This is a genomic window from Arthrobacter sp. RT-1 (genome assembly GCF_003367205.1).
Taxonomy (GTDB): domain Bacteria; phylum Actinomycetota; class Actinomycetes; order Actinomycetales; family Micrococcaceae; genus Arthrobacter.
On sequence record NZ_QRGQ01000024.1, the window covers coordinates 113,363 to 171,033 of the forward strand.

General features: G+C 66.7%; 52 protein-coding genes (2 of these 52 running past the window's edge). 42 read left to right on the forward strand and 10 right to left on the reverse strand.

The features are described 5' to 3' along the window. The 13 genes from rpsD to nusB form a co-directional block, all read left to right on the forward strand. On the forward strand, positions 1–535 hold the 3' portion of the coding sequence (rpsD, locus tag DXK94_RS16195) for a 30S ribosomal protein S4 (RefSeq protein ID WP_043454433.1). Its footprint begins 92 nt before the window's first position; the window shows 535 of its 627 coding nt (coding positions 93–627); its start codon lies beyond the left edge, outside the window; it ends in the stop codon at positions 533–535. A gap of 145 nt (positions 536–680) precedes the next feature. Then, positions 681–1,055, forward strand: a complete 375-nt coding sequence (locus DXK94_RS16200; RefSeq protein WP_079596215.1) for a DUF948 domain-containing protein — start codon at positions 681–683, stop codon at positions 1,053–1,055. A gap of 17 nt (positions 1,056–1,072) precedes the next feature. After that, positions 1,073–1,303: a DUF6167 family protein gene (locus DXK94_RS16205; RefSeq protein WP_181884855.1), complete on the forward strand. Its 231-nt coding sequence runs from the start codon at positions 1,073–1,075 to the stop codon at positions 1,301–1,303. 125 nt (positions 1,304–1,428) lie between these two features. Further along, positions 1,429–4,107: an alanine--tRNA ligase gene (gene alaS / locus DXK94_RS16210; RefSeq protein WP_115525843.1), complete on the forward strand. Its 2,679-nt coding sequence runs from the start codon at positions 1,429–1,431 to the stop codon at positions 4,105–4,107. A gap of 7 nt (positions 4,108–4,114) precedes the next feature. Then, the gene (gene ruvX, locus DXK94_RS16215) at positions 4,115–4,714 is read left to right on the forward strand and encodes a Holliday junction resolvase RuvX (RefSeq protein ID WP_115525745.1); all 600 of its coding nucleotides are present in this window, start codon (positions 4,115–4,117) and stop codon (positions 4,712–4,714) included. Next, positions 4,711–6,324: an endolytic transglycosylase MltG gene (mltG, locus tag DXK94_RS16220; RefSeq protein WP_115525746.1), complete on the forward strand. Its 1,614-nt coding sequence runs from the start codon at positions 4,711–4,713 to the stop codon at positions 6,322–6,324. The genes ruvX and mltG overlap by 4 nt, the downstream gene beginning before the upstream one ends. After that, a complete protein-coding gene (locus DXK94_RS16225) occupies positions 6,321–7,181 on the forward strand; it encodes a shikimate dehydrogenase (protein WP_115525747.1) in 861 nt (286 codons plus the stop codon). The genes mltG and DXK94_RS16225 overlap by 4 nt, the downstream gene beginning before the upstream one ends. Positions 7,182–7,206: 25 nt before the next feature. Next, a complete protein-coding gene (gene aroC / locus DXK94_RS16230; RefSeq protein ID WP_079596210.1) occupies positions 7,207–8,406 on the forward strand; it encodes a chorismate synthase in 1,200 nt (399 codons plus the stop codon). Continuing rightward, positions 8,406–8,975 carry a shikimate kinase gene (locus DXK94_RS16235; RefSeq protein WP_079596209.1) on the forward strand — a complete coding sequence of 190 codons (570 nt, stop codon included), beginning with the start codon at positions 8,406–8,408 and terminating at the stop codon, positions 8,973–8,975. The genes aroC and DXK94_RS16235 overlap by 1 nt, the downstream gene beginning before the upstream one ends. Then, positions 8,972–10,063: a 3-dehydroquinate synthase gene (gene aroB / locus DXK94_RS16240; protein ID WP_115525748.1), complete on the forward strand. Its 1,092-nt coding sequence runs from the start codon at positions 8,972–8,974 to the stop codon at positions 10,061–10,063. Before DXK94_RS16235 ends, aroB begins: the two co-directional genes overlap by 4 nt. Further along, positions 10,063–10,581: a hypothetical protein gene (locus DXK94_RS16245; RefSeq protein ID WP_079596207.1), complete on the forward strand. Its 519-nt coding sequence runs from the start codon at positions 10,063–10,065 to the stop codon at positions 10,579–10,581. The genes aroB and DXK94_RS16245 overlap by 1 nt, the downstream gene beginning before the upstream one ends. 172 nt (positions 10,582–10,753) lie before the next feature. Continuing rightward, positions 10,754–11,317 carry an elongation factor P gene (efp, locus tag DXK94_RS16250; protein ID WP_050054941.1) on the forward strand — a complete coding sequence of 188 codons (564 nt, stop codon included), beginning with the start codon at positions 10,754–10,756 and terminating at the stop codon, positions 11,315–11,317. After that, entirely contained in the window at positions 11,317–11,727 is a 411-nt protein-coding gene (nusB, locus tag DXK94_RS16255; protein WP_079596206.1) for a transcription antitermination factor NusB, read from the forward strand. The genes efp and nusB overlap by 1 nt, the downstream gene beginning before the upstream one ends. Before the next feature lie 98 nt (positions 11,728–11,825). Here nusB and DXK94_RS16260 read toward each other — a convergent pair whose 3' ends face one another. Further along, the gene (locus tag DXK94_RS16260) at positions 11,826–13,103 is read right to left on the reverse strand and encodes a PrsW family intramembrane metalloprotease (RefSeq protein WP_115525749.1); all 1,278 of its coding nucleotides are present in this window, start codon (positions 13,101–13,103) and stop codon (positions 11,826–11,828) included. Between the two features lie 179 nt (positions 13,104–13,282). Between DXK94_RS16260 and pyrR the strand changes: the two genes are divergently transcribed. From pyrR to DXK94_RS16325, 13 genes are all read left to right on the forward strand, one after another. Beyond that, the gene (pyrR, locus tag DXK94_RS16265) at positions 13,283–13,870 is read left to right on the forward strand and encodes a bifunctional pyr operon transcriptional regulator/uracil phosphoribosyltransferase PyrR (RefSeq protein WP_079596204.1); all 588 of its coding nucleotides are present in this window, start codon (positions 13,283–13,285) and stop codon (positions 13,868–13,870) included. Continuing rightward, positions 13,867–14,892 (forward strand): aspartate carbamoyltransferase catalytic subunit, encoded by a 1,026-nt coding sequence (locus DXK94_RS16270; protein ID WP_115525750.1) that lies wholly within the window; start codon positions 13,867–13,869, stop codon positions 14,890–14,892. Before pyrR ends, DXK94_RS16270 begins: the two co-directional genes overlap by 4 nt. Beyond that, on the forward strand, positions 14,892–16,226 hold the full coding sequence (locus tag DXK94_RS16275; protein WP_115525751.1) for a dihydroorotase: 1,335 nt from the start codon (positions 14,892–14,894) through the stop codon (positions 16,224–16,226). The genes DXK94_RS16270 and DXK94_RS16275 overlap by 1 nt, the downstream gene beginning before the upstream one ends. Beyond that, a complete protein-coding gene (locus DXK94_RS16280; protein ID WP_115525752.1) occupies positions 16,226–16,747 on the forward strand; it encodes a hypothetical protein in 522 nt (173 codons plus the stop codon). The genes DXK94_RS16275 and DXK94_RS16280 overlap by 1 nt, the downstream gene beginning before the upstream one ends. A gap of 79 nt (positions 16,748–16,826) precedes the next feature. Further along, positions 16,827–18,077 (forward strand): glutamine-hydrolyzing carbamoyl-phosphate synthase small subunit, encoded by a 1,251-nt coding sequence (gene carA / locus DXK94_RS16285; RefSeq protein ID WP_258868578.1) that lies wholly within the window; start codon positions 16,827–16,829, stop codon positions 18,075–18,077. Then, entirely contained in the window at positions 18,077–21,391 is a 3,315-nt protein-coding gene (gene carB, locus DXK94_RS16290; protein ID WP_115525753.1) for a carbamoyl-phosphate synthase large subunit, read from the forward strand. The genes carA and carB overlap by 1 nt, the downstream gene beginning before the upstream one ends. Beyond that, on the forward strand, positions 21,384–22,244 hold the full coding sequence (pyrF, locus tag DXK94_RS16295; protein ID WP_115525754.1) for an orotidine-5'-phosphate decarboxylase: 861 nt from the start codon (positions 21,384–21,386) through the stop codon (positions 22,242–22,244). Before carB ends, pyrF begins: the two co-directional genes overlap by 8 nt. Positions 22,245–22,355: 111 nt before the next feature. Further along, positions 22,356–22,673, forward strand: a complete 318-nt coding sequence (gene mihF / locus DXK94_RS16300; protein ID WP_176156798.1) for an integration host factor, actinobacterial type — start codon at positions 22,356–22,358, stop codon at positions 22,671–22,673. Positions 22,674–22,717: 44 nt separating this feature from the next. Continuing rightward, positions 22,718–23,311, forward strand: a complete 594-nt coding sequence (gene gmk, locus DXK94_RS16305) for a guanylate kinase (RefSeq protein ID WP_115525755.1) — start codon at positions 22,718–22,720, stop codon at positions 23,309–23,311. A gap of 15 nt (positions 23,312–23,326) precedes the next feature. After that, a complete protein-coding gene (gene rpoZ / locus DXK94_RS16310; RefSeq protein WP_003800778.1) occupies positions 23,327–23,587 on the forward strand; it encodes a DNA-directed RNA polymerase subunit omega in 261 nt (86 codons plus the stop codon). A gap of 38 nt (positions 23,588–23,625) precedes the next feature. Continuing rightward, a complete protein-coding gene (coaBC, locus tag DXK94_RS16315; RefSeq protein ID WP_115525756.1) occupies positions 23,626–24,882 on the forward strand; it encodes a bifunctional phosphopantothenoylcysteine decarboxylase/phosphopantothenate--cysteine ligase CoaBC in 1,257 nt (418 codons plus the stop codon). A 76-nt stretch (positions 24,883–24,958) separates the two neighbouring features. Beyond that, the gene (gene metK, locus DXK94_RS16320) at positions 24,959–26,194 is read left to right on the forward strand and encodes a methionine adenosyltransferase (protein ID WP_079596195.1); all 1,236 of its coding nucleotides are present in this window, start codon (positions 24,959–24,961) and stop codon (positions 26,192–26,194) included. 89 nt (positions 26,195–26,283) lie between these two features. After that, on the forward strand, positions 26,284–28,431 hold the full coding sequence (locus DXK94_RS16325) for a primosomal protein N' (protein WP_115525757.1): 2,148 nt from the start codon (positions 26,284–26,286) through the stop codon (positions 28,429–28,431). Here the strand turns inward: DXK94_RS16325 and DXK94_RS16330 are convergent. From DXK94_RS16330 to DXK94_RS16340, 3 genes are read right to left on the reverse strand one after another with little or no spacing between them, the layout of a single operon-like run. Further along, complete coding sequence (locus tag DXK94_RS16330) at positions 28,428–29,501, reverse strand: glycosyltransferase family 1 protein (RefSeq protein WP_115525758.1); 1,074 nt, start codon at positions 29,499–29,501, stop codon at positions 28,428–28,430. The genes DXK94_RS16325 and DXK94_RS16330 overlap by 4 nt on opposite strands. Further along, positions 29,498–30,427 carry an alpha/beta fold hydrolase gene (locus tag DXK94_RS16335; RefSeq protein ID WP_115525759.1) on the reverse strand — a complete coding sequence of 310 codons (930 nt, stop codon included), beginning with the start codon at positions 30,425–30,427 and terminating at the stop codon, positions 29,498–29,500. The genes DXK94_RS16330 and DXK94_RS16335 overlap by 4 nt, the downstream gene beginning before the upstream one ends. Before the next feature lie 11 nt (positions 30,428–30,438). Beyond that, a complete protein-coding gene (locus tag DXK94_RS16340) occupies positions 30,439–31,308 on the reverse strand; it encodes an aldo/keto reductase (RefSeq protein ID WP_115525760.1) in 870 nt (289 codons plus the stop codon). A gap of 146 nt (positions 31,309–31,454) precedes the next feature. On the opposite strand from DXK94_RS16340, the gene glpK reads away from it, so the two are divergent. Continuing rightward, positions 31,455–32,969: a glycerol kinase GlpK gene (gene glpK, locus DXK94_RS16345; protein ID WP_115525761.1), complete on the forward strand. Its 1,515-nt coding sequence runs from the start codon at positions 31,455–31,457 to the stop codon at positions 32,967–32,969. A gap of 17 nt (positions 32,970–32,986) precedes the next feature. Here the strand turns inward: glpK and DXK94_RS16350 are convergent, their stop codons facing one another. Continuing rightward, the gene (locus tag DXK94_RS16350) at positions 32,987–35,269 is read right to left on the reverse strand and encodes a PEP/pyruvate-binding domain-containing protein (RefSeq protein ID WP_181884856.1); all 2,283 of its coding nucleotides are present in this window, start codon (positions 35,267–35,269) and stop codon (positions 32,987–32,989) included. Positions 35,270–35,566: 297 nt separating this feature from the next. Between DXK94_RS16350 and leuS the strand changes: the two genes are divergently transcribed. The 5 genes from leuS to holA all read left to right on the forward strand — a co-directional run bounded on the left by leuS (position 35,567) and on the right by holA (position 43,133). Further along, a complete protein-coding gene (gene leuS, locus DXK94_RS16355) occupies positions 35,567–38,095 on the forward strand; it encodes a leucine--tRNA ligase (RefSeq protein WP_115525763.1) in 2,529 nt (842 codons plus the stop codon). Between the two features lie 67 nt (positions 38,096–38,162). Continuing rightward, positions 38,163–39,140: a DegV family protein gene (locus DXK94_RS16360; protein ID WP_115525764.1), complete on the forward strand. Its 978-nt coding sequence runs from the start codon at positions 38,163–38,165 to the stop codon at positions 39,138–39,140. A gap of 48 nt (positions 39,141–39,188) precedes the next feature. Further along, positions 39,189–40,127, forward strand: coding sequence for a helix-hairpin-helix domain-containing protein (locus tag DXK94_RS16365; RefSeq protein WP_115525765.1), 939 nt, complete (start codon positions 39,189–39,191; stop codon positions 40,125–40,127). Between the two features lie 13 nt (positions 40,128–40,140). Continuing rightward, entirely contained in the window at positions 40,141–42,183 is a 2,043-nt protein-coding gene (locus DXK94_RS16370; RefSeq protein WP_258868579.1) for a ComEC/Rec2 family competence protein, read from the forward strand. Continuing rightward, positions 42,117–43,133 carry a DNA polymerase III subunit delta gene (gene holA, locus DXK94_RS16375; protein ID WP_115525845.1) on the forward strand — a complete coding sequence of 339 codons (1,017 nt, stop codon included), beginning with the start codon at positions 42,117–42,119 and terminating at the stop codon, positions 43,131–43,133. The genes DXK94_RS16370 and holA overlap by 67 nt, the downstream gene beginning before the upstream one ends. Positions 43,134–43,275: 142 nt before the next feature. Here holA and rpsT read toward each other — a convergent pair whose 3' ends face one another. Both rpsT and DXK94_RS16385 read right to left on the reverse strand, forming a co-directional pair. Further along, positions 43,276–43,536 (reverse strand): 30S ribosomal protein S20, encoded by a 261-nt coding sequence (gene rpsT, locus DXK94_RS16380; protein ID WP_056739236.1) that lies wholly within the window; start codon positions 43,534–43,536, stop codon positions 43,276–43,278. A 168-nt stretch (positions 43,537–43,704) separates the two neighbouring features. Beyond that, complete coding sequence (locus tag DXK94_RS16385) at positions 43,705–44,301, reverse strand: type II toxin-antitoxin system PemK/MazF family toxin (RefSeq protein WP_115525766.1); 597 nt, start codon at positions 44,299–44,301, stop codon at positions 43,705–43,707. Positions 44,302–44,474: 173 nt separating this feature from the next. Here DXK94_RS16385 and lepA point away from each other — a divergent pair, with 173 nt between their 5' ends. Beyond that, positions 44,475–46,328, forward strand: a complete 1,854-nt coding sequence (gene lepA, locus DXK94_RS16390; RefSeq protein ID WP_079596183.1) for a translation elongation factor 4 — start codon at positions 44,475–44,477, stop codon at positions 46,326–46,328. A gap of 36 nt (positions 46,329–46,364) precedes the next feature. Continuing rightward, a complete protein-coding gene (gene hemW, locus DXK94_RS16395) occupies positions 46,365–47,594 on the forward strand; it encodes a radical SAM family heme chaperone HemW (protein WP_079596182.1) in 1,230 nt (409 codons plus the stop codon). A 77-nt stretch (positions 47,595–47,671) separates the two neighbouring features. Here the strand turns inward: hemW and DXK94_RS16400 are convergent, their stop codons facing one another. Both DXK94_RS16400 and DXK94_RS16405 read right to left on the reverse strand, forming a co-directional pair. After that, positions 47,672–48,091: a DUF4870 domain-containing protein gene (locus DXK94_RS16400; RefSeq protein ID WP_079596181.1), complete on the reverse strand. Its 420-nt coding sequence runs from the start codon at positions 48,089–48,091 to the stop codon at positions 47,672–47,674. A 118-nt stretch (positions 48,092–48,209) separates the two neighbouring features. Next, positions 48,210–49,061: a DUF3097 family protein gene (locus DXK94_RS16405; RefSeq protein ID WP_115525767.1), complete on the reverse strand. Its 852-nt coding sequence runs from the start codon at positions 49,059–49,061 to the stop codon at positions 48,210–48,212. A 177-nt stretch (positions 49,062–49,238) separates the two neighbouring features. Between DXK94_RS16405 and hrcA the strand changes: the two genes are divergently transcribed. The 3 genes from hrcA (at position 49,239) to DXK94_RS16420 (ending at position 52,246) form a co-directional block, all read left to right on the forward strand. Next, positions 49,239–50,252, forward strand: a complete 1,014-nt coding sequence (gene hrcA / locus DXK94_RS16410; protein ID WP_115525768.1) for a heat-inducible transcriptional repressor HrcA — start codon at positions 49,239–49,241, stop codon at positions 50,250–50,252. 84 nt (positions 50,253–50,336) lie between these two features. Then, positions 50,337–51,464: a molecular chaperone DnaJ gene (dnaJ, locus tag DXK94_RS16415; protein ID WP_079596178.1), complete on the forward strand. Its 1,128-nt coding sequence runs from the start codon at positions 50,337–50,339 to the stop codon at positions 51,462–51,464. 2 nt (positions 51,465–51,466) lie between these two features. Further along, positions 51,467–52,246, forward strand: coding sequence for a 16S rRNA (uracil(1498)-N(3))-methyltransferase (locus DXK94_RS16420; RefSeq protein ID WP_115525769.1), 780 nt, complete (start codon positions 51,467–51,469; stop codon positions 52,244–52,246). Here DXK94_RS16420 and DXK94_RS16425 read toward each other — a convergent pair. Continuing rightward, positions 52,233–53,147: a GerMN domain-containing protein gene (locus DXK94_RS16425; RefSeq protein ID WP_115525847.1), complete on the reverse strand. Its 915-nt coding sequence runs from the start codon at positions 53,145–53,147 to the stop codon at positions 52,233–52,235. The genes DXK94_RS16420 and DXK94_RS16425 overlap by 14 nt on opposite strands. 396 nt (positions 53,148–53,543) lie before the next feature. On the opposite strand from DXK94_RS16425, the gene DXK94_RS16430 reads away from it, so the two are divergent. From DXK94_RS16430 to DXK94_RS16450, 5 genes are all read left to right on the forward strand, one after another. Further along, complete coding sequence (locus DXK94_RS16430; RefSeq protein ID WP_115525770.1) at positions 53,544–54,632, forward strand: PhoH family protein; 1,089 nt, start codon at positions 53,544–53,546, stop codon at positions 54,630–54,632. Then, on the forward strand, positions 54,629–55,102 hold the full coding sequence (gene ybeY, locus DXK94_RS16435; protein WP_079596175.1) for an rRNA maturation RNase YbeY: 474 nt from the start codon (positions 54,629–54,631) through the stop codon (positions 55,100–55,102). The genes DXK94_RS16430 and ybeY overlap by 4 nt, the downstream gene beginning before the upstream one ends. Further along, a complete protein-coding gene (locus tag DXK94_RS16440) occupies positions 55,099–56,430 on the forward strand; it encodes a hemolysin family protein (RefSeq protein ID WP_079596174.1) in 1,332 nt (443 codons plus the stop codon). The genes ybeY and DXK94_RS16440 overlap by 4 nt, the downstream gene beginning before the upstream one ends. Further along, positions 56,414–57,373, forward strand: coding sequence for a GTPase Era (gene era / locus DXK94_RS16445; protein WP_079596173.1), 960 nt, complete (start codon positions 56,414–56,416; stop codon positions 57,371–57,373). The genes DXK94_RS16440 and era overlap by 17 nt, the downstream gene beginning before the upstream one ends. Before the next feature lie 113 nt (positions 57,374–57,486). After that, positions 57,487–57,671: the 5' end (the start) of an LCP family protein gene (locus DXK94_RS16450; protein ID WP_115525771.1), read on the forward strand. It continues 1,372 nt past the right edge of the window; the window shows 185 of its 1,557 coding nt (coding positions 1–185); the start codon lies at positions 57,487–57,489; its stop codon lies beyond the right edge, outside the window.

Sequence of the window (57,671 nt, forward strand, 5' to 3'; positions counted from 1 at the left end):
CCGCCCGTACGGCCCCGGTGAGCATGGCCGCGCCCGCAAGAAGCAGGACTCCGACTACGCCGTACGTCTGCGCGAAAAGCAGCGCCTGCGCGCCCAGTACGGCATCCGCGAAGCACAGATGACCCGTGCCTTCGAAGAAGCACGCCGCACCAAGGGCCTGACCGGTGAGAACCTCATCGAACTGCTCGAAATGCGCCTTGACGCCCTGGTCCTGCGTGCCGGTTTCGCCCGCACCATCGCCCAGGCCCGCCAGCTCGTTGTGCACCGCCACATCATGGTTGACGGCATCCGCGTTGACCGTCCGTCGTTCCGCGTCGGCGAGGGCCAGCTGGTCCACGTTCACAGCCGCAGCGAAACCATGGTTCCGCTCCAGGTTGCAGCAGCCGGCGCCCACCGCGACGTCCTGCCCGCCGTTCCGGCGTACCTGGACGTCAAGCTCGAGGCACTGCAGGCCCGCCTGGTCCGCCGCCCCAAGCGCTCCGAAATCCCGGTGACCTGCGAAGAGCAGCTCGTCGTCGAATTCTACGCACGCTAATCCCAGCAGCGTATCCAAAGAAGCCCGTGGCAAGCGCCACGGGCTTCTTTGTATGTAAGGTACTTGGGGGACATCCGCGGAATGCGCTTTTCGGCGCCGCGTGCAGGATGTTGCGAACCACAGAATTTCGAGGAGATGAACGTCTATGTCTGGTGGCGATATTGCCGGCCTGATCGCTGCCGGGGTGTTTGCGCTGCTGGTGCTGCTGCTCGCCGTGCCCATCCTGAAGCTCGGCAAGGTCTTCGACGAGGTACGGACTGCCATCCGGTCCATCAGCGACGGCGCCACGCCCCTGATGGATGAGGTTACCGCCACGGTCTCTACCACCAACCAGCAGCTGAAGAAGGTGGACGGCATTTCGTCCAACGTCTCGGACGCCTCCGCCAACCTCTCGGCCTTGTCCTCCCTGGTTGCCGCCACCGTTGGCTCGCCGCTCATCAAGGTGGCTGCGTTCAGCTACGGTGTCCGCACCGCGCTGGCCAACCGCAAGAAGCCCGCTGCCGGCCGCCGCAGCCGCTAAGTCCTGAAAGATCTAAAATGAAACGACTTGTTTGGATGGGAATCGGCGTGGCCATCGGAGTCATCGCCTTCCGCAAGGTGAGCGAAGCGCAGTCCAACCTGGGGCCGGAAGGCCTCAACCGGGCAGTGGGGCGGCTGGCGGACGGTGTCTACGACTTCGCCGACGCCGTCCGGGCCGGAATGCGGGAACGGGAAACGGATCTGCGGACCGCGCTCGGCGTCGAATCCGGGGAAGTGGCCCGCCGCTGACCGGCAGGCAGCCGCCGGCCAACCGCCTGAACCACCGGCAGGAACCGCACACCTGGGGTCCTGCCACCTGAACGAATATTTCCGCGCCGTCCAATGCGCGGACCAAGAAGGGTATGAAACAGCTCATGAAGTCGCAGGAGATCACAAAGCGCTGGGTTGACTTTTTTGTCAGCAAGGGCCACACAGCGGTTCCCTCCGCGTCGCTGGTCTCCAGCGACCCCTCGCTGCTGTTCACGGTGGCCGGCATGGTGCCGTTCATCCCCTACCTCACGGCCCGCGAAGAAGCCCCCTACTCCCGCGCCACCAGTGTGCAGAAGTGCATCCGCACTGGCGACATTGAGGAAGTGGGCAAGACTGCCCGGCACGGCACGTTCTTCCAGATGTGCGGAAACTTCTCCTTTGGCGACTACTTCAAGGAAGACGCCATCAGGTTCGCCTGGGAGCTGCTCACCAAGAGCGTTGACGACGGCGGCTACGGACTTGCGCCCGAACTGCTGTGGGTGACGGTCTACGAAGAGGACGACGAAGCCAAGGAACTCTGGCTGAAGAACACCGGTGTTCCCGCCGAGCGGATCCAGAAGATGGGCAAGTCGGACAACTACTGGCACACCGGCCAGCCCGGCCCGGCCGGCCCCTGCTCGGAAATCTACTACGACCGCGGCCCCGCCTACGGTGTTGAAGGCGGTCCGCTGGCGGATGAAACCCGCTACATCGAGATCTGGAATCTCGTGTTCATGCAGTACCAGATCGAAAATGTGCGTTCCAAGGAAGACTTCGATGTGGTGGGCGAGCTGCCCAAGCGCAACATTGACACCGGCCTTGGTATGGAGCGCCTGGCCATGATCCTGCAGGGCGTCGAGAACATGTATGAGACGGACCAGGTCCGGCCCGTCATCGACAAGGCCGCCGAGCTGTCCGGCAAGGAATACACCTCCGCCGAAACCGACGAGGATCCGCACCACACGGACGACGTCCGGATGCGCGTCGTCGCCGATCACATCCGCTCCGCCCTGATGCTGATTTCCGACGGCGTCACCCCCTCCAACGAAGGCCGCGGCTATGTCCTGCGCCGCCTTATCCGCCGTGCCGTCCGTTCCATGCGGCTCCTGGGTGTGGAGCAGGCCTGCCTGCCCGAGCTGCTGCCCGCCTCCCGTGACGCCATGAAGGGCGTTTACCCGGTTGTCGAAACCGACTTCGCACGGATCAGCCGCATCGCATACGCGGAAGAGAAAGCCTTCCTGCGCACTATCGCCTCCGGCACCGCACGCCTGGAAGACGCCGTCAAGGAGTCCAAGGCCGCGAACAGGCCGCTGTCCGGCGCAGACGCCTTCACCCTGCATGACACCTACGGGTTCCCCATCGACCTCACCCTCGAAATGGCTGAGGAAGCCGGGCTCAAGGTTGACGAAGCCGCGTTCCGCAGCCTGATGCAGGAGCAGCGCCAGCGTGCCCAGGCCGACGCGAAGGGCAAGAAGGGCGGCCACGCCGACCTCTCTGCCTTCCAGGAGATCCTTGGCCAGGGCGAGACGGTCTTCACCGGCTACACCGAGCTCGACGGCGAATCCCGCGTCCGCGGACTGCTCGCCGCCGGACGTCCGGTCCAGCAGGCCGCAACGGGCGATGAAATCGAGCTGGTGCTCGCGGAAACCCCGTTCTACGCCGAAGCGGGCGGACAGGCAGCCGATACTGGCCTCATCACCGGCGACGGGTTCGTCGTCGAGGTCCTCGACGTCCAGCGCCCGCTCAAGGGCCTGAGCGTGCACAAGGCGATTGTCCGGGAAGGCGAAATCGGCGCCGACTCGCTGGTCCGCGCCGCGGTGGACCGCGACCGCCGGCACGCCGCGGAGCAGGCCCACACCGGCACGCACATTGTGCACGCTGCGCTGCACCAGATCCTTGGCCCCGAGGCCACCCAGCGCGGCTCCTACAACAAGGCCGGCTACCTGCGCTTCGACTTCGCCTGGGGCGAGGGCCTGAGCACTGCCACCCGCTCGGAAATCGAGGAAGTGTCCAACCTCGCCATCCGCAACAACTACTCCGTGGAGACCAAGGTGATGGGGCTGGCCGAGGCCAAGGCCCTGGGTGCCATGGCACTCTTCGGCGAAAACTACGGCAGCGAAGTCCGCGTGGTGGAGATCGACGGTGCCTGGTCCCGCGAGCTCTGCGGCGGAACACACGTTGCCAACACCTCGCTGATCGGCAGCCTCTCCCTGCTGGGGGAGCAGTCCGTCGGTTCGGGAAACCGCCGGGTGGAGGCCTTCGTGGGCATGGACGCCTTCCGCCACCTGGCCGCCGAGCGTGCGCTGGTGACGGAGCTGACCGACATGCTGAAGGTTCCCTCCGGGCAGCTCGCCGACAGGATCGCCGCCACCCTCGCCAAGCTCAAGGCCACCGAGAAAGAACTGGACCGCCTCCGCAAGGAGCAGCTCGCAGCCTCCGCCGCACAGCTGGTGAACAGCGCCAGGGACGCCGCAGGCGTCAGCGTTATCGCCCATGACGCCGGCACGGTCAGCGGCGCCGACGACCTCCGCGGCCTCGCCCTTGACCTGCGGAACCGGCTCGGCTCCGCCGCAGCCACCGTAGCCGTCGCAGGCGTGGCGAACGACCGGCCCATGATCCTGGTGGCAACCAACGAGGCAGCACGGGCGGCCGGCGTCAAAGCCGGCGCCCTGGTCCGGCTCGCTGCCGGCATCCTTGGCGGCGGCGGGGGCGGCAAGGACGACGTTGCCCAGGGCGGCGGCACGGACGCCGGCAAGGTGGGCGCTGCCCTGGCAGCGGTCGTCGACGCCGTCGAACGTCGCTAACCCTGCCATGACCAATCCTGCAGCTGCCGGCGGCTACCCCCAGGGCGTGAAACTGGGGGTGGACGTGGGCACCGTCCGGGTGGGCGTGGCCATCTGTGACCGCGACTCCATCCTGGCAACGCCCTATAAAACGCTGGACCGCAACGCCAGGAAGAACTCGGACGTCCGCGTCATCGCCAAGCTTGCCGAGGAACTGGAAGCCGTGCAGGTCATCGTCGGTTTGCCCCGCACCATGAAGGGCGAAGAGCACTCGTCCGCACGGATGGCCACGGAGTACGCCCTGCTGGTGGCCACCGAACTGGCGGCCCGCGGTCTGGCGGTGCCCGTGAACCTCGTGGATGAACGCCTGAGCAGCGTCACGGCCCATCGCAGCCTGCACGAAGCTGGCATGAGCAGCAGGAATCACCGTAAAGTAGTTGATCAGGTCGCGGCGGCAGGTATCCTTCAGCACGCCATCGACATGCAGAAAGCCAGGGGAGCGGATGTCGGCTCACGCGTGACACCGCCTTCCCCGTCCGTGGGCCTGGGGGTCGGCGAGGTGGACGAGTCCGTCCGCGCTACCCCGGGGGACACGGCCCCATCTTTAGATAATGGAAGGCAACAGTGAGCCCTGCCAACATTGACGACGCTTCCGGCCCCTTGGACGCCGGGGCAGCGAGGCCGCTGACCCGCAAGGAAATACGGGCACGCGAAAAGAGCCTCAACACCGGCGGCCAGGGAACCGTTCCCGAGCAGGCGTACGAGACCGGACACGATGTTCCGCCACTGCCCGATGAACCGCCGGCCGTGCCGGCACCGTCGATTCCTGAGGCTCCCGTTGCTGAGCCTGTGACAGCAGCCCAGCCGGTACCGGCCGTTCCCCAGGCGCCCCCGTCCATCCAGGAGGCACTTCCGCACGAGGCGGACCACCAGGATGATGCGCATGACGCCTACGCCGAACCTGCCTTGGTGGGCCACCAGTATGTGGCAGACACGCAGTATGCCGACCATGCCCACCACACGGGCGGGTACGACTACCCGGACCATGGCCAGGAGTACGATGCGGCCTCCCATCATGACGTCCACCACCACCCGACCCACTACGAGGCACATCACGATGGCGGTACCCACCATGAGTTCCTTCCCGGTTCATCGGCAGCGCAGGTAGTGGCCAAGCCGTCAAAGAAGGTGCGGCGCCGCCGCAGGCTGCTGGCGCTGTTCCTGACGCTCGCCGTCTTCGTTACCGCTGTAGCGGTGGGAGCGCAGTTCCTGAAGCCCCTCCTTGGCACCGACAAGCCCAGCGACTTCCCGGGCCCGGGTTCAGGCGAAGTCCAGGTGACCGTCGACAATGGCGAGGGCACCCGGTCGGTTGCCGCCGACCTCGAAAGCAAGGGAGTGGTGGCCAACGCCGACACGTTCCTGCAGGCGTTCGCCGCTTCCGGGGGAATATTGTCGCCGGGCGACTACACCTTCAAGGCCGAAATGAAGAATTCGGACGCCGTCAACGTCCTGCTTGGCAAGGACAAGACAAAGGTCATCTACTTTGCCCTGAGCGCAGGACTGCGCGTTGGCGAATCACTGCAGGCCATCTCCGAGGGATCCGGCGTTTCCGTACAGGACCTGCAGGCATTGAGTGACCAGCCGCAGCAGTTCGGCCTGCCCGCGAACGCGAAGAACCTCGAAGGGTACCTGGCCCCGGGTGAGCACCGGTTCCCGCTTGGCACACCGGCGAAGGACATCCTGCAGGCACTGGTCAAAATAACCGTCGACGAACTCGTATCGCAGGGGATCTCGGATCCTGCCAAGCAGTACGAGGCCGTCATCGTTGCCAGCATTGTGCAGGCAGAGGGTGGCCAGGCCGAATACGGTGACGTGGCAGGGGCCATCTACAACAGGCTCAAGCCCAACGACCAGACCAACGGCTTCCTGCAGGTGGACTCGGCCGTCACCTACGGCCTGGGAACCAAGAGCTACAACTTCACGGACGAGCAGCGCCAGGACAGCTCCAACCCCTACAACACGTACGCAAACCCCGGCCTTCCGCCGGGCCCCATCGGTTCGCCGGGCAAGACCGCCATCGATGCGGCCGCCAGGCCCAAAACCAATGATTACCTGTACTGGGTGACCATCAACCTGGATACCAAGGAGACCAAGTTCTCCCGCACGCTGGCGGAACACAACACCTACGTGGAGCAGTACAACGCCTGGTGCATGGCAAACGTGGGCCGCTGCGCATGAGCCTGCGGGCTGCCGTCCTGGGCCACCCGATCAGCCACTCGAAATCACCGGCACTGCATCTTGCCGCGTACGCGCAGCTGGGGATCGGGATCAGCTACACGGCCATCGACGTCACCGAAGGCCTGCTGCCTTCGCTGATGGGACAGATCCGTGACCAGCAGGGCTGGCGCGGGCTCTCGGTGACCATGCCGTTGAAGACCGCCATGCTCAGCCAGGTGGATGAAGTACGGGGCGTCGCCAAGACGCTGGGCGTGGTGAACACGGTTTCCTTCGAAGACCACAACGGGACGCGGAAAGCCATCGGCTCCAACACCGATGTGGCCGGCATCGTCAACGCGGTCCGCCACGCCGGCAGTGCAGCAGCACCTTCAGCCGTCGTCCTCGGCGGCGGGGGGACCGCTGCATCAGCGGTCGCCGCCCTCAAGGAACTCGGGACGGCCCACGCCCAGGTCTTTGTCCGGGACACGTCCCGCACCGCCGATGTGCGCGCGGCAGCGGAAGCCCTCGGCGTGGACCTGGAGATCCGCAGCCTCACTGACGCTGCCCGCCCCACGGCAAGTGCCGACGTCGTCATCTCCACCCTGCCGCCGCGTGCGGCGGACGGACTTGCGGCTGAAGTGGCGGCGCTGAAGACCCCTACCCCTGGCGTGCTGCTGGACGTGGCGTACGATCCCTGGCCCAGCCTGATAGCCACGGTGTGGCAGTCAGGCGGCGGCGCCGTGGTGCCCGGCCTGGAAATGCTGCTGTACCAGGCCGTGGAACAGGTGCGCCTTTTCACGCGCCGTGGAGATGACGTTAATGCAGCTGTCATAGATGTGATGTGTGACGCAGTCGGCCTTCCCCGACGGGCGTTGTGACCGCCCTAGTGGCAGGATGGAAATTATGTTGCGTTGGTTGACTGCCGGGGAATCCCATGGTCCGGCTCTGATGGGAATTATTGAAGGCGTCCCCGCCGGTGTGGAAATCACCAGCGGGCACATCGCCGACTCCTTGGCACGCCGCCGCCTGGGCTACGGGCGCGGCGCACGCATGAAGTTCGAACAGGACGTTGTGACCATCCTTGGCGGTGTCCGCCACGGACTGACCCAGGGCGGTCCCGTCGCGATTCAGGTGGGCAACACCGAGTGGCCCAAGTGGGAGCAGATCATGTCCGCGGATCCCGTGGATCCCGAATTGTTGGCCGACCAGGCCCGTAACGCGCCCCTGACCCGGCCCCGGCCGGGCCACGCCGACTTCACCGGCATGCAGAAGTACGGGTTCGACGAAGCCCGCCCCGTCCTGGAACGGGCCAGCGCCCGGGAAACCGCAACCAGGGTTGCCATGGGCACGGTGGCTGCGCAGTTCCTCAAGCACCTCGGAATCGAACTGGTCAGCCACACCGTCTCCATCGCCAGCGTCACCGTCCCCGAGGGCCGTCCGCTGCCCGTTCCCGCCAACGTCATCGCGCTTGACGCCGATCCGCTGCGCTGCTTCGACCGGGAAACCTCGGACGCCATGGTGGCTGAGGTGGACGCGGCGCACAAGGAAGGCGAAACCCTTGGCGGCGTCGTGGAGGTCCTCGCCTACGGCCTTCCCCCGGGACTGGGCAGCTACGTGCACTGGGACCGCCGGCTTGACTCCAGGCTCGCCGCCGCCCTGATGGGCATCCAGGCCATCAAGGGAGTGGAAGTAGGCGACGGTTTCCGCACCGCAGCACGCCGCGGTTCCGCCGCGCACGACGAAATCGTCCGGGACGCCGACGGCAGGATCGTCCGCACCACCAACCGCGCCGGCGGCATTGAAGGCGGCATGAGCATTGGTGACGTCCTCCGCGTCCGGGCCGCCATGAAGCCCATCGCCACCGTGCCCCGGGCACTGAAGACCATTGACATCAGCACCGGCGAGCCCGCCAAGGCCCACCACCAGCGTTCCGACGTCTGTGCAGTCCCGGCCGCCGGCGTGGTGGCCGAAGCCATGGTGGCGCTGGTCCTGGCCGAGGCCGTGACCGAGAAGTTCGGCGGAGACTCCGTGGCGGAAACCGCCCGGAACATCAAGGGTTACCTGGACGGGATTCCCGCGTCCCTGGACTCGATCGGACAGTAGTGCCGCACCGCAGCAATACCGGTCCTGTCGGTGACCGGCCGATTGTCCTGATCGGTCCCATGGCAGTCGGCAAATCCGCCATCGGGCAGCAGCTGGCCCAGCAGTTGGGTGCCCCGTTCGTGGATACCGACGCCGTCATCGTGGCGGGGCACGGGTCCATTGCCGACATCTTTGCCGGGCGGGGGGAACATGCCTTCCGCGAGATTGAGGCCCGAACCGTGGCCAACGCCGTCGAGGCTGCCGAAGGGACCACCAGCGTGATCTCGCTCGGGGGCGGCGCCGTCCTCGACTCCGGGACCCAGCAGCTGATTGGCCGCTGTACGGTGGTCTACCTCGAATGCGACGCCTCCACGGTGGCCAGCCGCATCGCCCGCAATTCCGGGCGGCCGCTGCTGGCCGGTGACGCCATGGGCCGCTGGACAGCAATGTTCGCCACCCGCAAGCCGGTCTATGAACGGCTGGCAGACATCACCCTGGACGTGCGCCAGGGCTCGGTAACCGAGCTTGGCGCCCGGCTCGAAGCAGCACTGCGGACCTACGCAGCTGCCCAACAGGAAGTTGAAAAGTGAGCACCGAATCAACAGTGATCAAGGTCACCGGCGAATCCGCCGCCAATAACTACGACGTCGTCGTTGGACGCGGGCTGCTGGGCGAACTTCCCGGGCTGCTGGGTGAGCGCGTCCGGCGGGTCCTGGTGATCCACCCCCGGGCGCTTCGGCTTACCGGCGACACCGTGCGCGACGAACTGGCGGAAGCCGGGTTCACCTCACTGACGGCCGAGATACCGGACGCCGAGGAAGGCAAGCACATCCAGGTCGCCGCTTTTTGCTGGCAAGTCCTGGGGCAGAACGATTTCACCCGCTCCGACGCTATCGTTGCCGTCGGCGGCGGCGCCGTCACGGACCTTGCCGGTTTCGTGGCCGCCACGTGGCTGCGCGGTGTCAAGGTCATCCACATGCCCACCAGCCTGCTCGGCATGGTGGACGCCTCCGTCGGCGGAAAGACCGGCATCAACACCGCCGAGGGCAAGAACCTTGTGGGCGCCTTCCATCCGCCCGCGGCGGTCCTCGCCGACCTGGACACGCTGAACACGCTGCCCAAAAATGAGCTCATTTCCGGCATGGCCGAGGTCGTCAAATGCGGTTTCATCGCCGACCCGGCCATCCTGGACCTGGTGGAAAAAGACACCGCCGCCGTCGTGGACCCGCAATCGGACACGCTCCGGGAACTCATCGAGCGGGCCATTGCCGTTAAGGCGAATGTGGTCTCCCAGGACCTGAAAGAGTCGGGACTGCGCGAGATCCTCAACTATGGCCACACCCTCGGCCACGCCATCGAACTCGTGGAACGCTACTCCTGGCGGCACGGGGCCGCGGTATCCGTGGGCATGATGTTCGCTGCCGAACTGGCGCGCAGCGTGGGGCGCCTCAGTGACGCGGATGCCGATCGGCACCGCAGCATCCTGGACGGCATGGGTCTTCCCGTCACCTACCGCCGGGACCGTTGGCAGGGCCTCCTGGACGGCATGCGCCGCGACAAGAAATCCCGCGGCGACCTGCTGCGCTTCGTGGTGCTGGACGGCGTGGCCAAACCGGGGATACTTGACGTCCCGGACACGTCCCTCCTGTTCGCCGCCTACCAGGAGATTGCTTCCTGATGCAGGGCGACATAACAGGAACGGCTGACTGGCCGGAAGCCGGCTTCCCCGGGATCCGGATCAACCCGGAGACCCTGCTGCCGGAAATCGTCAACGAGGACGCATGCCGTGCCGCTTTAGCGGACTCCACCGATCCGGCCGACCGGATCTTTGTCCTGATCGTCGAGGGACATGCTTCGGAAGCGGCGGAACTCCTGGCGGAAGCCCGCTTCAACGATCCCGAGTCATTCCGCCTGCGGACTTTCGAGGCCGAGGTGCTGCGGGTTACCCACCGGACGGACCGCGCCCTGGAGCTCTTCCGCCAGTTGCTCGGTGAGTTCCAGGGGACCGACCGTGAAGCCCTGGTCCTGCATTACCTGGGCAAGACGCAGTACACGGCCGGCCACATGTCCGCGGCCGTTGAGGCATTCACCCGCGCACTGGATCTCCGGGTTGCCCAGTCGGCCGACGCAGCCCTGATCTACTCGTCAACGGTGGCCCTGCAGCGGGCGCGGGACGCTTTGGACCTGGCCTGCTGAATCCGGTTTCCCGGGCCGCCGGCAAGCTGTCGCGTATTTACCGGTAGAATAGTTTTTGGATTTTTTCGAACCACGCGATTTTTGACAAACACGCGCCGGCAAGCCGTATGGCCTGCCTGGCCGGCATAGAACGTCTGACCACGTAACCAGACACAGAAACCAGAGGAAACCAGTGGCAACCACTAACGACATCAAGAACGGAACGGTCCTGAAACTTGAGGGCCAGCTCTGGAACATCATTGAATTCCAGCACGTCAAGCCGGGCAAGGGCGGAGCCTTTGTGCGGACCAAGATGCGCAACGTGATGTCCGGGAAGGTTGTGGACAAGACGTTCAACGCCGGCCTCAAGATCGAGACCGCCACGGTGGACCGCCGCGACTACCAGTACCTGTACCAGGACGGCGCAGACTTCGTCTTCATGGACACCTCCGACTACGACCAGATCACCGTCTCGGGCGCCACGGTGGGCGACGCCACCAACTTCATGCTCGAAAACCAGATGGTCAACATCGCCATCCACGAAGGCACCCCGCTCTACATCGAGCTGCCGCCGAGCGTTGTGCTGGAGATCACCTACACCGAGCCGGGCCTGCAGGGCGACCGCTCCTCCGCAGGCACCAAGCCGGCCACGCTCGAAACGGGCTACGAGATCCAGGTCCCGCTGTTCATCGAGAACAACACCAAGGTCAAGGTGGACACCCGCGACGGCAGCTACCTCGGCCGGGTCACCGAGTAGTGAGCGCACGCGGTAAAGCCCGCAACAGGGCGCTGGACGTTCTTTTCGAGGCCGAGCAGCGCTCGGTGTCAGCCTTCGACGTCCTCCGGGCGCGCAGGGAAAAGACCGACCAAATCATCAATCCCTACACACTGGAAATCGTCGAGGGCGTGCTGTCCCAGCAGGCCGCCATCGATGAGTTCCTGGAAACCTACTCGCAGGGCTGGAGCCTGGAACGGATGCCGTCCGTGGACCGCATCATTTTGCGGATCGGCACCTGGGAACTGCTCTACAACGACGACGTCCCGGACGGCGTGGCGGTCAGCGAAGCCGTGGCACTCGCCAAGACGCTTTCCACCGACGAGTCGCCCCAGTTCATCAACGGACTCCTGGGCCGGCTGCAGCAGCTGAAGCCTTCGCTGCTCGCCTAGCCAGGCGCGGCCACCCGGCGCACCGGCACAAGGGCCGGCTTCCACCACCGTGGAGGCCGGCCCTTTCGCTATTAACTAAGGATTCCGCCGTCGGGGCCTCAGGCGGCGACTGCCGCCCGCAGGGCAAGGATGCGCTGCAGCTGCTGCCGTTCCTCAGCCTGGTGCAGCTGGACGTCGCGTCCGCTCAGGATGCGCTGCCTGGTGTTCGCGAGGTGCGTCGCGGCCTTCAGGAATTCCTTCATCTGCCGCTTCCTGCCGTAACCGCCCGCCCAGCTCAGGGCCGTGCGCCGGCCGCCCAGCGTCGCGAGGAGCTCCACCTCGGCCGGGGTGAACCAGCCGGCGGCGGAGTATTCCAGCAGCCGCTGGCGCGTCAGGCGCTTCTCGGCCACCCGCAGCAGGATGATGCCACCCACCGCGAGGAAAAAGATGGGCACCTGGACCAGGATGTAGTCCACCAGGAAGCCTTGGCCCATGCTGTTCCAGCGGTTGTGCAGGAACATGGCCGGCAGCAGCCCCACAACGAAGGCGGCCACCGAGGCACCCGTATGCCAGCGCCTGGCGGCGAAACCCATGATGAGCCCCGTGGTGCCTGTAAAGATCGCATGGGCAAACGGGGACATCACGCCGCGGAGGAAAAAGACCTGCGCAAAGTCGCTGGCCGGGCTCACCGATTCCGCAATCGCCCGCCCGAAGTACAGGATGTTCTCGGTGAAGGCAAAGCCGCCCGCGATGGTGAACGCGAACACCACACCGTCCACGGGCCCGTCAAAATGCCTCCTCGCGAAAAGGAGAAGCAGGAGCAGGCCGAGGGACTTGGCAAACTCCTCCACGATGGGCGCCTGCACGGTCGCCATGTACGTCTGCAGGTCAGGGACGTCCGAAAACTGGAAGGTGAGCACAAAAAACGGCTGGATGAGGAGCGTGACGGCGATGGACACAGCGGCGCCCCAGGTAAAGGCAAAGAACAGCAGGCGCTTCGGCTCGGGTTCCCACTTGTCGATGACGTAGACCGCAAGGAGCACCGCGGAGAGCGGGAGCAGCGAGGCCAGGAATCCAATCAGGAAACCCGCCGTGCCGGTGTTGGACAGCAGGAACGGCACCACCAGGAACAGGCTGAGGAACGCCAGCGCGCTGCCGGCCACGGTGAGGCCCAGCAGGCCGCCGCGGGTCCGGGCCGCACGTACTGCCGCGCCCTGGAACTCCGGCGGAACCACCGCGTTCACGGGCCTGCCCTGATGGCCCGGCGCAGGGCGGTAGTTTTCCGGCTCAACGTGCCCCATCCAACTCGGATTCGCCTCGCGGGGGAGCGGCCCGGACCTTCCGAAGTGTGGATCTTCCGGCGGGCCCTGGTATGGCTGGCGTGGATACATCGACATATCCGAAAGCCTAGGGGGGAGGCGCCGCCGCACCAAGGACCCGGCTGCGGTGGCGCCGCGGATGTGACCAGCACCGCGTCCCCTCGGCACCGGCCGGCCGGAGCCCGTGTGGTAATTTTGGTACGCACATGATCCTTTTTTAATTCCGTCCTGTGAGGCGGGGAAAGGGGAGACGAGCGTTGACTTCTGTCACCAGCGCACCGGTTCCAGCCAGGGTAGTCCTTAGCCAGGCGGACATTGACCGGGCCCTCACTCGTATCGCCCATGAGATCCTCGAAGCCAACAAGGGTTCCCAGGACCTCGTCCTGCTGGGCATTCCACGCCGCGGCTATCCGCTGGCAGTCCGGCTCGCCGAAAAAATCGCCGCCGCGGACAACACTGTTGACGCCGCAGCCATCGTCGGCCAGCTCGACGTCACCATGTTTCGGGACGACCTCTCGCACCAAGGGACACGCCCGCCCTACCCCACCAAGCTGCCGCGTACGGGCATCGACAACAAGGTGGTGGTCCTGATCGACGACGTCCTCTACTCCGGCCGCACCATCCGCGCAGCCCTGGACGCCCTCATCGACCTCGGACGCCCCCGCATCGTCCGGCTCGCCGTGCTGATCGACCGGGGCCACCGCGAACTCCCCATCCGCGCAGACCACGTGGGCAAGAACCTCCCCACCTCCTCCGCCGAAAAAGTCCGGGTCCGGCTGGAAGAAACGGACACGCCCGCCGGCGGCACCCCTGTCAACGAAGTAGTGATCGAAGGCGGCTCGTGAAGCACCTGCTCTCCACCCAGGACCTCAGCCGGTCGAACGCCATCCGGATCCTGGACACCGCCGAGGAAATGGCGGCCGTCGGCGACCGTGAAGTCAAAAAGCTCCCCGCCCTGCGCGGCCGCACGGTGGTGAACCTCTTCTTCGAGGACTCCACCCGCACCCGCATCTCCTTCGAAGCCGCCGCCAAGCGCCTCTCCGCGGACGTCATCAACTTCGCCGCGAAGGGATCCTCGGTGTCCAAGGGCGAGTCCCTCAAGGACACGGCCCAGACACTCTCCGCGATGGGTGCGGACGCCGTCGTCATCCGCCACTGGGCCTCCGGGGCACCGCACCGGCTGGCCGCGACGGACTGGATCGACGCCGGCGTCATCAACGCCGGCGACGGCACCCACGAACACCCCACCCAGGCGCTGCTGGACGCCTTCACCATGCGCCGGCACTGGTCGCGCCTGGCCGGCACCGGGTCCGAAGGCGCCGATCTCACAGGAATGCGCGTCGCCATCGCCGGCGACGTCCTGCACTCCCGGGTTGCCCGCTCCAACGTCTGGCTCCTGCGCACCCTCGGCGCGGACGTCACCCTGGTGGCGCCGCCCACGCTGCTGCCCATCGGCGTCGAAAAATGGCCCTGCAAGGTCAGCTACAACCTGGACGAAACCCTTGAAGGCGGAGTCGACGCCGTCATGATGCTCCGCGTCCAGGGCGAACGGATGAACGCGTCATTCTTCCCCACCACCCGCGAATACTCCCGCCGCTGGGGCTTCGACGACACCCGCCTCCGGTCCCTCGACAGGCTCGGCATGAAGGACACCATCATCATGCACCCCGGCCCCATGAACCGGGGCCTGGAAATCTCCGCAGCCGCCGCTGACTCACCCCGCTCCACCGTGCTGGACCAGGTCCGCAACGGAGTGTCGGTTCGGATGGCCGCCCTCTACCTGCTGCTTTCCGGGGACACCCGCGAACCAGCCGCCACTCCCGCCCTGGCCTACGCCGGCACCCATTCCACCAAGGAGACCAACTGATGGCAGGCAACACCGGAACCTATCTGATCCAAGGCGCCTCCATCCTGGGCGGTGAACCGGCGGACCTGCTGATCCGTGACGGCATCATCGCCGAAACCGGCAACGGCCTTTCAGCCGATGGGGCCACCGTGATCGACGCCGCCGGCCTGGTGGCACTGCCCGGCATGGTGGACGTGCACACGCACCTCCGCGAGCCGGGCCGCGAGGACGCCGAGACGGTGGAAACAGGAACCCGCGCAGCAGCGCTGGGCGGCTACACCGCTGTCCATGCCATGGCCAACAGCACCCCCGTTGCGGATACCGCAGGCGTGGTGGAGCAGGTCTACTCGCTGGGCCGGACGGCCGGCTGGGTGGATGTGCGGCCTGTCGGCGCGGTCACCGTGGGCCTCGCGGGGGAGCAGCTGGCCGAACTTGGCGCCATGGCCGATTCCCGCGCCCGGGTCCGCATGTTCTCCGACGACGGCATCTGCGTCCACGATCCCGTCCTGATGCGCCGCGCCCTGGAGTACGTCAAAGCGTTCGACGGCGTGGTGGCCCAGCACGCGCAGGAGCCGCGGCTGACGGCCGGTGCCCAGATGAACGAAGGCGAGGTGTCCGCCGTACTGGGCCTCACCGGATGGCCCGCGGTGGCAGAGGAAAGCATCATCGCCCGCGATGTCCTGCTGGCCCAGCACGTGGGCTCCCGCCTGCACGTGTGCCACGTCTCCACAGCCGGCTCGGTGGAAATCATCCGCTGGGCCAAGGAACGCGGCATCAACGTCACCGCCGAGGTGACGCCGCACCACCTGCTGCTGACCGATGACCTGGTCCGCAGCTACGATCCCGTCTACAAGGTCAACCCCCCGCTGCGCACGGACGCGGACGTCCAGGCATTGCGCGCAGGGCTGGCAGACGGCACCATCGACGTTGTGGGTACCGACCATGCGCCGCACCCCAGCGAGCACAAGGAGTGCGAGTGGGCGCAGGCTGCCATGGGTATGACCGGCCTGGAAACCGCCTTGTCCGTGGTGCAGCACACCATGATTGAAACCGGCCTGATGGGCTGGGCGGACTTCGCGCGCGTCACCTCCACCGCGGCGGCACGCATCGGCCGGCTCGAGGACCAGGGCCGTCCCCTGGAAGCAGGGGAGCCCGCAAACGTCATCCTGGTGGACCCCGCCGCGCGCTGGACCGTGGACCCGTTCCGCATGGCAACCATGGGCCGCAACTCGCCCTTCAAGGGCCGGGAGCTGCCGGGCAAGGTGGTGGCCACCTTCTTCAAAGGACACCCCACCGTCCTGGACGGCGAACTCAACACCCCGTACCCGCATGCGGCGTCCGCAGGCGCCGCCTGATGGATACCCAGCTGCTCTCGCTGGCCATCACGCTGGCACTCATCGCCGTCGCGTTCGGCCTCATCTGGCTGGGCTGGCGGAACCGCCTGAAGCGCCAGTCCGACGTCGAACAGCTGCCCCCGGTGCCTGCGGCACCCGGCGAGCCCCTCGCCGTCGCGGAGGGCCAGTACATTGCGACCACCACCGGCGGCGACTGGCTGGACCGGATCGCCGTGCACGGCCTCGGCATCCGCACCACGTCCACCCTCGCGGTGTACCCGCACGGAGTCCTCTTCGACCGCTCCGGGGCCCAGGCGCTCTACATCCCGGCCGCCTCCCTGGGCGGCGTACGGCAGGACAGCGGCATGGCCGGCAAGTTCGTCGAGAAGGACGGCCTGCTGGTGGTGACATGGGTGCTCGGCTCCCATGAGCTGGACACCGGGTTCCGCACCCGCCGTGCCGCGGACAAGGACGTGCTGTTCACGGCACTTCAGCAATTGATTTCCTCAGCCCCGGCGGCCGACGCCAACAGTGGAAAGTAACACAGTGACGGACCACGCAGCGACCACACCAGCAGCGAACCAGACAGCAGCCAAAGACCCAGCAGTGAAAGCGAATACAGTGACAGCAACCACCTCCGCTCCGGCAGTCCTCGTCCTCGAGGACGGCCGCATCTTCCGCGGGACCAGCTACGGAGCCACCGGAACCGCGTTGGGCGAAGCCGTTTTCGCCACCGGCATGACCGGGTACCAGGAAACCATCACGGACCCCTCCTACGCCCGCCAGCTGGTGGTCCAGACCGCCCCGCACATCGGCAACACCGGCGTCAACAGCGAGGACGCCGAATCCCGCCGCATCTGGGTCGCCGGCTACATCGTCCGCGACGCCGCCCGCCGGCCCTCCAACTGGCGCTCCGAACGCTCCCTCGATGAGGAACTGGCCGGGCAGGGAATCGTGGGCATCCAGGGCGTTGACACCCGCGCCATCACCCGCCACCTGCGCGAGCACAAGACCATGCGCGCCGGCATCTTCTCGGGCGACGCCGCGCAGGCAACGGACAAGGAACTCCTCGACGCCGTCCTGGCCAGCGCCCCCATGGAGGGCGCCCGCCTGGCGGAGGAAGTCAGCGTGGACGAGGCCTACGTCGTTGATCCCAAGGACCACGGCTGGGACGGCGACGCGCGGTTCAGCATCGCCGCGATCGACCTCGGCATCAAGGCCATGACGCCCATCCGGTTTGCCGAGCGCGGCGTGCGCGTCCACGTACTCCCGGCCACCGCCACCCTGGAAGACGTCAAGGCCGTCAACCCGGACGGTGTCTTTATGTCCAACGGCCCCGGCGACCCCGCCACCGCCGACGTCCAGGTGAAGCTGCTCCGCTCCGTCCTGGACGAGAAGCTGCCGTACTTCGGCATCTGCTTCGGAAACCAGATCCTTGGCCGCGCCCTGGGGTTCGGCACCTACAAGCTCCGCTACGGCCACCGCGGCATCAACCAGCCCGTCATGGACCGCCGCACGGGCAAGGTAGAGATCACCTCGCAGAACCACGGCTTCGCCGTGGACGCACCGCTCGACGGCGCCACGCAGGCTCCGGAAGAACGTTACGGGCGCGTCGAGGTCAGCCACGTCAGCCTGAACGACGACGTCGTTGAAGGCCTCGCCTGCCTGGACATCCCGGCCTTCTCCGTGCAGTACCACCCGGAGGCAGCGGCCGGCCCGCACGACGCCGCCTACCTCTTCGACCGCTTCATCGAGCTGATGGAGGGAACCCGGGACGGCAGGACCGCCAACCTGTCCAAGGAGCCTGTGGACTCCGTGCACAATCCGATCGAACGCAACGCCGCTGACAACAAGACTGAGGACAAGAAGTAATGCCCAAGAGAACTGACCTTAAGAGCGTTCTGGTCATCGGATCCGGACCCATCGTGATCGGCCAGGCGGCCGAGTTCGACTACTCCGGCACCCAGGCGCTGCGCGTCCTCAAAGAGGAGGGCCTCCGGGTCATCCTGGTGAACTCCAACCCGGCCACCATCATGACCGACCCCGAGTTCGCCGATGCCACCTACGTCGAGCCCATCACCCCCGAGGTAGTGGAGAAGATCATCGCCAAGGAACGCCCGGACGCGGTGCTGCCCACCCTGGGCGGACAGACCGCGCTGAACACCGCCATTGCGCTGGACAAGAACGGCGTCCTCGAGAAGTACAACGTGGAGCTCATCGGCGCCAACATCGCCGCCATCGAACTGGGCGAGGACCGCGAGAAGTTCAAGGGCGTCGTGGAGCGTTGCGGCGCAGAATCGGCCCGCAGCCACATCATCCACACCATGGACGAGGCCCTCAAAGCCGCCGAGGACCTGGGCTACCCCATGGTGGTCCGCCCCTCCTTCACCATGGGCGGCCTGGGCTCCGGCCTGGCCTACAACGAGGATGACCTCCGCCGCATCGTGGGCCAGGGCCTGCAGTACAGCCCCACCAGCGAGGTGCTGCTCGAAGAGAGCATCCTCGGCTGGAAGGAATACGAGCTCGAAATGATGCGCGACAAGAACGACAACGTCGTTGTTGTCTGCTCCATCGAGAACTTCGACCCCGTGGGCGTCCACACCGGCGACTCCATCACGGTCGCCCCCGCGCTGACCCTCACCGACCGTGAATACCAGCGGCTGCGCGACATCTCCATCGCCGTGATCCGGGAAGTGGGCGTGGACACCGGCGGCTGCAACATCCAGTTCGCCATCGACCCCGCCACGGGCCGCGTGGTGGTCATCGAGATGAACCCCCGCGTTTCCCGCTCCTCGGCACTGGCGTCCAAGGCCACCGGCTTCGCCATCGCCAAGATCGCCACCAAGCTCTCGCTGGGCTACACGCTCGATGAAATCCCCAACGACATCACCCAGAAGACCCCGGCATCCTTCGAGCCCACCCTCGATTACGTCGTCGTCAAGGTTCCGCGCTTCGCGTTCGAGAAGTTCCCGGCCGCGGACAACACCCTCACCACCACCATGAAGTCGGTGGGCGAAGCCATGGCCATGGGCCGCAACTTCACCGAAGCCCTGCAGAAGGCCCTGCGCTCACTCGAGCAGAAGGGCTCGCAGCTGGACTTCAGCAGCGTCCCGGAATGGGAAGTCGCAGAGCTGATCGAAAAGGCCAAGCGCCCCACCACCGAGCGCCTGCACCAGGTCCAGCGCGCCCTCCTGGGCGGCGCCACGGTAGAGCAGCTCTTCGAGGCGACCAAGATCGACCCCTGGTTCCTTGACCAGCTCCAGCTGCTGAACGAGATCTCCCACGAGATCCGCCAGGCCGGCGCCCTCACCAAGGAGATGCTCCAGCGCGCCAAGCGCCACGGCTTCTCCGACGAACAGATCGGTGCGCTCACCCACAACCCGGAGGCCGTGGTCCGCGGGGTCCGCCAGGCACTGGGCATCCGTCCCGTCTACAAGACCGTGGACACCTGCGCCGCCGAATTCGCCGCGTACACCCCGTACCACTACTCGGCCTATGACGAGGAGGACGAGGTGGCGCTGCACTCCAAGCCGTCCATTCTCATCCTGGGTTCCGGCCCGAACCGCATCGGCCAGGGTATTGAGTTCGACTACTCCTGCGTCCACGCCTCCATGGCACTGCGCAAGGCCGGCTACGAGACCGTGATGGTCAACTGCAACCCGGAAACCGTCTCCACCGACTACGACATCTCCACCCGCCTGTACTTCGAGCCGCTCACGCTCGAGGACGTGCTGGAGGTCATCGCTGCGGAGGAACGCACCGGCGGCGTCATGGGCGTGTTCGTGCAGCTCGGCGGCCAGACACCCCTGAAGCTCGCGCAGCAGCTGGCTGACGCCGGTGTTCCCATCCTTGGGACGTCCCCGGAGGCCATCGACCTCGCCGAGCACCGCGGAATGTTCTCCCGCGTGCTGGACAAGGCCGGGCTCATCTCTCCGAAGAACGGCACCGCCGTTTCCTTCGAGGACGCCAAGAAGATCGCGGATGAAATCGGCTACCCCGTGCTGGTGCGCCCGTCCTACGTCCTGGGCGGCCGCGGCATGGAAATCGTCTACGACGAGCCCAACCTCTCCCGCTACATCGCCAACGCCACGGAAATCACCCCGGACCATCCGGTGCTGATCGACCGGTTCCTTGAGGACGCCGTCGAAATCGACGTCGACGCGCTCTTTGACGGCACGGACATGTACCTGGGCGGCCTCATGGAGCACATCGAGGAAGCCGGCATCCACTCCGGCGACTCCGCCTGTGTCCTGCCGCCCATCACCCTTGGCAGCAACGTCCTGGAGCGGGTCCGCACCGCAACCCGCGCCATCGCCGAAGGCGTGGGCGTGCGCGGCCTGATCAACATCCAGTTCGCGCTGGCATCCGACGTCCTGTACGTCCTGGAAGCCAACCCGCGCGCGTCCCGCACCGTGCCCTTCGTGTCCAAGGCCACCGGCGTCCAGATGGCCAAGGCCGCAGCCCTGATCGGCACCGGCGTGACCATCAACCAGCTGCGCACTGCCTACAAGATGCTGCCGGAAACCGGCGACGGCTCCACCCTGCCCCTGGACGCCCCCGTCTCGGTCAAGGAAGCAGTCCTGCCGTTCAGCCGCTTCCGTACCCTGGAAGGCAAGGTCGTCGACTCCCTGCTCGGCCCGGAAATGCGCTCCACCGGCGAGGTCATGGGCATCGACAAGCACTTCGACACCGCCTTCGCCAAGAGCCAGGCCGGCGCCAACAACGCCCTCCCCACCGAAGGCAAGATCTTTGTCTCCGTGGCCAACCGGGACAAGCGCTCGGTGATCATGGGTGTCAAGCGGCTCTCGGACCTCGGCTTCGAGATCGTCTCCACCGGGGGCACGGCGGACGTCCTGCGCCGCAACGGCATCCAGGCGACACCCGTCCGCAAGGTGGCAGAGGGCAGCAGCGCCGAAGGCGAAGGCACCATTGCCGATCTCGTCATCGCCGGCGAGATCGACATGGTCTTCAACACCCCGTCCGGCGGCGAAGCCCGCAGCGACGGCTATGAGCTCCGTGCCGCCGCAACGTCCATCGGCATCCCCTGTATCACCACGGTGGCCGAGTTCAACGCCGCGGTCCAGGCCATTGAAGCCATGCGTACCTACGAGTGGTCCGTCACCAGCCTGCAGGAGCACGCCGCGGCGTTGGCGGCCTCGCAGAAGGCGGCCCTCCAGCATGCCTGAGCAGGTATCCGCAGCCGGCCGGGAGTCTTTCGGCTCCCGGCTCGGCGCGGCCATGGCCGCCCGCGGCCCGCTGTGCGTGGGCATCGATCCGCACCCTGCGCTGTTGAAGAGCTGGGGGCTGGACGACGACGCCGCCGGGCTGCGGCGCTTTTCGTTGACAGTCCTGGAGGCGGTGGCTTCGCTCGCTGCCGCGGTCAAGCCGCAGGTGGCCCTGTACGAACGCCACGGCTCGGCCGGGATGGCTGTGCTGGAAGAGCTTCTTGCTGCCGCCAGGGATGAATCGGTGCTCACCATCGCCGATGCCAAGCGCGGCGATATCGGGTCCACCATGGCCGCCTACGCCGACGCCTGGCTCCGCGACGGATCCCCGCTGGCCGCGGATTCTGTCACCCTCAGCCCCTACCTGGGGTTCGAGTCGTTGCGTCCCGCCCTGGACCTGGCAGCGGAGACCGGACGGGGAGTGTTCGTCCTCGCCCTGACCTCCAACCCCGAGGGTGCATCCGTCCAGCACGTTGGAGGAGCTGACTCCGTGGCGCGCCGGATCACGGCGGCAGCTGCCGCGGAAAACGTCCGCTATCAGGGGAGCCTCGGCTCCGTCGGGCTGGTGGTCGGCGCAACCGTCGGTTCCGCCCTGACCGAACTGGACCTGGACCTGGCGGCCGTGCGGGGCCCCATCCTGGCCCCGGGACTGGGAGCCCAGGGGGCAACACCGGCGGACCTTCGGGCCACATTCGGGGCTGCTTACCGGTACGTTCTGGGCACCTCCAGCCGGGACATCCTCTCGGCCGGGCCTGACCTGCACGGACTTCGTGAAGCTGCCCTGCGGACGCTGGACGGGCTGCGCGCCGAATAGCGCTCCGTTTCGCGTTTTGCATTGATTCAGGCAGCACCAAAGGGTAGTTTCAGGACAGGTCCAAGGGCGGCCGCCCTTGGACATAATCCGCCGAATCCGGGGGTGTCCTTCATGGTGCTGCGACCGCTATCCGCGACGGAACGGGCTGACGCCCTGAACAAGGCAGCCGCGGCCAGGGCTACCCGGGCCGCTGCCAAGGAAAGCCTCAAAAACGGCGAGAGGTCCGCGGCGGACATCATCAATTCCGCCATGGAGGACGACGCCCTGGCGCGGATGCGGGTTTCAGAGCTCCTTGAGGCACTGCCGGGGATCGGCAAGGTCCGGGCTGCGGCAATTATGGACCAGCTGGGCATTGCGACGTCCCGCAGGGTCCGCGGCCTGGGCGTGCACCAGCGCCGGGCGCTGGTAGATTTTATAGACGAGCATTAGGGCGGCCTGCGGCCGGCCATCCCCGAACTCCGGCAAAGGAATACGTGAGCAAGAATCCTGGACTGACAGTCCTCGCAGGTCCGACGGCTGTTGGCAAAGGCACCGTGTCCACCTACATCCGCGACAACTACCCCGAGGTCTGGCTGTCCGTCTCGGCCACCACCAGAGCCCCCCGCCCCGGCGAAGTGGACGGCGTCCACTACTTCTTCAAAACCAAGGAGGAGTTCGAGCAGCTCATTGCTGCCGGGGAACTCCTGGAATGGGCCGTGGTGCATGGCCAGAACACCTACGGCACCCTGAAGAGCACGGTGAACCAGGCCATCTCCGAGGGCCGGTCGGTGCTCCTGGAGATCGACCTGCAGGGCGCCCGGCAGGTCAAGGCGGCCGTCCCTGACGCACAGTTCGTGTTCCTGGCCCCGCCCACCTGGGACGAAATGGTGCGCCGCCTGGTGGGCCGCGGCACCGAAACACCCGAGGAACAGCAGCGGCGGCTGGAAACCGCTAAACTGGAACTTGCTGCTGAACCGGAGTTCGACCACACCGTCATCAATGACGACGTCCGCCGGGCAGCGGACGAGCTTGTTTCACTCATGGGGCTGACGCCGCACCCACACCTGCCGGAACCGTCAGCCCGCTAGAAATTTGGAGAATTCGTGTCCACGAACCTTGAAGGCATCATCAACCCGCCGATCGACTCGCTGCTTGAAGCAGCCGACTCCAAGTACGGCCTGGTGATCTTCGGTGCCAAGCGTGCTCGTCAGATCAACGCCTACTACGCGCAGCTGCACGAGGGCCTCTTCGAGTACGTCGGCCCGCTGGTAGACACCAAGCTGAACGAAAAGTCGCTCTCGATCGCACTGCGCGAGATCAACGAAGGCAAGCTGGTTTCCACACCGATCGAAGCCGCAGAGTAATCCTGCCGCTTATCTGACTTGCTGTTGACGGAGGTCACGTGCGCATAGTCCTCGGAGTCGGGGGAGGGATTGCCGCCTACAAGGTGGCATCGCTCCTCCGGCTTTTTACTGAAGCCGGCCATAACGTCACGGTGATTCCCACGGAGGCGTCCACGCGCTTTATCGGCACCGCCACCTGGGAGGCGCTGTCCGGGAACCCGGTCAGCAACAGCGTTTTCGACGACGTCCACCAGGTCAACCACGTCAGGCTCGGCCACGAGGCCGACCTCGTGGTCATCGCACCGGCCACGGCGGACCTGCTAGCCAAGGCTGCCACCGGACAAGCCGGAGACCTCCTCACCAACACCCTCCTCATGGCCCGGGGGCCGGTGCTGTTCGCGCCCGCCATGCATACGGAGATGTGGCAGCACGCCGCCACCCGCGCCAACGTGGAGATGCTGCGTACCCGCGGTGCCGCAGTCCTCGAGCCCGCCACCGGCAGGCTCACCGGCGCCGACTCCGGTCCCGGGCGGCTGCCCGAGCCGCAGGTCATTTTTGACGCCGCCATGGCCCTGGTGCAGGGACAAACCGACTACCAGCTGCCGCTGGCCGGCCGTACCGTCACCATCAGCGCCGGCGGAACCCGCGAACCCCTCGACCCCGTGCGGTTCCTCGGCAACCGTTCCTCCGGGAAACAGGGGGTAGCGCTGGCCGTCGCCGCGCGCAACGCCGGGGCCACGGTCCGGCTGCTCGCCGCCCACATGGAAGTTCCTGTGCCCGCCGGCGTGGACGTGGTGCCCGTGGAAACAGCCCTGCAGCTTCGCGAGGCGGCACTGGCAGCCGCCGCTGACTCCGACGTCATCATCATGTCCGCTGCCGTGGCAGATTTCCGTCCCGCTGAGGTGTCGGACACCAAAATCAAGAAACGCGATGACAGCGCCGACCCCGTCATCACCCTGGTCCGCAACCCGGACATCCTCCATGAACTGGTGGAACTGCGTAACAGTGCACTTCCAAACGCTGCAGGCTCTGCCGACGATCACCAGCTGATCGTCGGATTCGCCGCCGAAACCGGCGACAGCCACGGCGATGTCCTGGCCTACGCGCAGGCGAAGCTCCAGCGCAAGGGATGCGACCTGCTGGTGGTCAACCACGTCGGCTCCGACAAGGTGTTTGGCCAGGACACCAATTCCGTGGTCATCCTGGCGCGGTCAGGCTCCGAACCACAGGAGGCGGCCGGAACCAAGACAGAGGTTGCCGCTGCCATCATCAGCCGGATCGGCTTTGAACTGAACCACGTTTCGCCCCGGGCCTGAGTGTTCCCCGCCACGTTCGCTTAGCACGGGGACATCTCCAGCGGGGCGTACGGACTCCAACCAGTAAGGTAGTTGAGTGACTTTACCCCTGCACCTTCCCCAGACCTCCGGCGCCGCGCCCACCGCGCTCCGGCTGTTCACCTCCGAGTCGGTCACCGAAGGCCACCCGGACAAGATCTGCGACCAGATCAGTGACGCTATCCTGGACGCCCTGCTGGCGGCAGATCCGGAATCCAGGGTAGCCGTGGAAACCATGGCCACCACCGGGCTGGTGCACGTGGCAGGTGAGGTCACCACCGACGCCTACGTTGAAATCCCGCAGATCGTCCGCGAGACCATCCTGGGAATCGGCTACGACTCCTCGGCCAACGGATTCGACGGCGCCCGGTGCGGCGTCTCGGTATCCATCGGCCAGCAGTCCAACGACATCGCCGGCGGCGTCTTCAATTCCCTGGAAGCCCGCGAGGGACGCCAGGAGGACGACTACGACCTGCAGGGCGCCGGCGACCAGGGCCTGATGTTCGGCTACGCCAGCGACGAAACACCCTCCTACATGCCCACGCCCATCTGGCTGGCACACCGCTTGTCGGAACGGCTCACCGAAGTCCGGAAATCCGGTGAACTGGCCTACCTCCGCCCGGACGGCAAGACCCAGGTGACCGTGGGCTACGACCGGGACGTACCCGTCTCGGTGGAAACCGTGGTCATCTCCAGCCAGCACGCGGAAGGCGCAAGCCTGGAGCAGCTCCGGGCAGACCTGGCCGCCATCGTGATCGACCCGGTCCTGGCAGGCGCCAACCTGGATATTTCGCGGACCAAGAATATCCTCAACCCCGCCGGCGAATTCGTCATTGGCGGCCCCGTTGGCGATGCCGGCCTGACCGGCCGCAAGATCATCGTTGACACCTACGGCGGCATGGCCCGCCACGGCGGCGGAGCCTTCTCCGGCAAAGACCCGTCCAAGGTGGACCGGTCCGCGGCCTATGCCATGCGCTGGGTTGCCAAGAACGTGGTGGCGGCCGGGCTGGCCAAGCGGGCGGAAATCCAGATTGCCTACGCCATCGGCCAGGCCCGCCCGGTGGGCACCTACGTGGAAACCTTCGGCACCGAAACCGTCGATCCTGCCCGGATCAGCGCTGCCATCGCCGAAATCTTCGACCTGCGCCCGCGTGCCATTATCGATGCACTGGACCTGAAGCGCCCCATCTACGCCAAGACCGCAGCGCATGGCCACTTCGGCCGCGACGAACCCGACTTCACCTGGGAGCGCCTGGACCGCGTCGACGAGCTGAAGGCTTTCTTCAACGCCTAGGAACGTTGCATCCGGGCCCCTGGCGCAAATGTCAGTGCCCGGTGCTTGGCTTGGCATGTCCACCCGGGAGCTGAATGGAGGTAGCCGCAATGGTTGCTGACAACCCAGTCCAGCCCGGGCTGGACTTTCCCGCCGGGTCCGGGCATGCCGTTCAGCCCTCCCTGCTGCAGGGCTTTCCGTCGCGGAAGCTGCCTGCGGGGATCGTCCTGGCCGGCCATTTCCCCGTGGCCCGGGTACTGGTGGAGTCGTCCCTGCCGCACCTGGACCGCCCCTTCGACTATGCAGTTCCTGCCGCCCTCGGCCACGCCGCCCAGCCGGGGGTCCGGGTCAAGGTCAGCTTCAACGGCCAGGACCTCAGCGGTTTTGTCCTGGAGCGGGTTGCCGAATCGGATGCCGGGCACACCCTGGTGCCGTTGTCGAAGGTGGTGTCCCCGGTCCCGGTCCTGACGCCGGCCGTACGTGACCTGGCCACCGCCGTTGCCGCCCGTTATGCGGGGACCGTGAGTGATGTCCTTCGCGTTGCCGTACCGCCCAGGGTGGCCCGGCTGGAAAAGGAGTTTCCCGGCGCAGGCGCGGAGGCCGGAACGGTTGCGCAGCCGGAGGGCACAGGCCAGGACGACGACGGCCTGCTGCCTGCCCCTGCCTCCGCCTGGGCCGCTTACCGGAACGGCCCCGCTTTCCTCAGGCATCTTGCCGACGGCGGTGCCCCCCGTGCCGTTCTCAACCCGCTGCAGGGATACGGCCCGGCCGGCTGGCCCCGCCTGCTGGCCGAGGCGGCCGCCGCTGCGTACGCTGCAGGACGCGGTGCCGTGCTTGTGGTGCCGGACTACCGCGACCTGGACCGGCTCGAAGGCGCGCTCAAGGAAGTGCTGCCGGAGGAAGCCGTGGCCAGGCTCGCCGCAGATGATGGCCCCACCCCCCGGTACCGGAACTTCCTGCGCCTGCTGGCAGGGACCGCCCGGGTGGCCATCGGCACCAGGTCCGCCGCTTTCGCCCCCGTCAAAGAGCTGGGCCTGGTGGCGTGCTGGGACGACGGCGACGACCTCCATATCGAGCAGCGCGCACCTTATGCCCATGCCCGGGAGGTCCTGCTCCTGCGCGCCGGGCAGGAAGGCGCCGCGTGCCTGCTTGCAGGGCATGCCCGGAGCACCGAGGTCCAGCGGCTTGTGGATGCAGGCTGGGCACTGCCCGTTGAGTCGGAGCGTGCAGCCACCCGCCGGACTGTGCCGCGGGTCGTCAACACCGCGGACAGCTTCGAGCAGGAACGCGATCCGCTGGCCACCATTGCCCGCCTTCCCGGCGCCGCCTGGCGTGCTGCCAAGGAGGGCCTCGAACGCGGCCCGGTCCTGGTCCAGGTGGCCCGCGCCGGCTACGCGCCGTCCCTCGCCTGCGAGACCTGCCGCGAGCCCGCCCGGTGCGGAGCCTGCCAGGGGCCGCTCGCTCTTGCCGGTACGTCCGCCATGCCCCAGTGCCGTTGGTGTTCCACGCCGGCCCCGGACTGGCAGTGCCCGCATTGCGGTGGCCGCCGGCTCCGCAAGGGTGCCACCGGGGTCCTGCGAACGGCGGAAGAACTTGGCCGTGCGTTCCCCGGAAAAACCGTCATCACCTCCTCCGGCGACCAGGTGAAGGCCTCGGTGGGCGGGGGCACGGCCCTGGTGGTGGCCACGGTGGGGGCCGAACCGGTGGCCGACGGCGGTTATGCGGCGGCCCTGCTGCTGGACGGTGATTCGCTGCTGCGCCGCGAAACGCTCCGTGCCGGCGAAGACACCGTGCGCCGCTGGTTCAACGCCGCAGCCCTGGTCCGTCCGGCACCCGAGGGCGGCCTGGTGGTGGTGACCGCCACAGAGACCGCCGCTGTGGGAGCCCTGCTGCGCTGGGACCCGGCCGGCTATGCACAGCGGGAACTGTCCCTGCGGACCGAACTGCAGCTTCCGCCGGCGGTGCGCATTGCGTCCGTTACCGGGCCCCGCTCCGCCGTCGAACACTACACCGGAGCCGTGGAAGCAGAACTGGGGACGGCGGGCATCACCCTGCGGACCGCAGGCCCGGCACCCGTGCTGCTTAACAGCCAGCCCTCACCCCGGCGCCCGGCCGAGGACGTCCGCACCCTGCTGTTCTTCCCGTACAGCCAGGCGGCCGCCGTCGTCCGCGTGCTGCGGGTGACACGGGCAGCGGCGGCGGCCAAGCGCACCATGGAACCCGTCCAGGTCCGGCTGGACGGGGTCGATGTCCTTTAGCGGCGCCGCTTCACAATCTCTGCCGCGACGTCCACCAGTTGGCGGGCGGACTCCTCCCAGCTGAACTCACGTGCGCGGCTGACGGCCCGGCGGGACGCCTCCTGCCACCGTTCGCCGTCCTGAAGCTTTGCCACCGCTTCGGCGAACTGCTGCGGGGATGCCGGGTCCACGTATGTTGCCGCGTCACCGCCCACTTCACGGAAGATGGGAATGTCACTGGCGATGACGGGCGTGCCGATTGCCATGGCCTCCACCAGCGGAAGGCCGTACCCTTCGGCCCGGGAAAGGCTCACCAGCGCCGTTGCCGTCCTCAGCAATGCGGCATACTCCTCGTCCGTCACGCCGTTGTGGAAGACCACCGAGGCGCCCGGTGGAACCAGGGACTCCAGCTCTGCCCGCCGCTGCGGCGTGATCCTGCTGAGCAGGTGGAGGGTGTAGCCGGGAAGCTCTGCCATGCCGGCCACCATGGTTTCCACGTTCTTGTAGGGCATGAACGACCCCATGTAGACAATGGACTGCCCGGCACCTGCTTCCGCCGGGCGCGGGTCCTGCTCCGGCTGCGGGGCGTTGCTGATGATCCGCACCGGGCGGCGGGTGAGGCGGTACTTGGCAATCAGTGCCTCAGTGGTACGGCTGATGGTGGCCACCGTGTCGGCCCGGTCAAGGAGCAGCCGTTGCGGCCAGAACGCCTTGTGGTAGAGCCGCCACAGCAGCCGCACCGGGGCGGGCAGGAACCCGGGCGGTTCCGGGTGCTCGTAGTAGATCAGGTCGTGCAGGGTCAGGACGAGCCCGTACCTGCGCCCCCAGGTGCCCATTGTCTGCATGGGACACACCACAACGTCGGCCCCCAGGGCGTTGACCTTCCGGGCCACGAACAGTTCCAGCGGTGAGAGCGGGCTGCTGATCAGGGTGTAGGGAACGTCCGGGAGCAGTGCCAGCTGCCGGACGTCGGAGATGAGCATGGACACGTCAGCGATTTTTGCGGTCGCGGCGATCAGGCTTGCCCCGTAGCGGCTGATGCCGTCATGGTGGTCAGTCCTGGTGAACCGGGCATCGATGACGATCTTCATGCGGGGTGGTCCTTCAGGAAGCTGCGGATGTAGGTGGCGGCCGGCCCGGGAGTCTCGTAATGGATCAGATGTCCCACCCCGGGAATCACCCGGAGTTCCGCGTCCGGGAGCAGGGCCAGCAGGCGGTGCTGGTCGGGGAGGGTGGCGATCTCGTCCTTCTCGCCGGCGATCAGCAGGACGGGAAGGGCCAGGCGTGCGGCCACCTCCGCAACATGGCTGCTGACCGATGCGGTGAAGGACTCGAGCAGGCTGTCCCGGTTGGCGAAGGCGCTGAAGTAGGCATGGTGCTGGCCGTGGATGAAACGGCGGAGGTTGCGGTCGCCCGTCTTCGCCATCGCTTCGCTCATCACCCGGACGATGAGCGGGCTGCGGAGCAGCGCCAGTCCCAGGGGACGGGGGAGCCGCGCGGCCAGCCGGTAGTACACCACGGCCAGCCGGGTCATGATTCCCTTGGGCCCCTCGAGGGCCGGAGCGGCAATGGGGTTGATGAGGATCAGCGGGGTAACGGCCGTTGGGTGCCCTGCCACAAAGTGTGCCGCGATGATGGACCCGAAGGAGTGCCCCAGCAGGACCGTGTCCGGTCCCAGATCCAGGGCCGCCATGAAGTCTGTGATGAATTGGCCGTAGCGCTGCACGGAGTGGGGGCCGGAGTCGAAAGGCCCGGAACTGCCGAACCCGGGAAGGTCGGGCATGATGATGCGCATGTCCGGAAGCTGGTCCGCAACGCGCAGGAGGCCGTGATGGTCGCCGCGGAACCCGTGGATCACCAGGATGGTCCGGGTGTCCGGGCCGGTTTCCTGGGGGTCATAAGTCCAGAAGGCGACCTTGGTTCCATCAAGTTCAACGGTGGAGGCGGTGGTGCGTGCCGCCAGGTCCGGGCTGATGTAGGCAGGCGCGGCTGATGGCCCGGGGTTTGTTGTTTTCATGGGTCGTGGCCTTAGTTGACGTTGTCCGGATGGGAGCCGGTGCGCTGTCCCCGCTCAAGTCCTGCGAGTGCAGCCATGTCCCTCTCGGAAAGTTCGAAGCGGAACACGTCCAGGTTCTCCCGGATGCGCGCCTCGGAGCTGGCTTTGGGCACGGCGGCGTGCCCCAGCTGCATATGCCAGCGGAGGATGATCTGGGCGGGGGTCCTGCGGTGTTCCGCCGCGCACGCCTGGACAACAGGGTCAGCCAGGACCTGGCCGCGGCCCAGGGGGCTCCACGCTTCGGTCATGATGCCCAGCTCGCGGTGCTTGCCGCGCAGTTCCTCCTGCTGCAGCCACGGGTGCAGTTCCACCTGGTTGACGGCCGGAATCACTTCGGCCGTCTGCAGCAGGCGGTCCAGGTGGGCAGGCTGGAAATTGCTCACGCCGATGGCACGCACCCTGCCTTCCCGGTAGAGCGTCTCGAGCGCCCGGTAGGTCTCCGGAAAGAGCCCCTTCCGCGGGCAGGGCCAATGGATGAGGTACATGTCCACGTAGTCCAGCCCCAGGTTCACCATGGACGTATCGAAGGCCCGCAGCGTGGCGTCATAGCCGTGGTGGTCGTTCCACACCTTGGTAGTGATGAACACGTCCTCCCTGGACAATGCCGGAAAAGACTCACCCGACCCGCCGCTGCCCGGTTGCGTGCTGAGCTGCGGGCCGACGCCGCGGGCCACGCCAAGTTCATTGCCGTACATCGCCGCGGTGTCGAAACGCCGGTAGCCGGCACCTAGTGCGACGGCGACCAGCCCTTCCGCGTCCCGGGCAGGCACCTTGTACAGCCCGAAACCAAGCTGGTCGATCAGCACGCCGTTGTTCAGGCTGAGCTTGGGTGAGGTTCTCATACCATCGACTCTACCCATTCAGTGTGGCGTGGCCTTCGAAATGCACCAGCCTCCGCGCGGTGGCTTCCAGGGCTTGTCACGAGTCCGGTGCGATCATTGCAGGGACGGGCGCTTGCCAACAGCCGCCACCAAGACAAGGACGTCACATGAACCAGTACATACTCGCCCTCGACCAGGGCACCACCAGCACCCGCGCGATCATCTTTGACCACGACGGGGCGGTCGTCTCGTCGGGCCAGATGGAACACGAACAGATCTTTCCCCAAGCGGGATGGGTCGAGCACAATCCGGCCGAGATCTGGAACAACACCCGGGAGGTCATCGCCTCCGCCCTTGCCAAGGCAAACCTGACGCGGCACGATATTGCCGCCGTCGGAATCACCAACCAGCGCGAAACCGCTGTGGTGTGGGACAAAACCACCGGCGAGGCCGTGTACAACGCCATCGTGTGGCAGGACACGCGCACGCAGGGCATCGTGGATGAGCTGGCCAGGGACGGGGGAGCGGACCGCTTCAAACAGAAAGTGGGCCTGCCGCTGGCAACCTACTTCTCCGGCACCAAGATCATGTGGATCCTGGACAACGTGGCCGGCGCCCGGGAAAAAGCCGAGGCCGGTGACCTGGTGTTCGGCAACACCGACGCCTGGGTCCTCTGGAACCTGACCGGCGGCGTGGACGGCGGAGTCCACGTCACCGACGCCACCAATGCCTCCCGCACGCTGTTCATGGACCTGGAGACCCTGCAGTGGGACGACGAAATCCTCGGGATCTTCGGGGTCCCGCGGAGCATGATGCCGGACATCAAATCCTCCTCGGAGGTGTACGGCCGCGTGCACACGTCCCAGTTGCTCAGGGAAACTCCGGTGGCCGGTATCCTGGGCGACCAGCAGGCGGCCACCTTCGGCCAGGCAGCCTTCCAGGCCGGCGAGGCCAAGAACACCTATGGCACCGGATGCTTCCTGATCTTCAACACGGGCGAAGAGATCGTCCATTCCAGGAACGGCCTCCTCACCACGGTGGGCTACAAACTGGGCGACGCCGCACCCCACTACGCCCTGGAAGGTTCCATCGCCGTCACCGGCTCCCTCATCCAGTGGCTGCGGGACAACCTGGGAATGATCAGCAGCGCCCCCGAGGTGGAAACCCTGGCCGCATCGGTCAAGGACAACGGCGGTGTGTACATCGTGCCGGCGTTCTCCGGCCTGTTCGCCCCCTATTGGCGCTCCGACGCGCGCGGCGCCATCGTGGGCCTTACCCGCTTCGTCAACAAGAACCACATCGCCCGTGCCGCACTGGAAGCCACCGCATTCCAGACCCGCGAGGTGCTGGACGCGGTCAACGCGGACTCCGGCGTGCCGCTCACCGAACTGAAGGTCGACGGCGGCATGGTCACCAACGACGCGCTGATGCAGTTCCAGGCGGACATCCTGGGCGTGCCGGTCATCCGTCCCATGGTGGTGGAAACCACTGCCCTCGGCGCAGCCTACGCCGCAGGCCTCGCCGTCGGCTTCTGGAAGGACCTCGGCGAACTCTCGGCCAACTGGTCCGAGGACAAGCGCTGGGAACCCCAACTGGACCAGGCCGAACAGGACAGGCAGCTGCGGCTGTGGAGGAAGGCCGTCACCAAGTCCATGGATTGGGTGGACGATGACGTGAAGTAACCCAATCCTGGCTTCTTTCAGCCCTCGTGGGTTTCGATGGTGCCGGCGTTGCCGTCGACTGTTACTAACTGTCCCGTTCTCAGGACGTGGGTGGCGTTGCCGGTGCCCACCACTGCGGGGATGCCGTACTCACGTGCAATCAGGGAGGCGTGCGCTGCCAGATTGCCGCCGTCGGTGACTACTGCCGCGGCGTCGGTGAAAAGCGGGGTCCAGGCCGGCGCCGTGACCCTCGCTACCAGGACTTCGCCCGGCATGAACCGGGCGAACTCCCCGGGGCCGTCAACCACGCGCACCCGGCCCATGGCCCGGCCGGGACTGGCCGGATGCCCCACGATGGCACCGCCCGGCAGGTTCCTGGTGCTCCGGGCCGAATTGGCAATGCGGTCAAAGGCGTTGCCCAGTAGCGGCGGCATCTTACCCAGGGTCAGCGGGGCTGCCAGCTTCCGCTGCCGGAGCCAGTCAGCCCGGCGCCGGGACACGGCGTCCTGCTGGGGCGGCGCGTCCGTACGCAGGGCATCCAGCGTCACGAAGTAGACGTCGTCAGGGGCCGCGATTATTCCGCGGTCATGGAGACGGCCGCCCAGCTCCGCGGCGCAGCGGCGAAGCAGTGGCCAGCCCAGGGTGAAGTCCCGGGCCTGCTCTTCGCGGAGGATTGCGTAGTGCTGTGCCACGCTCAGGAGGACTTCGAACTTTTCCAGCCGAGGGGTTCCCCTGAGTACCGCGCGGCACGCCGCCTCAGTTATTGTTCGCCGCTCAGCTGCCACCGTGGCGGGAAGCGGCCCGGACGTGCCACCCGGCTCCGCGTGGGAGGGGAAGCGTTCACCCGCCGTCGGGTGGTACCAGTCGAGGCTGTATACGGCATGGGGAACAACGGCAGGCAGGGGCGACAGGCCGCCCAGAAGGACCTGGTAGCCCATGGCGTTCTCCGAATCGGGTGCTGCCGATGCGAGCGCGCCGGCGAGGTGCCGGCGCCAAAACCTGCCCAAGGCAACTTCCATTTTCCATGCGGCGCCGCCTGTGGCCGAAATAAACCAGAGGTATTCCCCAGCCTGCCGGGCCACCTCATCCACAATGGAGATCAGTTCCGGCATTGTTGCAGCAGGCAGTGCCGGCCGCGATGAGTCGATAAGGGCCTTGTAAGCAGGCAGGCAGTCTTGGCGCCATGTGCCCTCAAGGCCGCGAAGGATCGTCCTGTCCGCACCTGCCGGGTCGAACGTGGGCCGCAGGACCGCGTTGATGAAGAACGACAAGGACTGTCTGGCCGCCCCACCGAAGAGCATCCGGGGGATGGACGTGGGACTGGGCGGGGAAAGGTAATACCAGCCGTTGACCACCCCGCTGCGCACGGGCGCGGCGACTCCCAGGGTCTCTCCCAACGTTCCGTTGAAGGCATCATCAATTCGCGGGATCAGCCAGTCCATGAATAAGGGCGTCACAGGTTCGGGCAGCCACTCGCCCAGCCGGAAATTCCGCACCCAGATACCTTTGCCTGGCGGTTCCCACACCACGGGATCAGGCAGGGCGGTCATGGGGCGGGCCTGCAGGATCTGGACGTGGCCGTCGCGGTCCACCGCCCATTCAATGTCCTGTGGGCAGCCGAAATGCCGGCCGATCCTGCCCGCGATGGCGGCCACCGCCGTCGCGGTTTCAGCCGAGAGGAGTCCGTCCTCACCGCGCGCGTGCACAGGCAGTCCCGTCCGGACGATCCATTCCTCTCCTGTCTGCAGGCCCGAGACGAGGCTCTCACCCAGCCCCGGGACAGCGGAGATGACGGTTTCGCTGCGGTCCCCGGTCAGGGGGTTGGCAGTGAAGGCGACGCCTGCGGCCGCGGCATCCACCATCTGCTGCACCAGGACGGCCATGCCCCCGCCGGCCTGAGCCGGACCAAGGTCATCGCGATGCTGCTGGAGGCTGGACTCGTAGGCGCGGATGCGGTCCGCCGTGGCAGCGTCACAACAGCGTTCGACGGCGGCGGCCAGGTCAGGGGCGGACACGTTGAGGTAGCTCTCATACATGCCCGCGAACGACGCCCCGGGCAGGTCCTCGGCGGCGGCAGAGGACCTGACTGCATAGGGGCCGGACCCGGCCCTGCGGGCGGCGGCCTGGAGTGCGCCATCCAGCCCGGCGCCGGCGTCCTGCGCCCTGGCTGCTGCGAGGGCAGTGCCGGTTACAACGAAACCGGCCGGGACCGGGAACCCGGCTGCGGCCAGCCCTGACAGCGCCGCGGCCTTGCTGCCGACGGTTTCCCTTGCCAGCGCGGCGGGATGGCCCAGAGGGGGAAACAGGATGTCTTCGCTCACGGGAGTCACCGGTCCGGATCAGTTGTTGCCTCGCGGACCCCAGTGTATTCCTGCGCTGCCGCGCCGGACAGGGCCGCGCATGCGGCGGCACCGCGATGCTTCGGTGCGCTAAAGTAGTTCCATGCGTGCGATCCTTCTGCTTAGTTAGCCGCCAGGTGTCCGGGACACGGACAGCTGAGCGGCAGCCCCTCCATGGTGAGGGGCTTTTGTGTGTCCGGGAGTATTTCCGGTCCGGCAGCAGGAGGATCAGGCCGTTATGGCAGCACAGATGCCGTAACAGAACAGAAGAGGGCAGCAGTGGGCGTTCAGCCGGAGACAGAGACCGGAACAGCAGCAACAGTGGCGGCGGATGGGCCCGAGGAGGGCACCTACAGCTTCACGGCCATGGAGGCCAAATGGCCCCAGGTGTGGGAAGACCTGAAGGTCTTTACCCCTGTCGACGACGGATCACGGGAACGCCGGTACGTACTGGACATGTTCCCCTACCCGTCGGGTGACCTGCACATGGGCCACGCCGAAGCGTTCGCCATGGGGGACGTGGTGGCACGCTACCTGCGCCAGCAGGGCTACGACGTGCTCCACCCGATCGGCTGGGACTCCTTCGGGCTGCCTGCCGAGAACGCCGCCATCAAGCGCAACGCCCACCCGAGCGAGTGGACCTACGCGAACATCGACACCCAGGCGGCGTCCTTCAAGCGCTACGCCATCTCGGCTGACTGGTCGCGCCGGCTGCACACCTCGGACCCCGAGTACTACCGCTGGACGCAGTGGCTCTTCAAGCGGTTCTACGAGCGCGGTTTGGCGTACCGGAAGGACTCGCCGGTCAACTGGTGCCCGAAGGACCAGACTGTCCTTGCAAACGAGCAGGTTGTCAACGGAGCCTGCGAGCGCTGTGGCACCACGGTCACCAAGAAGTCGCTGAACCAGTGGTACTTCAAGATCACCGATTACGCCGACCGGCTGCTGGATGACATGGAAGAGCTGCGGGGCCACTGGCCCGAGCGGGTCCTGGCCATGCAGAAGAACTGGATCGGCCGCTCCGAAGGTGCCCACGTCAACTTCGTGATCGAGGCCGACGGCGGCAAGCCCGCCAAGGACGTCACGGTCTTCACCACCCGCCCGGACACGCTGTACGGCGCCACGTTCTTCGTGGTGGCAGCCGACGCGCCACTCGCCGTCGAACTCGTCACGGAGGAGCACGCCGCTGCCTTGGCCGAATACCGCGAGAAGGTCAAGGCCCTCACCGAAATCGAGCGCCAGTCCACCGAACGGGAAAAGACCGGCGTCTTCACCGGCCGGTATGCCGTGAACCCGCTGAACGGGGAGAAGCTTCCCGTCTGGGCCGCCGATTACGTCCTGGCTGACTACGGCACGGGCGCCATCATGGCCGTCCCCGCCCACGACCAGCGCGACCTCGACTTCGCCCGCAAGTTCGACCTTCCCGTGCGCGCCGTCCTGGACACCGGCGAGGAGGACCCTGCAGTATCCGGCACCGCCACAGCAGGGGAGGGGACACTGATCAACTCCGGCGATCTGGACGGCCTGCCCAAGTCCGAAGCCATCCCCGCCGCCATCGCCATCCTGGAAAAGCAGGGCACGGGCGAGAAGTTCGTCAACTTCCGCCTGCGCGACTGGCTGCTGAGCCGCCAGCGCTTCTGGGGCACACCCATCCCGATCATCCACTGCCCCGCCTGCGGCGAGGTGGCAGTTCCGGACGAGCAGCTGCCCGTCACGCTCCCGGCTGACCTCCGCGGCGAGGACCTGTCGCCGAAGGGGACATCCCCGCTGGCTGCCGCCGAGGCCTGGGTCAACGTTGAATGCCCCAACTGCCACGGACCTGCCAAGCGGGACACCGACACCATGGACACGTTCGTGGACTCGTCCTGGTACTTCCTGCGTTTTGTGTCGCCGCAGTACACGGAGGGTCCCTTCGATCCGGAGAAGATCAACGACTGGATGCCGGTGGGACAGTACGTGGGCGGCGTGGAGCACGCCATCCTGCACCTGCTGTACGCGCGCTTCTTCACCAAGGTCATCCACGACCTCGGCATGATCGACGCCGACGAGCCGTTCAGCGCCCTGCTGAACCAGGGCCAGGTGCTCAACGGCGGCAAGGCCATGAGCAAGTCCCTGGGCAACGGTGTTGACCTCGGCGAGCAGCTCGACAAGTACGGCGTGGACGCCGTCCGCCTGACCATGATCTTCGCCTCCCCGCCGGAGGACGACGTCGACTGGGCGGACGTGTCGCCGTCGGGTTCCGCCAAGTTCCTGGCCCGGGCCTGGCGGCTTGCGCAGGACGTCACCAGCCAGCCCGGTATTGACCCCGCGGCCGGTGACCGGGCGCTGCGCTCCGTCACGCACCGGACCATCGCCGATGCCGCAGCGCTGCTGGACAACAACAAGTTCAACGTGGTGGTGGCCAAGCTGATGGAGCTGGTCAACGCGACCCGCAAGACCATCGACGCCGGCGCAGGCGGGGCCGATCCTGCTGTCCGCGAGGCCGCCGAGGCCGTTGCCGTCATCCTCAGCCTCTTCGCGCCGTACACGGCCGAGGACATGTGGAACGTCCTGGGCCACCCAGCTTCCGTCGCGAACGCCGGCTGGCCTGCCCACGATGAGGCGCTGCTGGTCCAGGCGACCGTCACCGCCGTCGTCCAGGTCCAGGGCAAGGTCCGCGACAGGCTCGAAGTCTCCCCGGACATCAGCGAGGACGCACTTCGTGAACAGGCCCTGGCCAGCGAAAACGTCCAGCGCGCCCTCGACGGCCGCGGCATCCGCACCGTTATTGTCCGCGCACCTAAACTGGTGAACATCGTCCCGGCCTAGCATCCAGCAAGCCGGCTCCGGCCACCGGAACAATTCCGGTGGCCGGTCACCGACACCAGGAGGCCACTTGCCCGAGAGAAACACCGCCGCCTGGACCTGGTTCCGTGCGCGCCTGGCGGGCCTCCGCCCCCCACCCAGGCCGGGAGCCGCCGTCGTACGCACCGCGGTGGTGACCGACTCCGCTGCTGCCCTGCCGGCGGAGTGGGTAAACGGGCTCGGAGCAGAGGGACTGCTGACGGTCATTCCGATGCCCGTGATGGTGGGCGCGGAAATTTACGGCGAGGGCGAAGACGACATCCTCGAGACCATCGCGCTGGCCCTGGCCGCAGGAAAGGCGGTGAAGACGTCGAGGCCTTCCCCGGGCCAGTTCGAAAATGCCTACCGTGCCGCCCGGCGGCTGGGATACGAGGCCGTCGTGTCCATCCACATCTCCGGGGAACTTTCGGGCACGGCTGACGCCGCGCGGCTCGCTGCTGCGCGGGTGGACATTCCCGTGGAAGTGGTTGACTCACGCACCGTCGGCATGGCCCTGGGTATGGCGGTACAGGCCGGAGTGGCCGCCGCGGCAACAGGCGCGGACGCAGCCGGGACCGCTGCTGCCGCAGCAAGCCAGGCTGCCCGCACCACCGTGTATTTTTACGTGCCCAGCCTTGAGCAGCTCCGCCGCGGCGGACGGATCGGCGCCGCGGCCTCCCTGGTGGGAACCATGCTCGCCATCAAGCCGATCCTGGCCGTCGATGACGGCAAAATCGTGCCGCTGGAAAAAGTGCGTTCAGCGGCCAAGGCAGTGGCGCGCCTGGAGGAAATCGTTGCTGCCGAGGCGGAAGCACGGAATGGGGCGGTGCGGCTGGCCGTCCACCACTTCGGAAACCCGGAGGAAGCCGAAAGCCTGGCCGTCCGGCTGTCAGCGGCACTGCCCCACTGCCCGCCAGCTCAGATCAGTTCCCTGCCGGCCGTGCTGGCCGCGCATGCGGGGCTGGGGGTTCTGGCCGTCATCGTGGGCCAGGAACCTGACGGGGCCGAGGCGGCGCAACTGTCCACATAGCCGCCGCCGGTCCTGTTGCCGGGGGACCGGTGTCCCTAGCGTGAAGGCATGTCACGCCGGGATGCTGGAGCAGCAGGTCATCAGGCGCGCCATGCCAGGGACAGGCTGCAGGCCACCCTTGGGCCCGGCCCCGGGGGCCTCCTGCTGGAAGGGAGCGGGGAGCAGGCGTTTGAATACCTGGGCCCGGAGCAGGGGGACTCGGACGGCCTCGAGGGGCACGGGAACGGTGAAGGCCCGGAATCCCTTGGCTCCCCGAAGGTGGGGCCCGCGCTGCGGTGGCGGGTGGGCATGCGCGTCGCCATCCTCCTGGGAATCCTTGCCGTAGCTGCGGGGGCGCTGTTCTGGTGGCAGACCGCATCCGGGCGGCCGGAAACCCTGCCCCTGAGCGGAATCAGTCCGGGCGGCACCGAAGCGACAGGCGGGGACGCAGCGATAGAAGGTGCCGGGGAGCCGGAGGCCGACGCGCAGCCTGGCGGTGGCGTGGAGCCTGGGGGAGGGGACCCCTCGGCCCGTGATCCGTCCCCCGGCACGGTGGTGGTCCATGTCGCCGGTGCCGTGGCCAGCCCGGGCGTGGTCCACCTGCCCGCCGGAAGCCGTGTCCACGAGGCCATCGCGGCCGCCGGGGGCGGAACCCCGGATGCCGACCTGAACCGCCTCAACCTTGCCCTTGTTGTCGAGGACGCCCAGAAGATCCACGTCCCACGGCACGGGGAAGCAGCTCCGGCGGGACCGGAGAGTGCAGGAACCCCTGATCCCGGTGCCGGCGCAGGTGGGGCTGCGGGCGCACCGGCGGGCTCGAAAATCAATATCAACACGGCTGAGGCCGCCGAACTTGATGCCCTGCCCAAGGTGGGCCCGGTGCTGGCCCAGCGGATCGTGGACTGGCGCAAGGAACACGGAGCGTTCAAGAGCATCGAGGAACTGGATGCCGTTGACGGCGTGGGGCCCAAGATGCTTGAGGCGTTGCTGCCCCTGGTGACCGTATGAAGCGGGACAGGCCATGAACGGCAGCCGGATGCGCAGCGGCGGAGGGCAGCGGAGGCCCAGCCCCTGGAGCCGCTACGTGGAGTCAGCCGTCCGGGGCGGGGCGGCTGATGCTCCCTCCGTCGAAGTGGATGCGGGAGGGGACCGGGCCCCCTTGCCTGCCCGGGATGCCCTGACCGGCCGCCCGGGTAAGCGCCCTCAGGGACAGCCGGCGCCCCGCCCCGCAGGGCCACATCGCCGGGATTTCCGTGAATACGGCGGAAGGCTTTCTGAATTCGCCCGGGAGCGGGCCGGCACCAAGGGAGCGGGACAGGGGAACGACGCCGGCAGTGAGGCCCCGCGGCGCCGCACCGACGTGCGCCTCGCATTGCCGGCCGCCATGGTCTGGGGTGCATCCATCGCGGGCCTGTGGCTGACGCCGTCTGTCCTGGCTGTGCTGTGTATCGGGTTGCTTGCCCTGGCGGCACTTCTGCTGGTTCGGCTTTCACGGCTCGCCGGCCGCACACCTGCCAGGCGAAGCTTCCTCGCCACCACTGCTGTGGCCTGCGTGCTGGCCGCTGCCGCCGCAGCACACTCCTCCACAGCATCAAGCCAGCGGTTCGAGGGTCCCTTGGCCGCAGCCGTAGCCTCGGGGAAGTCCGTTGTGGCCGTCGTCGAGGTGGCCGGGGCGCCGCGTGCCCTGGACGCGCCCCGGCAGGCAGGGCCGCCGGCGCGCTGGTCGGTTCCGGTCTGGACCCGGGAGGTGACCACGGGCGGGATGTTGCTCCGGACCCGCGCGCAGTTGATGGTGATGGGCGGCGACACGTGGGCAACGCTGGTCCCCGGGCAATCCGTCCGCGCCACCGGAAAGCTTCGGCCTCCGGACCCCGGGCGGCAGGAGGCAGGCACCCTTACCGCGTCATCCGCACCGGGCATGCCTACCGGCGGGAAGGGGCTGGAGGGCGCGGCCAAGGATTTGCGGACACGCTTTGTTGCGGCCTCGGCCTTTCTGTCGCCCGATGCGGCAGGCCTGCTCCCGGGAATGGTCACAGGGGATACCAGCGCCCTGGATGAGGGACTGGAAAATTCGATGAAAGCGGTGGGCATGACGCACCTGACGGCAGTCAGCGGGGCCAACTGCAGCCTGGTCCTCGGTGCCGTCCTGCTCGCCTGCAGGCGGTTCCGCCTGCCGCGCATTCCTGCGGCGGCGGTTGCCCTCACGGTATTGGGGCTGTTCGTGGTGCTGGTGGGCCCGGACGCGAGTGTCCTGCGGGCAGCCCTGATGGGGGCTGTGGGGGTGGCTGCGTTGGCGGGAGGCCGCTCCGGCCGGGGACTGAGCTTCCTCTGCCTGGCCGTTATGGGATTACTCCTCCTGGACCCCGGGCTTGGCGGCAGCTTCGGCTTCCTGCTGTCGGTTCTCGCGACGCTCGGAATTATCGTCCTGGGCCGGCGCATCATCGAGTGGACGCCGGCTGCAGTTCCCCGCTGGGCAGCTGCAGCCGTGGCGGTCCCGTTGTCGGCCCAGCTCCTGTGCGGGCCGGTGATTGTGCTGCTGCAGCCCCAATTCTCCACGTATTCGCTCCTGGCCAACGTGGTCGCTTCGCCGCTGGTGGCGCCCGTGACGCTGCTGGGGACAGCAGCCGTTCCCCTCATTGTCCTGGCACCCTGGCTGGCCACCGTGCTGATCGCGGTGGCGGGGACGTTCAGCGCCGGGGTTGCCGGCACGGCCCGGATCGCCGCCCGGCTTCCCGGCTCGGCCCTGGCCTGGCCCGAGGGCGTGCCCGGGCTGCTGTCCATGGTGCTTTTTTCGGTTCTGACAGTGGCTGCCGTGTGGGCGCTGGCACGGCCCGGGCAGGCCATGGACCTGGTTCTCGCTTCGCACCGGCACACGGTGGTGCTCCTTGCACTGCTGGAGCGGCACATCGCTGCCGTCCGCGCCCGCTGCGGCTTTGACCGCGGGCCGGGACGTGGCAGGCTGGGATTCTCCACAAAACTTTCCGGAAGGAACCCCCGATGGCCGCTGCGCAAAAGCGAGCAACCCGTTCCCCGGCGTCGAATGCCGCCACCTGGCGTGACGTAACCCCTGCCGCCGTCGTCCTGGTCAGCGGGCCTGAGGAATATCTGGGCATCAGGGCCATGGACACCATCCGAGCGCAGGTCCGGGCAGCGGCTCCGGACGTGGAAGTGAGCCGCATCAATGCGGCAGGCTACGAGGCCGGGACGCTGCTGATGCAGGTCAGCCCCTCACTGTTCGGTGAAAGCAAACTGATCGAGGTTGAAGGTGTCGAAGCCATGAATGACGCCTTCCTCGCTGACGCCCTTCGGTACCTGGACCATACGGAACCGGACGCCGTGCTGGTCCTTCGGCACGCCGGGGGAACGCGCGGCAAAAAGCTTCTGGACGCCATCAAGAAGGCCGGCTGGCCCGTGGTTGACTGCCAGCCCCTGAAAAAGGACGCCGACAAGATGGCGTTCGTTTCCGCCGAATTCAAGACCGCAGGGCGCCGCATCGAACAGGAAGCCGTCCTTGCCCTTGTCAACGCAGTCGGAGCCAATCTTTCCGAGCTCGCTGCCGCATGCAGCCAACTGGTGGCAGACGCCGGCACCACAGTGACGTCGGAAGTGGTGGACCGCTACTACGGCGGGCGGATCGAGGCCACCGCATTCAAGGTGGCAGATGCCGCGATGGCAGGCAACGGCCCCTTGGCGCTGTCCACGCTCCGCCACGCACTCGCTACCGGAGCCGACCCCGTTCCGCTCGTGGCAGCCCTCGCCGCCAAACTGCGCACCGTCGCCCGGGTGGCGGGAGCCTCCGGTTCCTCAGCCCAGATCGCATCCGAACTGGGAATGCAGCCCTGGCTGGTGGAACAGGCCCAACGCGACGTCCGCCGCTGGACACCGGAGGGGCTGGTCCGTTCCATCCAGGCAACTGCCGAAGCCGATGCCCAGGTCAAGGGATTGTCCCGCGACCCGGTGTATGCGGTAGAGCATGCCGTGACGGTGATAGCGATGTCCGTCCAGGGCAGGTAACGCGTCCCCGCGCCCGTGCATGCGGGGGCCGCTGACCCGGTTCCCGCGCCCGCTTCACGGTGCTGCCTATTGGTGCTTAAAGATGTGTGGCCGGTACCCGAGGGTACCGGCCACAACCATCAGTTCAGACGAACTGGAAACCTTAGAGTGCGTTGACCTTCTTGGAGATCGCCGACTTGCGGTTCGCTGCGTTGTTCTTGTGCAGAACACCCTTGCTGACAGCCTTGTCCAGCTTGCGGCTGGCAGTAACCAGGGCAGCAGCAGCTGCATCCTTGTCCGTGGACTCAACGGCGGTGTTGACGGCGCGGATGGCCGTCTTCAGCTCGGACTTGACTGCGTTGTTGCGCAGGCGTGCCTTCTCGTTGGTGAGGATGCGCTTCTTCTGGGACTTGATATTCGCCACGTGTGAACTCTCTTTTTAATGCGGAAATGGTCTAGAGGGCTTTCAGATTGGCCATTGACTGAGCGGCGTGGGGATACCTATGGCGGCCAACCATCAGTGGCCGTCGACCTGCACGGACACACAGCTATAAAGAATAGCAGGTCAGGCGCCGGACTGGCCATTTTGCCGTTAAGACCAGCCGTGTCGCCGCCGCAGCCCGGCTGCCACGCTGTCGAAGCGCGTCCGGTCCAGGACCGCGCCTTCCCGCCGGATGCTGTCCGGCCTGATCTGCAGGATGCGGTCAAGCCTGGCTTCACTCGGCCGGCCCTGCCGGTCCCAGCCTCCCTTGCCCAGGTCCACATAGTCGATGGAGGCCGACGCGGCCGGAACGCGGTCCCGGCTGGTGAGCATCAGCCCCAGCAGGTAGGGCCCGCTGCGCCCCACCAGGAGGACCGGTCGGTCCTTCCCGCGGGTGTGGTCCTCTTCGTACGGAACCCACGCCCAGACAACCTCGCCCGGATCCGGGGCACCATCGGGCTGCGGCGCATACGAAACCTTTGACCGCCCCAGGAAATCACCGGGGTAGGCGTCCCCGGGCCGGCCCGCGGCAACGGCACCGGCGGAAGCTGCATTCCGGGAACCAGACTTCTTGGACATGGAACCCCGGGTAGCGCGGTTCGGTGCGGGGCGGGGGCCGGCGGGTGGTGTTGCCCGTCCTACCTTCCGCAGCAGCCGGAGGCCGCTTCCGACGGCTTTTCCCAGGGAACGGAGGAGGTTGATAGCCATCCCGCCACCCTATAGCCGGCGGTGCGCCGGGGAATGACGGCAGATCCGGCATGGAATGCAGTGCCACAGGTCCGGACGTGGGACACTGGATGTTCCAGATGTGCGGCTTAACCGCAGGGGCCCTGTGCAGTGCCCCGGCGGTGCCGCGTGAATGCCAACAGTAAGGACCCTGCGTGTCTCCCATGGCCCGCACCGCCCCGGTGCCCGCCGCGACAGATCCGGCCCTCATTCGGAACTTCTGCATCATCGCGCACATTGACCACGGTAAGTCCACCCTGGCAGACCGCATGCTGCAGTTCACCGGCGTCGTTCAGTCCCGCGACATGAAGGCCCAGTACCTGGACCGGATGGACATCGAACGCGAGCGCGGCATCACCATCAAGTCCCAGGCAGTCCGCATGCCCTGGGAACTCGACGGCACCAGTTACGCGCTGAACATGATCGACACCCCCGGCCACGTGGACTTCACCTACGAGGTTTCCCGCTCGCTCGCCGCCTGCGAAGGAGCGATCCTCCTGGTGGACGCAGCCCAGGGTATTGAGGCCCAGACCCTCGCCAACCTGTACCTGGCGATGGAAAACAACCTCACGATCATTCCGGTCCTGAACAAGATTGACCTCCCGGCAGCCCAGCCCGAGAAGTACGCGGCCGAACTTGCCAGCCTGATTGGCGGAGATCCGGAGGACGTCCTTCGCGTCTCGGGAAAGACCGGCATGGGCGTTGAAGCCCTGCTGGACAAGATTGTCCGCGACCTGCCGGCCCCCGAAGGCGACGCGGACGCCCCCGCCCGTGCCATGATCTTCGACTCCGTCTATGACACCTACCGCGGCGTGGTGACGTATGTCCGCGTGGTGGACGGCATGCTCCACCCCCGCGAACGCATCCAGATGATGTCCACGCGGGCCACGCACGAACTCCTTGAGATCGGCGTCAGCTCACCGGAGCCCACACCTTCCAAGGGACTGGGCGTCGGCGAAGTGGGCTACCTCATCACCGGGGTGAAGGATGTCCGCCTGTCCAAGGTGGGCGACACCGTCACGAACCTCGCCAAACCGGCGGCTGATTCCCTGCCCGGCTACGCCGATGCCAAGCCGATGGTCTTCTCCGGCCTGTACCCGCTGGACGGCACGGACTATCCGGTGCTCCGCGATGCGCTGGAGAAGCTGATGCTCAACGACGCCGCCCTCGTGTACGAACCTGAAACGTCCGCTGCCCTGGGCTTCGGTTTCCGCGTGGGCTTCCTCGGCCTGCTCCACCTGGAAATCACCCGGGAGCGGCTGGAGCGCGAATACAACCTTGACCTCATCTCCACCGCCCCGAACGTGGAATACGAGGTGACGCTGGAGGACAAGAAGGTGGTCCACGTGACCAACCCCAGCGAATACCCCTCCGGCAAAATCTCTGAGGTCCGCGAGCCCATGGTCTCCGCAACCATCCTGGCCCCCAATGAGTTTGTCGGCGCCATCATGGAGCTGTGCCAGAGCCGCCGCGGCGTGATGGGCGGCATGGACTACCTGTCCGAGGACCGGGTGGAAATCCGCTACCGCCTGCCGCTCGCCGAGATCGTGTTCGACTTCTTTGACATCCTCAAGAGCAAGACCCGCGGTTACGGCTCCCTGGACTGGAAGGCCGACGGCGACCAGGTGGCGGACCTGGTGAAGGTGGACATCATGCTCCAGGGTGAGCAGGTGGATGCGTTCTCCGCCATCACCCACCGCGACAAGGCCTACTCCTACGGGGTCATGATGACCACCAAGCTGCGCGAACTCATTCCCCGCCAGCAGTTCGAGGTGCCCATCCAGGCAGCCATTGGCTCCCGGATCATTGCCCGCGAGAGCATCCGCGCCATCCGCAAGGACGTCCTGGCCAAGTGCTACGGCGGTGACATCTCCCGTAAGCGCAAACTGCTGGAGAAGCAAAAGGAAGGCAAGAAGCGCATGAAGATGGTGGGCCGCGTTGAGGTCCCGCAGGAGGCCTTCATCGCCGCACTCACCACCGACGAATCCAAGGACAAGGCCAAGAAGTAGTGATGATGGTGGCCGGACATAACCAGGGCCGCAACGATGCCTAGCGTTCTTCCCCTCGGCGACCCGGCGCCGTCGGACGGACTGCTGCCTGCCCAGGCGGCAGAAGGTGCGGCGGACCGGGCGTTTGGGTTGTATGTACACATTCCGTTCTGCGCCGTCCGTTGTGGTTACTGCGACTTCAATACCTACACCGCCACCGAACTGGGCGGCGGTGCGTCGCAGGATGCCTACGCCCAAACCGCGGCGTCCGAGGTGGCGCTGGCGGCCAAGGTGCTGGCCGGATCCGGAATCCCCGACCGGAAGCTCAGCACCGTCTTCTTCGGCGGCGGCACCCCCACGCTGCTTCCCGCGGACGACCTTGCCCTGATTCTTCGGACGGCCATCGACCAGTGGGGGATCGAGGACGGCGCCGAAGTCACTACGGAGGCCAATCCCGACTCCGTCACGCCCGAATCCCTCGCCATTTTGAAGGAGGCCGGGTTCACCCGGATCTCGTTCGGCATGCAGTCGGCTGTTCCGCATGTGCTCAAGGTCCTGGACCGGACGCACACGCCCAGCCGGGTACCGGAGGTTGTGCAGTGGGCGCGCGAGGCGGGTCTCGCCGTCAGCCTGGACCTGATCTATGGAACGCCGGGGGAGTCCCTGGCCGACTGGCGCCACACGCTGGAAACGGCATTGTCCTACGGTCCGGACCACATCAGCGCCTACGCGCTGATCATCGAGGACGGCACCAAGCTGGCTGCCCAGATCCGCCGTGGGGAGGTACCCGGAATCGACGACGACGACCATGCGGACAAGTACGAGCTCGCCGATGAGCTGATCACCAAAGCCGGGCTGGGCTGGTACGAAGTCAGCAACTGGGCCCGTACCCCGGACCATGCCTGCCGCCACAACCTCGCCTACTGGCGCGGGGACGACTGGTGGGGGATCGGCCCCGGCGCGCACTCCCACATGGGCGGTGTCCGCTGGTGGAACGTCAAGCACCCCACTGCCTACGCCGGCCGCCTGGCGCAGGGCCTGTCCCCGGCCGCAGGCAGGGAGACCCTGGACCTGGAAACCCGGAACATCGAGCGCGTCATGCTGGAAGCCCGCCTTCAGGCCGGGCTTGAGGTGGCCGCCCTGAGCGCCGTGGGTCGCCATGAGATTGCCGGGCTGATTGCCGACGGCCTGGTGGACCCGGCCGCGGCATTCCGGGGGAAGCTGGTCCTCACCCTCAAGGGACGCCTGCTGGCTGACGCGGTGGTCCGCCGCATCCTTCCCGAGTAATCCGCTAAACCAACACGGGGTCACGTCCTGCCCAAAAACGCGTGGTTATCGGGCAGGGAGTGACCCCCGTGGTGCGGTTACTTGATCCAGCGAAGGTTGTACGGGTAGCGGTGCGGCTGGCCGCGGTTGACGTGGATGCCGGCGGCCACGGAGAAGCAGGTCAGGGCGATCCAGATGAGGGTCGCGATCACGGCAAAAATGTTGCCGATCACGGGGATGAACACCAGGATATTGGCCACCACGGCCGCGATGGTGGGCGGGAGGCTGAAGTTGAGGGCTTCCTTGGACTCCTGGGCGGTGAACGGTCCACGGTCCCTGAAAATGAGGAAGATCAGCAGGGCAGGAACGCAGCCGAGGATCCCGCCAAAGTGCGCCAGCGTGGCCCACTGCCGGTCCTCGCCCGCCGTCAGGGGCAGCGCATTCGCCGGGACGCCGTGGTATTCCGAGCGGCCCGCGCCGCCCTGGCTGTCCCTGTGATCACGTGCGTTTTCTGACACAGTCTGTTCCTTCGAGAGTGCAAATGGTGCGAATGCCGGTGGTTGGGTGCGGGCCTGCCCCTTTTTCACAGGCACCGCAGTACCAAGAATACTGGCTATCCGGGTGTTGGCTGCCCAATCAGGGAACAGTGAGGAAGTCGATCACTTCCTCAACCCGCCCCAGCAGGGATGCTTCCAGGTCTGCATAGCTGCGGACGGCCCCCAACAGCTTCTGCCATCCAAGCCCGATGTCTTCCTTCGTGTCGTGGGGCCAGCCGAAAGCGGCCAGGATCCCGGTCTTCCAGTCCTGCCCGCGCGGCACAACGGGCCACTTCTCGATGCCGAGGACAGCGGGCCGGATGGCCTGCCACACGTCCACGTAGGGATGGCCCACGATGAGCACGTTCCCGGCCGCGCCGGGAGACGCCATGACGGCATCGGCAATGCGCGACTCCTTGGAGTCCGGCACCAGGTGGTCCACGAGCACGCCCAGGCGCCGTCCCGGTCCGGGCCGGAAGTCGGCCACCGCGCCGGCCAGGTCGTCAATGCCGTGCAGGGGTTCGACGACGATGCCCTCCACCCGGAGGTCGTCTCCCCACACTTTTTCCACCAGTTCGGCGTCGTGCTTTCCCTCCACCCAGATGCGGCTGGCCTTGGCTACCTGTGCGCGCTGGCCGGCAATCCGCACCGAGCCGGAGGCAGTCCTTCCGGCGGCGGGGGCGGCCGTCGCCGGACGGGGTGCCGGGGGCATCAGGCGGATTGCGCGGCCTTCGAGGAGGAAACCGAAGCCCAGCCGGAAGGTCCGTGACTTCCCGCGGCGGTCCTCGAGGACCACCACGTGCATTCCGCCGGACTTTTCCACCCGGGTGACGGCGCCGACCCAACCGGACTGGACGTCCTCCAGCACCATGCCGCGCTCAACGGGCACTTCGGGCAATTGGGTCCGGACGGGCGCGGACATGTCCCGGGGGCCCCAGTTCTGGTAATCCATGGATCGACTCCGCCTAGCGCTAGATCAGTGCCACCGGAATTTCGCCCGGAGCGGTACCAATGCTAACAACGGCCCGGGGCATAATAGACTGTTAGCACTTAGGCATGTCGAGTGCTAACCCTGGTGGTGGCACGGTGCGGGCGGCACGGCCGCCCTGACCCTGGATGGAGGTGGAGTGTGAGCGAGCCACGCAAGCTGGAAGTACTGCGGGCCATCGTGGAGGACTACGTCCACTCCCGCGAGCCGGTGGGATCCAAGGCCCTGGTCGAGAGGCATCATCTTGGCGTCTCCAGTGCGACAATCCGCAACGATATGGCGGCGCTGGAGGACGAGGGCCTGATCACCGCCCCGCACACCAGCGCGGGCCGGATTCCCACGGACAAGGGCTACCGTCTGTTCGTCGACCAGATTTCGGCCGTCAAACCCCTGTCGCAGGCCGAGCGCCGGGCCATCCAGTCGTTGCTGGAGGGCTCTGACGACCTTGACGACGTCCTGGACCGGACGGTCCGCCTGCTGTCGCAGCTGACCAACCAGGTGGCGGTTGTCCAGTATCCGCACCTGAGCCGTGCCCTGATCCGGCACATCGAATTCGTCCTGCTTGCTCCCCGCAAGGTGCTGGTGGTGCTCATTGCGAACAGCGGCAAGGTGGAACAGCGGGTCATCGACGTCGGGCAGGACCTGGGGGACGACGCCCTGGCCGCCTTGCGGACCCGGTTCCTGGGTTCCCTTTCAGGAACGCCGCTGGGCCAGCTGGCCCAGTCACTTCCGGCCGTGGTGTCGGCGGTCAGTCCCAGCCAGAGGCCGGCCGCGCAGGCGCTGGCCCACGGGCTGGAGGTGCTGGCGCACAGCAGCCGTGAGGACCGGATGGTGATGGCGGGAACGGCGAACCTTGCGCGGTCCAACGTCGATTTCCCGCTCAGCATCGGCCCCGTCCTGGAAGCCCTTGAGGAGCAGGTGGTCATGCTGCGGCTCTTGAGCGAGATGGCGCAGGACCACCGCGGCGTGGCCGTCAGCATCGGCCGCGAGAACCCCTACGACGGCCTTTCCGAGGCGTCCGTCGTGGCCACGGGATACGGCCCGGACAGCACGGCCAAGATTGGCGTGCTGGGGCCGACGCGCATGGACTATCCCACCACCATGGCCGCCGTCAGGGCTGTTGCCCGTTACCTTTCCCGGATCCTGGGACCCTGACCGGCGGTCCCGGCGCTTAGGCAGCCGGAACCACGGGCAGGGCACCCCGCATGCAGGCAGTACAACAAGGAAGAGATACGAACTTTGAGCAGCCACTATGACGTCCTTGGAGTCTCACCGGAGGCCACCGGCGAAGAAATCAAGAAGGCCTACCGCAAGCTGGCCCGGACCCTGCACCCGGACGTTAACCCGGGTGAGGACGCCGCAGACCGCTTCAAGGCAGTAACCCACGCGTACGAGGTCCTTTCCGACCCCCAAAAGCGGCGCGTCTATGACACCACCGGCAACGAAAACGGTACCGACAACGGATTCGGCGGCGGCAGCTACGCCGGCCAGGGCTTCGCGTTCCAGGACATCTTTGACACGTTCTTTGGCGCCGGCGGCTCCACCGGGCCTGCCTCCCGTGTCCGCCGCGGCCAGGACGCCCTCATCAGTGTCCGGATCGACCTCCGCGATGCGGTGTTCGGCGTCAACAAGAAACTCGAAGTGGACACCGCTGTCACCTGCCCCACCTGCGAGGGATCATGCTGCCGGCCCGGCACCCACCCCGAACGGTGTGACATCTGCGGAGGCAGCGGCCAGGTCCAGCGGGCCGTTCGCTCCATCCTGGGCCAGGTCATGACGGCTGCGCCCTGCGGCAGCTGCGAAGGCTTCGGCACCGTCATCAAGGACCCCTGCAACGAATGCAGCGGCCAGGGACGGATCCGGAGCCGCCGGTCCCTGACCATCAAGGTTCCCGCCGGCGTGGCCACCGGCACCCGGATCCAGCTCTCCGGCCAGGGCGAGGCCGGGCCCGCCGGCGGACCCTCCGGTGACCTTTACGTGGAGATCCGCGTCAACAATGACGCCACCTACGTCCGCGACGGAGACGACCTCCACGCCACGCTGAACATCCCCATGACGGCCGCAGCGCTGGGTACAGAGGTAAGCCTTGAGACCTTCGACGGGACCCAGGAAATCGACGTCAAGCCCGGAACGCAGTCCGGTGAGATCATCACCCTCCGCGGCCTCGGCGTTACCCACCTGCGCGGCTATGGCCGCGGCGACCTGAAGGTGCACCTGCAGGTTGAGACCCCCGCAAAGCTGGATGCCGCCCAGGAGGACCTGCTGCGGCAGCTCGCCAAGATGCGCGGCGAGCAGATTACCGAGGGCAAACTCGCTGCCAGCGGCGGCATGTTCGCCAAACTCCGGGACCGCCTCGGTAACCTGTAGCGGTGAGCAACCCCGTCTTCTTCACTCCCGCCGGGTCCCTGGACGGCGTCGCGCCCGCAACACGCTTCATCCTGGAAGGACCCGAAGCCAGGCACGCTGTTGCGGTTAAACGGCTGTCACCCGGTGAAGCTGTGGACATCGTGGACGGTGCCGGCACACGGATGAGCGGACGCGTCACCGCGGCTTCTTCCTCGGCTCTGGAGGTCGAGTGCACGTCGGTGGCTGTCGAAGACCGCCCCGATGTCCGGCTGGTCCTGGTCCAGGCGCTTGCGAAGGGCGACCGGGACGAGCTGGCCATCGAAACGGCGACAGAGCTCGGAATCGACGCCGTCATTCCGTGGCAGTCCGAGCGTTCCATCGTGCGCTGGAAAGGTGACCGGGCCGCCAAGGCCCATGCCAAATGGCAGTCCGTTGTGACTGCGGCGGCCAAGCAGGCACGCCGGGCCTGGGTTCCCGAGGTCCGGCCCGCCGTCGACACAGCCGCCCTGTCCGCGGCCGTCGAAGCCGCCGGCCTGGCTGTCATCCTTCATGAGGACGCCGTGCGGCCACTGCGAAACGTCCTCGAAGCATGGGATGGAGCGGGGGGAGCGGCGCCCCGGGAAGTGCTCCTGATCGTGGGACCGGAAGGCGGCATCAGCCCCCGGGAAGTCACGAAACTCTGCGACAAGGGCGCCGTGACAGCACTCCTGGGCCACCACGTCCTGCGCTCATCAACGGCCGGGCCTGCCGCCGTCGTCCTTGCCAGCGACATCCTGGGCCGCTGGAAGGCTACCGCACCTTAAAGGCCCGGTTGTCCTCGTACTGGTCCGGCTGGTCGCCAGTACCCGCCTGGGAGACCCGCAGCTCGTAGTCACCTGGCGGCAGGTTGAGCGCCAGGGTGAACACCCCGGCCTGTCCCTGTTCAGCAGACGCGGTGGTCTCGCCCGTGAGGAACGGCTCCTTGGCGCCGTTGTCCCTGGACTGGAGGATCTGCCAGCGGAGCTTGCCGCCTGCCGTTGTGCTGCGCCCGGTGATCTTGACGCTGCCGCCGCCCACTTCCACGTTTTCCTGCGGGTCAATAATCCAGACGGGCGCAACAAGGCCTGCGGTCCGCGTCATCAGGGCTCCCAGCTGGATGTGGTCAAAGGCCACGTAGTCCGTATGTCCGTCCACCAGGATCCGCACCCGGATCTGCTGGCCCGAGTCGATCAGTCCTGAGCTGGCAGCCGCCGCCGTCGCCGTATACACCAGCTGCTGGATGGCCCGGGCAGCCATGTCGGCGTCGAGATTGCTGTTGAATGCATCCTCGGACACATCAACAGTGATGACGTCCTTGCCCGAAATCGACGTGGCGAGCTGGCTCGGGTTCTGCCAGGGGGTAAAAAAATCAGGGTCGAGGGGTTTGTCGGACATCATGGCCCGCAGTGCCCGGGTGACCGGATTTTCCTGGTCCGGGACATCCCGGAATTCCCGGTAAAGGAAAACCCCGCTGTCGCTGCGGCCGATCCAGTACACCGGCGCCTTGTTGGAGGACTGGGTGGTTTCCAGCGGCGCGCTGGTGGACGGAGGCTGTGCGGTGCCCGAGGCGGCCGGACCTGTGAGCGGCGTGGCGGTGGGCGACGGTCCCGCTTCGGCAATGCAGCCCGTTAAGGCGGGGACGGCAACAAGGACACCGGCAAGCACAAGTGCGCGCGCGCGGCCCATGGCGCGGGCGGCGCCCTTGGGCGCAGCGGTTTCCGGCACTTTTGTTGCCTGTCCTTTCCTTGCATGGAGGGCCGATCCCCGGGCGGCCTGGTGTTCCAGCTGCAGCTGGATTTCCAGCATGGCACAACGCGCGGGGCGCAAGAGCCGCGGAGCGGCACTGGCGGCCAACTGCAACGGGAACGATATGAGGCCGATATGAAGTTGATACCTTATGACGCAACCACCGCCGCGGCGGGCCCTTTCGTGCCTGCAGGGCAGCCTCCCTATATCCGGCCGTGGGACGCTCTGGCGTAAGATGGAAGGATCGCTGGACGGGAGGACCGGGCAACGGCCTCCGCGCAACAGCCCAACAACTGAACCGACCTCGAGGGGACCACAGGCCTACGGGCCAGCACCATGACTGAATCAGCTAACGGAAAGCGCCGGCTCACCACCGGAGAGGGCACGCCCGGGGAGTTCCCCCATTCCCTTCCCGGCATCCGGACCGAGGTAGTCCTTTTTGACAACTCCGATCAGATGGTTCAGTCACTCGGCAGCCATGATGAGGCGTTGCGGTACATCGAGGAACAGTTCCCGGACGTTAATTTCCACGTCCGCGGCAACGAACTCTCCATCAGCGGTCCCACCAGTGACGTACCGCGGATCATGCGGCTCCTCCATGAAGTCCGCGGCCTCGTTGCCCGCGGCACGGTGATCAGTCCCACGGTGCTCCAGCAGCTGGTGGCCCTCTTGCGCACCCAGTCCCTGCAGAACCCCGTGGACGTGCTGACCCATGACATCCTCTCCAGCCGCGGCCGCACCATCCGCCCGAAAACCCTGAACCAGAAGAACTACGTTGACGCCATTGACGACAACACCGTGATCTTTGGTATCGGACCGGCCGGAACCGGCAAGACGTACCTTGCCATGGCCAAAGCGGTCCAGGCGCTGCAGCAAAAAGAGGTCAGCCGGATCATCCTGACCCGTCCGGCGGTTGAAGCCGGGGAACGCCTGGGTTTCCTCCCCGGAACCCTGAGCGACAAAATCGATCCGTACCTCCGTCCGCTCTATGACGCACTGCACGACATGATGGATCCCGAATCCATTCCGCGGCTCATGGCAGCCGGCACCATCGAGGTGGCACCCCTTGCCTACATGCGCGGCCGCACGCTCAACGACGCCTTCATCATTCTCGACGAGGCGCAGAACACCACGCCCGAGCAGATGAAGATGTTCCTGACGCGGCTCGGCTTCGGCTCGAAGATGGTGGTCACCGGTGACGTCACGCAGGTTGACCTGCCCTTCGGCACCCGGTCCGGACTGCGGATCGTGGAGGAAATCCTGACCGGCATCGAAGGCGTGAACTTTTCGGTCCTGGACGCGGCCGACGTCGTCCGGCACCGCCTGGTGGGCGACATCGTCAATGCCTACAGCATCTGGGACGATGCCCAGCGCCGCCGCGTCAAACATTCAGCAACCAAGGAAAAACGGGGGGAACACGCTTGAGCATCGAGGTGAACAACGAGTCCGGCGTCCAGGTTGACGAAGCGGAACTCGTTGCGCTGTCCCGGTACATCTTCGAACAGCTCTATATCCATCCCCAGGCAGAACTGTCGATCCTCCTCGTGGACGAGCCCGCGATGGAGAAGCTGCACATCGAACTGATGGATGAGCCGGGATCCACCGATGTCCTGTCCGTACCCATGGACGAGCTCACACCCGGGACGCCGGACCGGCCCACTCCGCAGGGAATGCTTGGCGACATTGCCATTTGCCCCCAGGTGGCCGTGGTCCAGGCCCGGAACGCGGGCCATCAGCTCCAGGATGAAATGCTGCTGCTGACAACACACGGCATTCTGCACCTGTTGGGCTACGACCATGCAGAACCCGAGGAGAAGGCCGAGATGTTCGGGCTCCAGCGGGAGCTCCTGTCCGGCTTCACCGGCAAAGAAGCACCCGCCGAGACCACCCAGTGACGCCTTTGCTCCTTGTCGCGATGGCACTGGTCTTCCTGGGTATCGCGGCGGTGTTGACCGCGGCCGAGGCCGCCTTCAATTTCCTCCCGCGCCACGACGCCGAGGAGGCACTCCTCAAGAGCCGCAATATCGCCATGCGCCGGATCCTCGCCCAGCCCGTGGCGCATATCCGGGCCCTCCGGTTCTGGCGCATCTGGTTCGAGATGGCTTCCGCGGTGGCTGTGGCCGTCCTGCTTTACAGCCTGCTGGACAACATCTGGCTTGCCGGCCTGGCAGCAACCGGCATCATGGCCCTGCTGGGATTCGTGATCGTGGGTGTCTCACCCCGGCAGCTGGGCAGGCTGCATTCTGCTGCCGTGGTCCGTTTCACGGCCCCCTTGATCCGCTTCCTCACCTGGGTCCTGGGGCCCATCCCCGGCTGGCTCGTGGCCTTGGGAAGCGCGGCAGCGCCCGGCGCGCCGGGCGGCGACGAAGCGTTTTTCAGCGAGCAGGAATTCCGTGAGCTTGTGGAGCGGGCCAGCGAATCCGACATGATCGAGGACACCGAGGCTGAGATGATCCAGTCCGTGTTCGACTTCGGCGACACGTTGGTGCGCGCGGTCATGGTGCCCAGGACGGACATCCTCAGCATCGAAGCGGGCTCCAGCCTCCGCCAGGCCATGACGCTGTTCCTGCGCTCCGGCTATTCCAGGATCCCTGTGATCGCCGAGGACACCGACCATATCCTCGGCATCATTTACCTTAAGGACGTTGCCGCCGTCCTGCATGAGCTGGCCCCGGACGAGGAACCGCCGCTGGTGGAGTCACTGGCCCGGGAGGTCCGGTATGTGCCGGAATCCAAGCCGGTGAGCGACCTGCTGCGTGAACTGCAGAAGGAATCCACGCACGTTGCCATCGTCATCGACGAATACGGCGGCACGGCCGGTCTTGTCACCCTCGAGGACCTGATCGAAGAGATCGTGGGCGAAATTGTTGACGAGTACGACACCGAAAGCGCGGAAGCCGTGGAGCTGGGCGATGGCTCCTATCGGGTCAGCGCGCGCATGAGCATCGACGACCTGGGCGAGCTCTTCGACATGGAGCTCGACGACGACGAAGTGGACACCGTGGGCGGCCTGCTCGCCAAGGCGCTCGGCAGGGTTCCGATCGTTGGAAGCCACGTGGAAGTCCACGGAGTCTCGCTCCGGGCGGACCGGTTGGAAGGCCGGCGGAACCGCGTCAGCCACATAATTGCGGCAGCGGTGCCAAGAGTAGACACTGACCTTGAAGACCTCCTCGAAGAGGCGGAAACAACCCAGCAGGGAGTTCCACGTGAGCAAGAAAAATAAAGCAGCAGCAGAGGAAGACTTCGGCGGCTTCCGCGCAGGCTTTTCAGTCCTGGTGGGGCGTCCCAACGCCGGAAAGTCCACCTTGACCAACGCCTTGGTGGGGAAAAAGGTGGCCATTACGTCCGCCAAGCCGCAGACCACCCGCCACACCATCCGTGGCATCGTGCACCGGGAGGACGCCCAGCTGATCCTGGTGGACACTCCGGGGCTGCACCGCCCGCGCACCCTTTTGGGTAAGCGCCTGAACGACCTCGTGGCGGACACCCTCGCCGAGGTGGACGCCATCGGCTTCTGCCTGCCGGCCAACGAAAAGATCGGTCCGGGGGATAAATTCATCGCCGCCCAGCTGGCCGCGGTGGGACGCAAGCCTGTCATCGCCATCGTCACCAAGGCGGACCTGGTGGACCGCCAGGCCCTGACCGAACAGCTCCTGGCAGTCGCGGCGCTTGGCCGTGAAGTGATGGGGGAGGACGGCTGGAAGGACATCGTGCCCGTGTCCGCGACGGATGGCTTCCAGGTGGAAACCGTGGCGGATGTCCTGATCAGCCACATGCCGCCGTCGCCTCCGCTGTATCCCGACGGCGAACTGACGGACGAGCCCGAGGCCGTCATGGTTGCCGAGCTGATCCGCGAAGCGGCACTCGAAGGCGTCCGCGACGAACTGCCGCACTCCCTCGCAGTGGTGGTCGAAGAGATCGTTCCCCGCCCGGACCGGCCGGAGGACAACCCGCTCCTGGACGTGCGCGTGAACCTGTACGTGGAACGCCCGTCGCAGAAGGCCATCATCATCGGCAAGGGCGGCAGCCGGCTTCGCGAGGTGGGAACCAACGCGCGCAAGGGGATTGAAGCCCTGCTGGGTACACGCATCTACCTGGACCTCCACGTCAAGGTGGCCAAGGACTGGCAGCGCGACCCGAAGCAGCTGGTCAAGCTGGGTTTCTGACCTGGTTCACCGGTGCCGCTGCAGCGCTGCCGGGCAATTCCCAGACTGGGCCACTAAAATGGACCGGATTTTGATTTTAGAGGAAGGTTCACCACGTGGGGCGAGGCCGCGACATGCGCGACAAAAGGGCTGACGTGTCACCCGGAACAGGACCTGCGTCCCGCCATGCGGACGATGGCACTGCCGGGGCAGCGCGCCACCTTGGCTCCCTGCGGGGAATGCCCGTGTGGCTGAAGGTTGTCACCGCCGTCCTGTCACTGGCCATCGTGGGAGGCATCGCGTTCGCCGGGTTTTGGTA

What these genes read in the sequence shown, in the direction of transcription:
- DXK94_RS16200 (WP_079596215.1), top strand. Translation starts at nt 681, where the DNA reads ATGTCTGGTGGCGATATTGCCGGCCTGATCGCTGCCGGGGTGTTTGCG.
- DXK94_RS16205 (WP_181884855.1), top strand. Translation starts at nt 1,073, where the DNA reads ATGAAACGACTTGTTTGGATGGGAATCGGCGTGGCCATCGGAGTCATC.
- alaS (WP_115525843.1), top strand. Translation starts at nt 1,429, where the DNA reads ATGAAGTCGCAGGAGATCACAAAGCGCTGGGTTGACTTTTTTGTCAGC.
- ruvX (WP_115525745.1), top strand. Translation starts at nt 4,115, where the DNA reads ATGACCAATCCTGCAGCTGCCGGCGGCTACCCCCAGGGCGTGAAACTG.
- DXK94_RS16225 (WP_115525747.1), top strand. Translation starts at nt 6,321, where the DNA reads ATGAGCCTGCGGGCTGCCGTCCTGGGCCACCCGATCAGCCACTCGAAA.
- aroC (WP_079596210.1), top strand. Translation starts at nt 7,207, where the DNA reads ATGTTGCGTTGGTTGACTGCCGGGGAATCCCATGGTCCGGCTCTGATG.
- DXK94_RS16245 (WP_079596207.1), top strand. Translation starts at nt 10,063, where the DNA reads ATGCAGGGCGACATAACAGGAACGGCTGACTGGCCGGAAGCCGGCTTC.
- DXK94_RS16260 (WP_115525749.1), bottom strand. Translation starts at nt 13,103, where the DNA reads ATGTCGATGTATCCACGCCAGCCATACCAGGGCCCGCCGGAAGATCCA.
- DXK94_RS16275 (WP_115525751.1), top strand. Translation starts at nt 14,892, where the DNA reads ATGGCAGGCAACACCGGAACCTATCTGATCCAAGGCGCCTCCATCCTG.
- DXK94_RS16280 (WP_115525752.1), top strand. Translation starts at nt 16,226, where the DNA reads ATGGATACCCAGCTGCTCTCGCTGGCCATCACGCTGGCACTCATCGCC.
- carB (WP_115525753.1), top strand. Translation starts at nt 18,077, where the DNA reads ATGCCCAAGAGAACTGACCTTAAGAGCGTTCTGGTCATCGGATCCGGA.
- pyrF (WP_115525754.1), top strand. Translation starts at nt 21,384, where the DNA reads ATGCCTGAGCAGGTATCCGCAGCCGGCCGGGAGTCTTTCGGCTCCCGG.
- mihF (WP_176156798.1), top strand. Translation starts at nt 22,356, where the DNA reads ATGGTGCTGCGACCGCTATCCGCGACGGAACGGGCTGACGCCCTGAAC.
- DXK94_RS16325 (WP_115525757.1), top strand. Translation starts at nt 26,284, where the DNA reads ATGGTTGCTGACAACCCAGTCCAGCCCGGGCTGGACTTTCCCGCCGGG.
- DXK94_RS16330 (WP_115525758.1), bottom strand. Translation starts at nt 29,501, where the DNA reads ATGAAGATCGTCATCGATGCCCGGTTCACCAGGACTGACCACCATGAC.
- DXK94_RS16335 (WP_115525759.1), bottom strand. Translation starts at nt 30,427, where the DNA reads ATGAAAACAACAAACCCCGGGCCATCAGCCGCGCCTGCCTACATCAGC.
- DXK94_RS16340 (WP_115525760.1), bottom strand. Translation starts at nt 31,308, where the DNA reads ATGAGAACCTCACCCAAGCTCAGCCTGAACAACGGCGTGCTGATCGAC.
- glpK (WP_115525761.1), top strand. Translation starts at nt 31,455, where the DNA reads ATGAACCAGTACATACTCGCCCTCGACCAGGGCACCACCAGCACCCGC.
- DXK94_RS16365 (WP_115525765.1), top strand. Translation starts at nt 39,189, where the DNA reads ATGTCACGCCGGGATGCTGGAGCAGCAGGTCATCAGGCGCGCCATGCC.
- DXK94_RS16370 (WP_258868579.1), top strand. Translation starts at nt 40,141, where the DNA reads ATGAACGGCAGCCGGATGCGCAGCGGCGGAGGGCAGCGGAGGCCCAGC.
- holA (WP_115525845.1), top strand. Translation starts at nt 42,117, where the DNA reads ATGGCCGCTGCGCAAAAGCGAGCAACCCGTTCCCCGGCGTCGAATGCC.
- DXK94_RS16385 (WP_115525766.1), bottom strand. Translation starts at nt 44,301, where the DNA reads ATGGCTATCAACCTCCTCCGTTCCCTGGGAAAAGCCGTCGGAAGCGGC.
- hemW (WP_079596182.1), top strand. Translation starts at nt 46,365, where the DNA reads ATGCCTAGCGTTCTTCCCCTCGGCGACCCGGCGCCGTCGGACGGACTG.
- DXK94_RS16405 (WP_115525767.1), bottom strand. Translation starts at nt 49,061, where the DNA reads ATGGATTACCAGAACTGGGGCCCCCGGGACATGTCCGCGCCCGTCCGG.
- DXK94_RS16425 (WP_115525847.1), bottom strand. Translation starts at nt 53,147, where the DNA reads ATGGGCCGCGCGCGCGCACTTGTGCTTGCCGGTGTCCTTGTTGCCGTC.
- DXK94_RS16430 (WP_115525770.1), top strand. Translation starts at nt 53,544, where the DNA reads ATGACTGAATCAGCTAACGGAAAGCGCCGGCTCACCACCGGAGAGGGC.